The organism is Clostridium boliviensis, assembly GCF_033342255.1.
Lineage (GTDB): Bacteria > Bacillota > Clostridia > Lachnospirales > Lachnospiraceae > Lacrimispora > Lacrimispora boliviensis.
On the sequence record NZ_JAWONS010000240.1, the window covers coordinates 346029 to 403699 of the forward strand.

Below are 57671 nucleotides of genomic sequence, written 5' to 3' on the forward strand. Positions count from 1 at the left end.
CCAGAAGCAATGGCCAGAAGTACTGGATTCAAAGGCGTATTTATGTTGCCTTCAGTCTGAACTCCAGTTACAAATCCTTCCCCGCTGGTAGGGGATGCCTGCCCTTTAGTCAGACCATATATCTGGTTATCATGAACAAAATGGGCGATATTTACATTCCTTCTTATGTTGTGAATAAAATGGTTTCCGCCCTCGCCGTAAGAGTCTCCGTCTCCGGAATTTACTATAACAGTAAGCTCTTCGTTGGCTATTTTAGCAGCAACTGCAGCCGGAAGCGCTCTTCCATGAAGCCCGCAGAAGCTGTTTACATTTAAATACTGAGGTGTTTTTGCCGCCTGACCGATTCCTCCAACCAGCAGAACTTTATCTGGTTCTATTCCCAGTTCCTCCAATGCGATTTTTAAGCTGTTTAATATTGAAAAGTTTCCGCATCCCGGACACCAGGCTGTTTCATTAGTTGTGAATTTATCCATCTACCTGCAACCTCCTTCCAGCACTTTCTTTACAATTTCCTCCCCGGACATCTGTCTGCCGTCGTATTTTAAAATGCTTTTATTGCATGAGATCCCCGTCTGCTCCCTTATAAGGGACGCCAGTTGACCTGTGGCATTTTGTTCCACGTTGATTAACATCCTATTTTTTGCATAAAGGTTTAGTTTTTTCTGAGGGAGAGGGTAAATATCTCCAAACACCAGAGCTCCATATTTTTTATCCCCTTTTTTATTCAGCAGGGATACTGCTTCCCTGATAGGTCCCCACATAGAGCCCCAACCCAGAAGAAGGATTTCGCACTGCTCCTCCCCCATAAAATCCGGCTCTGCCAGTTCCTGTATGAGGCCATTTAATTTTCTCATCCGCTTGTCCATCATCTGATTCCTGACTTCTGCAGATTCAGTTATATAACCTCTCTCATCATGCTCATCACTGTCTGCAGCCACAAGGTGGCTGGTCCGCCCTGGGATCAACCTGGGAGAGATGCCATCTTCAGTAATCTTGTAACGAAGATATTCACCGTCCGCTTCACTCGCATTGCTGACTCGTTTAAGCCCCGATATATCAAAGGGCTTTACACAGGCCGTGGCATCTCCAAGATACTGATCGCTCAGGAGTATTACGGGAATCTGGTATTTTTCAGCCAGATTCAGTGCCCGGAACGTTTGATAAAACGCATCCCCATGATTTTTTAAAGCAATGACCAGCCTGGGGAATTCCCCTTGTGATGCAGAAATTACGAATTTCAGATCACTTTGCTCTGTCCGGGTAGGAAGCCCTGTTGCAGGGCCGGGCCGCTGAACATCCACAGCCACCAGCGGAATCTCTGCAATACCGGAAAACCCCAGTGCTTCTACCTTCAGGCTAAAGCCGCCTCCGCTGGTCCCTGTCATTGCCCTTGCACCAGCATAGGAAGCACCCAGAGCCATATTCACCGCTGCGATCTCATCTTCCGCCTGCTCCACCACAATTCCTGCCTTCTGTCCTACAGAAGCCAGATATTCCAAAACAGCGGTAGAAGGAGACATCGGATAGGCGGAATAAAACCGAAGACCTCCGGCCACCGCACCAAGTCCCAGGGCTTCACTGCCCGAAATCAGCATGTAATCCTTAAATCCGCCCTCCAGATGGCTAAATTTCGCTTCAACGGCATCATACCCTGCCTGGGCTGCCTTTCTATTGATTTCAATAATCTCTTTCTTCATGACTTCTGCAATGACATCCGCTGCATATGTAAACAGTTCTCCAAATAATTTCAATACGGCACCTGCTGCAACACTGCCGGACACCTTCCCGTTCCCCAATTCTTTTGCTATTTTATTCATGGGGATCTGAATAACCCTGGAATCCCCATCGGAATAAGCAAAGCTGCTGTCACACAGAATAAATCCTTTGTCCGTCAGCTTTTTCTTATGTAAATCGATGGTCTCCTGATTTAATGCGATGATTCCATCCAATTCTTCGCTATGTGAAGTTATTATCTCCGTTCCAAAACGCAGAAGGGAAAAATTATGTCCACCCCGCACCCGGGACATGAAATCTCTGGTTGTATAGATATAATAGCCGGAGTGCTTCAGCAGTTTTTCCAGAAATGCAACTGTGGTATCAATTCCTTGCCCGGCAGCGCCGCCAATCAAAATATTATACATAGGCTTTCCTCCTTTTTTGTATTTTGACTAATTATAACGTATTATTATATTTTCAATATTAATGTTTATATTTTATATTTATTGTCAATTTATAAGCTTTCAAAACAATTTAATGATAAATTATATCAATAGCATCTCCGTCAACGCGGTTTATGACGGGCTGCTCAAAAAAAGGAAGAGAGACAATAGTTGTCTCTCTTCCTTATCCTATACCAGATTTGTATAGCCCATCAGGCTGATGTCCACCTCTTTTGCAACTTCACGGCCTTCCCTGATTGCCCAAACCACAAGGGACTGGCCTCTATGCATATCTCCTGCCACAAAAACCTTATCCACATTGGTTTTATATCTGCCCGCTTCTGTTTCTACATTGCTTCTGCCGTTTAACTTTACGCCAAATGCATCTGCCACATAATTTTGTGCTCCCAAGAAACCAGCTGCAATAAGAACCAGATCAGCCGGAATTTCTTTTTCACTGCCGGCTACCGGCACCATGCTCATCCTTCCGGTCTTCTCATCCTTTTTCGGCTCCAGGCTCATGATCACAGCCTTCACCAGTTTCCCTGACTTATCCTTTATAAATTCTTTCACTGTAGTCTGATACATCCTTGGGTCTTTACCGAATACAGTAATTGCTTCCTCCTGGCCGTAATCCGTTTTCAAAACCTTCGGCCATTCCGGCCAGGTATTATCCTCCGCTCTTGTTTGCGGAAGCTTCGGCATCATCTCAAGCTGTGTAACAGAGGCACAGCCATGGCGGAGGGAGGTTCCTACACAATCGTTTCCTGTATCTCCTCCTCCAATAACAATCACATGTTTGCCCTTGGCTGATATATACTGATTATCTTTTAAATCTGAATTTAAAAGGCTCTTTGTCGTTGATTTTAAGAAATCCACCGCAAAGTATACTCCCTGTGCATCTCTTCCCGGAACATTTAAGTCTCTTGGATTGGAGGCTCCGCAGGAAAGAATAATGCGGTCATAATCCTTTAAAAGATCTTTTGCTTTGTAATTCTTTCCCACATCGGCGCCGGTGAGGAAAACAACGCCTTCTTCCTTCATGATATCGACCTTCCGGTCAATCACATGCTTCTCCAGCTTCATATTGGGAATTCCATACATAAGGAGTCCGCCCACACGGTCTTCCCGCTCCAGGACAGTTACACTGTGTCCTCTTTTATTTAACTGGTCAGCTGCTGCCAGACCGGCAGGACCTGACCCGATTACTGCAACCTTTTTTCCTGTACGGATTTTAGGAGGCCTGGGACCGGCAATTCCGGAGGTGTAGGCACGCTCAACGATAGCATACTCATTCTCCTTAATAGCAACCGGATCACCATTTAACCCGCAGGTACATGCCGCTTCACAGGGAGCCGGACATACCCTTGCTGTAAATTCCGGAAAGCTGTTGGTCTTTTTCAAACGGTTATATGCCTGCTGCCATGTACCGGTATAGACAAGATCATTCCATTCCGGTATCAGATTGTTTAAGGGACAGCCGGAAACCATTCCATTTAAAATAACTCCCGACTGGCAAAATGGCACACCGCAGTCCATGCACCTGGCCCCCTGGCATTTCTGTTCCTTTTCAGAAAGGGGCAGATGAAACTCGTTATAATCCTTTAAACGGGTTTTGGGATCTACCGCTTTTCCTGTTTCTCTGTTATATTCTAAAAATCCTGTTGGCTTACCCATATTGGCTCCTCCTTACTTCTTTGTGTTGGCATAAAATGCTTCAATCTGCGCCTGTTCACTGCTTAAACCCTTTTCTTCCATCTGAACAATGGTATTCATCATGCGCCTGTAATCATGAGGCATGATTTTCTTGAATTTAGGCAGATATTCTCCAAAGTTGTCGAGGATTTCCTTGCCCTTTGCGGAGTTGGTATAAGCCACATGCTCTTTAATCATATCCTTTAATTCCAAAACATCGTATTTATTGGTAATCTCTTCAAAAGAAACCATTTCTTTATTCAGGCGTTTGTATAAGTCTCTCTTTTCATCTAATACATAAGCAATTCCGCCGCTCATACCGGCTGCGAAGTTCTTGCCTGTGGATCCTAATACCACCACGCGTCCGCCAGTCATGTATTCGCATCCGTGGTCACCCACGCCTTCTACCACTGCAGTTGCACCGGAGTTTCGAACGCAGAAACGTTCTCCTGCCACACCGCAGATAAAGGCTTTTCCGCTGGTCGCACCGTACAGGGCCACATTACCAATAACAATATTCTCTTCCGCTTTGAATTTAACACCCTGAGGCGGATAAACCACCAGCTTTCCGCCGGAGAGACCCTTACCAAAGTAATCGTTGCTGTCACCCACCAGTTCCAGAGTCAGTCCCTTAGGGATAAAAGCGCCAAAGCTTTGACCGCCGCTTCCGGTACAGTTAATTGTAAAGGTATCTTCCGCAAGTCCTTCCGGATACAGTCTGGTTATCTCTGATCCGAATATGGTTCCAAGAGCACGGTCCGTATTAGAAACATCAATCTGAAGCCCCTTCTTCTGACCTGCGCTAAGTGCCTGCTTTAACTTCTTTAATATAACTTTCTCATCAATGGTTTTATCCAGCTGGAAATCATATACCACCTTCTTGTCGTATCCTGCTAATTTATCTTTGCCATATGGATTTCCAAGAATTGCGGAAAAATCTACTTTCTTCGCTCTTTCGTTGGCAATTTGATCCTTCTTCTTTAAGAGATCTGTTCTTCCAACCATCTCATCCACCGTTCGGATGCCCAGTTTCGCCATATATTCCCGAAGTTCTCTTGCAATAAAATACATGAAATTGACTACATACTCCGGTTTACCTTTAAAGCGTTTGCGAAGTTCCGGGTTCTGAGTGGCAACACCAACCGGACAAGTATCTAAGTTGCAGACTCTCATCATGACGCAGCCCAGTGTAACAAGAGGTGCAGTTGCAAAGCCGAATTCTTCCGCTCCCAGCATACATGCAATCGCCACATCCCGTCCAGTCATCAGCTTTCCATCTGTTTCAAGAATCACCTTATCACGAAGTCCGTTCATGATCAGTGTCTGATGGGCTTCTGCCACACCAAGCTCCCACGGAAGTCCTGCATTATAAATGGAGTTTCTGGGGGCAGCTCCGGTTCCACCGTCAAAGGAGGAAATTAAAATCACCTGAGCTCCTGCTTTTGCAACACCGGCAGCTACAGTACCGACTCCTGCTTCTGAAACCAGCTTTACAGAAATTCTGGCACTGGTATTGGAATTTTTCAAATCATAAATGAGCTGAGCCAGATCCTCGATAGAATAGATATCATGATGAGGCGGCGGAGAGATTAATCCCACTCCGGTTGTTGAGTGTCTTGTTTTCGCAACCCATGGATATACCTTCTTACCCGGAAGATGTCCGCCTTCACCAGGCTTTGCTCCCTGCGCCATTTTAATCTGAATTTCTTTTGCACTTACTAAGTATCTGGAAGTTACGCCAAAACGTCCGGAAGCCACCTGCTTGATGGCAGAACACCGGTTTAATCCATCCTGTCCTGCTGTGAGACGTTCCAGGCTTTCTCCGCCCTCTCCGCTGTTTGATTTACCGTGAATGCGGTTCATTGCAATTGCCAGGGCTTCGTGAGCCTCTTGTGAGATAGAACCATAAGACATTGCACCTGTCTTAAAGCGTTTTACAATAGACTCCACACTTTCCACTTCTTCTAATGGAATTTCCTTGTTCTTCTCATAATCAAAATCCAAAAGGCTTCTTAGATTCACCATCTGCCCTTCCTCATTAAGCGCATGGGTGTATTCTTTAAATGTCTCATAGCTTCCTGTTCTGGTTGCCTGCTGAAGCATATGAATGGTGCGGGGATTGTAAAGGTGCTCTTCCTGTCCGGCTCTTTCCTTATGGCTTCCCACACTGTCTAAAGTTAAATCCACATCCAGACCAAGAGGATCAAATGCAGCGGAATGGAGAGTGTCCACATCATTGGCAATATCTTCCAGCGTAACGCCCTCTACCCTGCTCACTGTATCTGTAAAATACGTATCAACTACTTTCTTTGAGATACCAATGGCTTCAAAAATCTGGGCCCCCTGATAGGACTGAACGGTAGAAATTCCCATTTTAGAGGCAATTTTAACAATACCATGTAAAACGGCCGAATTGTAATCTTCCACTGCCGCATAATAATCTTTATCAAGCATTCCATTATCAATTAAATTGTGAATGGATTCCTGAGCCAGATATGGATTGACCGCACATGCTCCATATCCTAATAGTGTGGCAAAATGATGAACTTCTCTTGGTTCTCCGCTCTCTAAGATGAGCGCAACAGAGGTTCTTTTCTTTGTTTTTACTAAATGCTGCTGAAGAGCAGAAACAGCTAACAGGGACGGAATCGGCACATGGTTTTCATCAATGTCCCTGTCTGATAAGATGATGATGTTGGCCCCATCCCGGTGTGCTCTGTCCGCCTCTAAAAACAGCCTGTCAATTGCCTTTTCAAGTGACGTATTCTTATAGTAAGTAATCGGAATCACTTCTACCTTAAAGCCAGGTCTCTTCATGTGTTTGATCCTCAGCAGATCGGTACAGGTCAGAATCGGATTGTTTACTTTTAAGATCTTGCAGTTTTCTGCCTCTTCTTTTAATATATTCCCTTCTTCTCCTACATAAACGGTAGTTGAAGTTACGATTTCCTCACGAATGGAATCAATGGGCGGATTGGTTACCTGGGCAAACAGCTGTTTAAAATAGTTAAAAAGAGGCTGGTGCTTCTTGCTTAATACCGCCAGCGGACTATCCGCCCCCATGGCTGAGACGGCTTCTGCTCCGCTTAATGCCATAGGTAAAATCATGGTCTTGTACTCTTCATAAGTATATCCATAGGTCTTCTGCATTCTTGCACGGTCCACCTTGCTTAAAGACGGTACCCCTTTATTAGGAATCGGAAGATCCTTTAATTCGATTAAATTGGAATCAAGCCATTCGCCGTAAGGCTCTCTCTGCGCATAAGATTCCTTTAATTCCTCATCACTGATCAGGCAGCCCCTTACCGTATCAATCAGAAGCATCTTACCCGGACGGAGACGCTCCTTCTTTACCACGTGGCTCTGTTCAATATCAATGGCTCCTACCTCAGATGCCAGAATCATATGATCGTCATCGGTAATATAGTATCTGGAAGGTCTGAGACCGTTACGGTCTAAGACTGCGCCTACCAGATCTCCGTCACTGAATACGATGGAAGCAGGACCGTCCCATGGCTCCATCATGGTAGCATAGTAACGGTAGAAGTCCCTGATTTCCTGAGGCATGGATTTATCATGCTCCCAGGGAGCAGGAATAGTTACCATAACTGCCAGGGGCAGATCCATACCGCTCATCATCATAAATTCCAGTGCATTGTCAAGCATGGCTGAGTCAGAGCCTTCCTGATTAATAATAGGAAGAACTTTATGCATGTCGCTGCTGAAAAATTCTGACTCCATATTTTCTTCCCTTGCCATCATCTTATCCACGTTCCCGCGAATGGTATTGATTTCGCCGTTATGTACAATCAGGCGGTTGGGATGGGCTCTCATCCAGCTTGGATTGGTGTTGGTGCTGAAACGGGAATGAACCACTGCAATGGCTGATTCATAATCTTTATCCTGAAGGTCTGTAAAAAACTGTCTTAACTCCTTCACCAGGAACATTCCCTTATATACAATGGTTCTGCTGCTTAAAGATACCACGTATGTGTTATCGTTGCTCTGCTCAAATATCCGTCTGGATACATAAAGCTTCCTGTCAAAATCCAGCCCTTTGTCCACATCTGCAGGCTTCTTCACAAATGCCTGTGCAATATAAGGCATACGCTCTACTGCCTTTGCACCAATCAGTTCCGGATGAATCGGTACATCTCTCCAGCCCAGAAATTCTATGCCCTCTTTTTGTACTATAATTTCAAACATCTTTTTTGCCTGATTTCTGGCAAGTTCGTCCTGAGGAAAGAAGAACATTCCGACTCCGTATTCTCTTTCATCTCCAAGCCCGATGTTTAACGGTCTGGTCACTTTCTTAAAAAACTTATGAGAGATCTGAAGCATGATACCAACACCATCACCAGTCTTCCCATCTGCATCTTTTCCTGCTCTGTGCTCTAAGTTTTCCACGATATGGAGAGCCTGCTCCACAGTCTTATGGGTCTTTATCCCTTTCATATTTGCCACTGCACCAATACCGCAGTTGTCATGCTCGAAACGGGCATCGTAAAGCCCAGGAGTTACTGTTTTATTAGGGGATTGTAAACTCTTATCCATAATCTCTTCCTTTCCTGACTGCGCCTCCGCTTTGAGGTGCTAAAGTGTAACAGTAATTTTAGTTGATAATACTACATTTTTCGCAGTTTGTAAATGTGTTTTATTTTTAAATTGTCAGATTATTAGACAATTAATCATTTATAATTATTTAGTCTGTCTTTAGTACGATTGTATTTATATTTTTTCATTAAAATTATACAATTACAGTTTACATTTCCTATAGTGGTATAAATTACTAATTTTTTAAAGGATTGACTTATTTTTATTAAGTCTGGCTCTTAAAATATTCTTAAAACAGTTTGTAAAATAAACTAAATTCCGCACAAAAAAAGCCCCGGAATCATCGATCCTGGGACTTTTTCAATTGAATTCTATACGATAAACAGAGACGGATTACATCTCGCCAAGACCGCTTTCAATTGCTTCAGTCATGGTCTTCATAGCTGTCTCTTCATCTTCGCCATCGCAGATTACTTTAATCTCAGCGCCGCACTTGATTCCTGCTGCCATAACGTTTAATACGCTCTTAGCAACGATCCTCTTCTCGCCGTATTCAATAATTATATCAGATTTAAATTTCATAGCTGTCTGAGACAGAACGCCTGCCGGTCTTAAATGAAGTCCGGATGGATTAACTACAGTCAGTGATTTTGATAACATAATGTTCACTCCTTTATCCTCAAATTTTTATACTCCACGCTGTTAATTCTATTACAATATCCAATTTGTGTCAAGACAAACCCGGCATGTCTTTCATATAATTTCCAAAGTAAGTCTGCAGTCAGCAGGACGATTCTTTTGTCTGCTTTTCCCTTTGTGAAAATACACAGCCACAATAATCCTGTCTGTAAAGATTATGTTCCTTTGACAGTTCCACAGAACGCTTATACCCGTTTTTCTTTTTAAAATCAGACGGCAGGTAAGAAATCCGGTATTCCTTTCCCAGCTTTTCACCAATCCCGTTCAGCTTATCTGCATTTTTAAGGGGACTTATGGACAATGTTGTTGTAAAATAATCAAATTTGCCTGCCTGGGCGACCTTCGCTGCCTCCTGGAGGCGGAGCTCATAGCAGCGGAAACACCTTGACCCGCCTTCCGGCTCCTTTTCATAACCTTCTACAATCCGGTAAAACTCCTCCGGTTCATATACTCCAGTCTGCAATGTAACCGGATGCTCAAATTTCATTTCATTAATGAGACGCTCCTGTTCCTCCACACGCCGGATATATTCTAAAGGAGGGTAAATGTTGGGATTGTAAAAATAAACAGTAATTTCAAAATATTGGGACAAATATTCCAATACATAGCTGCTGCACGGGGCACAACAGCTGTGTATTAACAGTTTGGGAACTTTTTTCTGTTCCTGTAATCCTTCGATGATCTGGTCCAATTCCTTCTGATAATTCCTTGGGTTCATGGTGTCTCCTCCCTGCCGTCTTCAGAAATGACAAAAAGGCGCAGACAGGAATCAGCCGCGCCTTTTATATGTCTTATAAGAAATCTCTGATTCGCTTGCTGCGAACTGGATTTCTCAGCTTTCTAAGTGCTTTCGCCTCAATCTGCCTGATACGTTCGCGGGTAACATTAAACTCTTTGCCCACTTCTTCCAATGTACGCGGATGTCCGTCTTCTAAGCCGAACCTCAGAACAATTACCTGACGCTCTCTTTCTTTTAGATCACCTAAAAGTGCGTCGATATGTTCTCTTAACATTACAGATTCTACGTTACCTTCCGGTGTCACCACATTATTATCAGCCACAAAATCGCCTAGGTTGGAATCATCTTCTTCACCAATAGGAGTCTCTAAAGATGCAGGCTCTCTGGCAATCTGCATAATCTCCATCACCTTGTCCTCAGTCATGTCAAGTGCTTCTGCAAGCTCTGCCACAGAAGGCTCATAGCCTAGTTCAAGGGTGAGTTTTCTCTGCATTTTGGACATCTTATTAATTGTCTCCACCATATGCACCGGAACCCGAATCGTTCTTGCCTGATCTGCTAAAGCACGGGTTACAGACTGACGAATCCACCAAGTAGCATATGTACTTAATTTATAGCCTTTGGTATAATCAAATTTTTCAACACCCTTAATAAGACCTAAATTTCCCTCCTGTACCAGATCCAGGAAACTCATTCCACGGCCTGTGTAACGTTTTGCAATGCTGACAACAAGACGCAGATTAGCCTCGATCAGACGCTCCTTGGCATCACCGTCACCATCCGCTTTTCTTTTGGCAAGACGCAGTTCTTCCTCTGCGTTTAAAAGCGGTACTGTGCCGATTTCTTTTAAATACATGCGGACAGGGTCTTCTGTGCCGATGCCTTCCAATAAATCAATGGCGTCTAAATCAATATCTTCTTCCTCTGTCTCCTTAAAACCGTCGTCCAGATCATCATCAAGAAGTAAGTCGTCTGAAATAAGCACATCATCAGTTATAGTGGAATCATCCATGACCGGGATCACGTCTACGCCGCGATTCTCCAGGTACGTATAAATCTGATCCATCTGCTCTGCAGTCAACTCTTCTCCCATAAAGAAGTTATTAATCTCTGTAACGTCCAAAGCACTATGCTTTGTCTTTGCAAGTTCGACAAGTTTCCCTAGCTTATCTAAAAAATTATCTTTTTCCACTTAATAACGTCCTTTCGCTAAGAAGTATACATAAAGCCCACACAACTTTTCATTATATACTACCGGAATCCATATTTCAACATATTTCTTCCTAAAGAAGCAGATTTGTTGTTATTTCGGCTGTTTTCTCATAATACGGATTTTTTTCTCCAGGTTTGTGATCGAAACTTCTCTTCTGGTACCACCGAATTCTCCGTCAAGCACCCAGTCTATTGGTTCATCAGAGATGAGTTTCAAGGACCGTGTCCGGAATTTATGGACGTATTCGTTGGGTTCTTCTTTCAAAAACATGTAATTAATGATATTTGTAAAATCAAGTGCAGTTTTTGGTGACCGTATTAAAAGGACTTCAAATTCGCCATCGTCAAGAGCCACATCCTGAGTGACAAGACCTTTAAATCCTCCCACACTGATGGTATTGGTTATCATCCCAAAGATGAATTCTCCTTCCAGCATGATCTCTTCACATTCAGCCCGCAGGGAATAAGATTTAATGGAGGCCAGGCTCTTCATGCCCTCAAGCATATAAGCCTGATGACCCAAAACGTTTTTCTTATCCTGAGAAGTCAGATAGGAAACCTCCGTAAATGCACCGAAAGCTGCAATATAGATAAAATATTTGTCCTCACAGAAACCTCCGATATCTATGGGGCAGGATACCCCGGAAACTGCTGCCTGTGCTGCTGTCAGCATATCCTTGGAGATTTTTAAGCTGGAGGCAAAATCGTTGGTGGAGCCAGCCGGAATATAACCAAGAACCGGCATTTGATTAAGCTTCAATAAACCACTGATGGTTTCATTTAAAGTTCCGTCACCACCGCTGCAAACCACCAGATCCTTATCCTGTCCATAGCGGTAAGCTGCCTCCATGGCATCTCCCTGTCTCTGTGTTACATGAACAGACAGCTCATAACCGGCTTTCGTAAAAATATCCAGAATATCCACCAGTTTATTTCTGATCTGGGCCTTTCCGGAACGGGGATTAAATATAAAAAGCATCTTTTTCATTATTATCACCTAATCAACTTTGTATACGCCTTAAATGCCCCAGGCAGGGAATAAGTTTTTTTTATTTCTTCCGGAGTGACCCATAGATAGTCTCCTTCCGGTAAATCGGTAAGTTCAACCCGATATCCAGTCATATGCCATTCCACATGACTGAATATATGTTTCGCCTCAGGTAGAGGTGTAATCACTGCCTCTTGAATGCCAAGAGCTCCCTTGATCAACTCCCGGGGTATACGACCGTCCAACCCCGGCAGCTCATAAAGTGAGGCAAGAAGTCCTGTGTTACTGCGTTTGCGGATTGCCACACGTCCATCCTTTGACAAGATTAAAATAGTTCTTTCTTCTGTTCTGCGCTCTTTTTTGGGAGCTTTCACCGGTATAATGCCGATAAGCCCGTTCTCTCTTGCAATGCACAGGGAGGCAAGAGGACAACTGCCGCACAATGGTGCGCCGTTTGGTAAACACACAATGGCTCCGGTCTCAATGAGTGCCTGATTGAATGAACCTGGATCTTTCTCTGGCATTACGCCTTTTATCAGTTCTTCCATGGCTTTCTTTACCGACTGTCTGGTTATATCCTCTCTGCTTCCAGTCAGTCTTGAGATCACCCTCAGCACATTGCCGTCTACTGCAGGAACCGGGATTCCAAAAGCAATGGAAGCAATGGCACCGGCTGTATAAGATCCGATACCAGGTAGTGTTTTAAGCTCCTCATAGGATGACGGAAGCGTTCCTTCATACTTCTCTATGAGAATCTGAGCCGCTTTTTTTAAATTCCTTGCCCTGCTGTAGTAGCCCAGCCCTTCCCAAAGCTTTAACAAACGATCCTCCGTCACTTCTGAAAGTGCCTGCACCCCGGGCAGCGCTTCCATAAAGCGGTCAAAATATGGTTTTACTGCTTCCACTCTCGTCTGCTGAAGCATGATTTCCGATATCCAGACGCTGTAAGGCTCCGGTTTTTCACGCCACGGAAGTATTCTTCTGTGTTCGTGATACCAGGACAGAAGGGGACGGGTGGCTGCCCTTAACCGTTCCTCCTTCTCCATACCCTGTCCGGCCGGTTCTAAAACCTGTAATTTATCATAAAGCGATTGTTTCATTACACATATCCATAAATTCCACGGACAGACACCTCTCCTGAAATTACATGTCTGACCTTTCCATCTGGCATCTCTACAAGAAGTTCACCCTGTTTATTAATTCCCAGAGCTTTCCCAATGTACTCACCTGAAGGATCAAGAATTCTTACTTCCTTTCCTGCATTGACCATATTTTTATTATAGACACTTATCAGCCGGGATAAATCACCCTGGCTGATAAATTCATCATAATAATGCTCAAATGCTTCTAATACAGCGGCAATCAACTGGCTCCTGACCACTTTTCCCCCTGTCTCAAGAAAAAGAGAAGTCGCTGCAGCACTCACTTCCTGTGGAAATTCTTCCAAATTGGCATTAATCCCAATACCAACAACCACATAATGAATTCCCTCCAGCTCTGCACTCATCTCTGTTAAAATTCCGCACAGCTTCTTACCGTTTGAGACAATATCGTTAGGCCACTTGATCACCGTAGACAGTCCTGTGACGTTCTCTATTCCGTCACGAACAGCCAATGCAGCTACCAGAGTCAGCATGGATGCCTTAGCCGGAAGAATATCCGGTCTTAATATAAGGCTCATAAATATATTCTTTCCCGGTGGAGAGACCCAGCTTCGGCCTCTCCTTCCTCTTCCTGCCTCCTGGGCATCTGCTGCCACAAGTGTCTCACTTCCGGCGCCTTCCTCTGCCAGACGCCTGGCTCTTAAATTCGTGGAATCAATGGAATCATGAAAATCCACGATTCTGCCGAAGCGTCCTCTTATGCAGCTTTCTATCTCTGTTTTCGTCATTATATCACAGGAATCGAGTAAATGGTATCCTTTATTTCGTACCGCTTCAATTTGATATCCTTCTTCCTGAAGCTGGCGGATCACCTTCCAGACTGCGGTCCTGGAAACATGAAAGCGCTGGCATAATTCCTGACCGGAAATATAGCCGCTGCTTTCCTTTAAGAGCTTTAAAATCTCGGTTTTCAACCCATTCACCCCCACCAGATACTTACTGCACTGATCACTGTCAGTACAAACAGCAGGCCTCCTGCGGTCACAGAAGCGACACCTGCCGCCTTCTTCCGCTTTTCCCTGCCACTGTGCCTGATTTTATATATGCCGTTGATCAGATTCAAAATTCCGGCCAGAAAAAATATAACCGGGAACATCAGCATATTGTCTTCCGGATTTAAAAAAGATAAAACCGCCAGTACCACAATTAAGATTCCTACCACAATATGGGCAAAATCCACCATCATAGAAGCATTTCTCAAATTCTTTCCTCGTTCCTGTAAATACATTTCTACTCTCCTAACGTCGCAACCATTACTGCCTTAATGGTATGCATCCTGTTTTCCGCTTCATCAAATACTACTGATACACCGGATTCAAAGACTTCTTCTGTAACCTCATTGCCTTTGACAGCCGGCAGGCAGTGCATAAAAATCGTAGTATCTTTCCCAGTCTTATTCATCAGTTCCTTGTTTACCTGATATGGTTTTAAGAGTGCAACGCGCTCCGCTGCCTTCTCTTCCTCACCCATGGAACACCATACATCGGTATAAATAATATCTGCATCATTAACTTTCTCACTATCCTCTGTCAATGTAATGGTGCTTCCGCTTAAATCTGCATAGCTCTGGCAGAGTTTTACCAGCTCTTTGCCCGGCCAGAGACTTTCCGGCGCTAAGATGGTAAAGTCAACACCCATCTTACTCATACCGATCATCAGACTGTTAGCCATATTATTGCGCCCGTCCCCTGCATAAACAAACTTTAAACCTTTTAAATATCCAAAATGTTCCTTTATTGTCAGAAGGTCCGCAAGTATCTGAGTGGGGTGATAATCCTCTGTCAGACCATTCCAGACCGGAACCCCTGCATATTCAGCCAGCAGCTCTGCAGTTTTATGTTTAAATCCCCTGAATTCAATACCGTCAAACATTCTGCCCAGAACCCTTGCTGTATCCTCCACGCTTTCCTTATGCCCCAGCTGTATGTCATCTTTCCCCAGATACTCCGGGTGGGCACCCTCATCCACTGCAGCCACCACAAATGCACATCTGGTACGGGTAGAAGGCTTTTCAAATATCAGCGCAATATTTTTCCCTTTTAAGGAGCTTCCGGTGATTCCCCGCTTCTTCTTTGCCTTTAAATCTGCAGACAGATCCAGAAGGTACTCAATCTCTTCCGGTGTATAATCCTTTAATGTAATAAAATTTCTTCCTTTCAAATTCATATGGGTTCCTCCGATTATTGTATTTTTATACATCATTATAGTTTATTGTGAATATTTATGCAAGTAATATTTTTTTAAATACAATGAAGTCAGAAGGAATCCTCTTTTCCCTGCAGATGTATCTTTCTGCGGATTTCACAAAGAAGCTCATCAACCGTATAAATCCGAAAGCGTTTTACCCTCAGCCGTTTTGCTAAATCCTCCAAAATTCCCAGATACAGATCTTTGTAATCCCAGCCTTCTTTCAATTTGAATTGTGCCGCAAGTTTTGGAAAAAGCGTCTCCGTATAGGTCCGATATCCGGCCGGAGCTTTTTCTTCCACAGAATCTGTCAGATCCTTCCAATGCCATTTTATAATCTCCATCTCCGACATCATTTTGTCAAAATAATAGGCTTCCGTCTTAGGTGCATCGATATAGTAGATTTGTCCGGCCAGGTCATATAAAAACCTTTTGGCATCGTAATACCCCAGAGTCAGGTTCTTCCTCGCCTGTTTTTTATCAAATTCCAGAATCCCTCCAAGGTCCTGCCTGGGAGCAATATGGTAAACCTTAATACCATCGGGTATCTTAACCACCCGCTCCTTATCAAAGCCCCAGCCGTAGATCCGAATCACAATGATATCCTCATAACCATGATCAATTAAGACATCCAGAGGTACATTGTTGACCCCTCCCCCATCCATATACCGTTTTCCGCCAAGTTTTTCATTTTTAAAAGCCAGAAAATAGGCACTTGCCAGAAGCATGTCCTTTACTGTGCCTGTTTCCCCCTTTCTTACATCTACCACCAGCTCTTTGCGGTCCGATACCGAATAGGTGATCGAGTAGAACTCTCTGTCTGAGTTTAAGATCTTCTTTTCGTCTCCCACAACATCCGCAATCAGATTCTTTAATGGCGTAATATCAAATCCGCCTTCTTTAACAAGCTGAAAGCCTCTGGTAATCAGCTCCTGTAAATTCAGCGCCTTAAAATCTTTTTTTTTCAGTGCTTCCATGGTTTCATTGCTGACTGACATCACCTGGGAATAATCAATGTTTTTCCAGATCTCCTCCGCCCGCTCCAGATCATCCATGCATACCAGAGCACCGTTTAATGAGCCTACAGAAGCGCCTGCGACCCCTTTAATCTTCACTCCAGCCTCCTTAAGGGCCTTCCATGCTCCAATCTGGTATGCACCTTTAGCACCGCCGCCTTCTAAAACAAGTCCGTATTCCCGTTCCAAATCCAGTTTAAGTTCCATCTAAACCTCCAAAAAACGTCTGTGTCTGCAAAAACCGCAGCAAGAAGTCTTATGACATCTGCTGCGGTTCACTCATTCTTTAGGAATTTCAGTTATAGAAGAAACCAGCCCTGCAAGTCCCTGAATCTCCGACGGAATAATGATTTTAGTTGCTTTTCCGTCAGCTGCAGCCTTAAATGCTTCCAGACTCTTTATCACAAGAACTGCCTTGTCTGCTCCGGCATCCTTTATCATGCGGATACCTTCTGCGTTGGCCTGCTGGATCTTTAAGGTTGCTTCTGCCTGACCTTCTGCCTCGCGGATTCTCTTTTCCTTCTCCGCCTCAGCATGAAGAATCGCAGCCTGTTTTTCAGCCTCAGCATCAAGTATAGCGGATTCTTTTTTGCCTTCTGCAACAAGAACTGTGGACGTCTTCTCTCCTTCTGCCCTTAAGATGGCTTCACGTCGTTCACGTTCTGCCTTCATCTGTTTTTCCATGGCATCCTGAATGGCTGCCGGAGGCATAATATTCTTTAACTCCACGCGGTTTACCTTGATTCCCCAAGGGTCTGTTGCAATATCAAGGGTTTCCCTCATCTTTGCATTAATGGTTTCTCTGGAGGTAAGAGTCTGGTCAAGCTCCAGATCACCGATAATATTACGAAGCGTAGTCGCTGTCAGGTTCTCAATCGCCATAAGAGGGTTATCCACGCCGTAAGCATAAAGCTTTGGATCTGTGATCTGAAAGAATATAACCGTATCAATTCTCATGGTAACGTTATCTTTGGTAATAACCGGCTGGGGTGGAAAATCTGCTACCTGTTCCTTTAAATTCACTCTTTTGGCCACCCGGTCAAAAATCGGCAGTTTGATGTGTACACCGACGGTCCAGGCATCAAGAAATGCCCCCAGACGTTCCACAACAAGTGCCTGTGCCTGTGGAACTATTCTGATACAGGATGCCAGTACTGCCAGAATAATAATTAAAATAATAATTACTGCTGAATATCCAATTGTTCCCATCTTAAATTTCCTCCTGTTTCCTGCTTACAATCAGCTTGACTCCTTTGATATCCTTTATTTCCACCATAGCTCCCGGAGGATAGATGCTGTCATCTTCCAGTGCTCTTGCAGTCCATTCCTGACCGTTAATCACTGCTGCACCTCTTCCTTCCTGGTTATTAATCTCTGCCGTAACCCTGGCATACTTCCCAATCAGGCTGTCTGAATTGGTCTTAATTGTATATCTGTTTACATATTTTAAAGCTAACGGTCTGGTGAAAAATAAAAGAATAAAAGATACAATAACAAACACTGCAAGCTGCACCTGCGTATTAACGCCAAACAATGCAAGTATAAATGCCACAAGTGCACCGCCTGCAAACCAGATGGTAGTAAGCGCCATCGTCGCTGCTTCAATACCAAGAAGCACCACAAAACCTATAAGCCAATAGATTGCTGCCATTCTCTCATTCCCCTTCCCTGCCATGATAGGCAAAGTACCACGGCGAATCTATCCGTTGACACTATCATACTATATGTTCCAATATTTCTCAACATTCCCATTGAAAAAAGACTTATTTTTTTCTGTCCTACGCTCTGCGCTGCCTTGCAGTTTCAAACATCAGAACAGAAGCAGCCACTGCTGCATTCAGTGATTCCACACTTCCCATCATTGGGATTTTAATATAAGCCTCTGCAAGCCTGGCTGTATCCTCAGTGAGGCCATTGGCTTCATTTCCGATTAAAAACCCTGTATCAACAGTATAATCTTCTTTCTCATAATTATTCCTCCCATCCAGATGCGCTGCGTATAATCGAATCCCCTGATCCTTTAACCGAAGTATGGAAGCAGTTAAATCACCGGTGTAGGCAAACGGAACCCGGAATACAGATCCCATTGTGGAGCGGATCACCTTGGGATTATAGATGTCTGCAGTGGTACTGTTCATAAGAACTCCGGTGATTCCCGCTCCTTCTCCTGCCCGGATAATAGTTCCCAGATTTCCGGGGTCCTGTATATTTTCCAGTATCATTAAGAAAGCAGGTCCGCCAGTGCGTGTAAGATCCTCCGGTGCATAAGTAAGCTGTTTTACAAGGGCCAGTATTCCCTGAGGCGTCCTGGTATCTGACATCACACGAAAGACCTCATCGGTAACAACCTCATACTGCATTCCATCTATCAGCTGCTTGTGCTCCTTCTCTTTCAGAAAACCTTCCGAGACAAATATGCTCTCTATTAACTCCGGTGGAATCTCCTTAAATATGCGAAGACCTTCTGTTACAAATAATCCGCTTTCATTTCTGGCCTTCGCCTTTTTCATCAGGTTCATCACCTGTTTTACTTTCCCATTGGCACTGCTGGTTATCATAGGATACCTCTCTTTATAAATTTTCCAGTTCTTCCAGCCACAGACGGCTGACTGCATCACTGGGCATACGCAGGTCACCTCGCGGAGACACTGCAACAGAACCAACCTTTGGTCCGTCAGGCATGCAGGAGCGTTTAAACTGCTGACTGAAAAATCTTTTGTAAAACACCTTCAGCCACTTTAAAATAACCTCTGGTGCGTATTGATTCTCAAATGCGATCACCCCCATACGGTATACCTTTGAAGGCCGGCAGCCAAATCTCAAAATCTGATAAAGGAAGAAATCATGAAGCTCGTACGGTCCGACAAGATCTTCTGTTTTCTGGGCGATCTCTCCGTCTTTTGGGGGCAGAAGTTCCGGACTGACAGGTGTATCCAGTATATCCATGAGTACACCCTTTAACGCTTCCTCCTCGCAGGTATCTGCGTAGTAACGGACCAGATGGCGGACCAGCGTCTTTGGCACCGATGTATTCACTCCATACATGGACATATGATCCCCGTTATAAGTAGCCCAGCCAAGGGCCAGTTCAGACATATCTCCGGTTCCTATAACAAGTCCGCCCAAACGATTGGCAAGATCCATCAGTATCTGGGTTCTCTCCCTTGCCTGGGAATTCTCATAGGTTACATCATGCTTATCGGGGTCATGTCCGATATCCCGGAAATGGATGGAGACAGCTTCCCTGATGTTTACCTCTGTCAGCTCTGCTTCCAGCTTCTTAGTCAGAAGACAGGCATTCTGATAGGTGCGGTCCGTTGTACCAAAGCAGGGCATTGTAACTGCGTGAATCTGATTTCTGGGTATGCCCAGCATGTCAAATGCCCGGGCAGTAACCAAAAGAGCCAGAGTTGAGTCAAGACCTCCGGAAATCCCCAGCACAGCAGCCCTGCAGCCAGTATGCGCCAGCCGTTTCTTTAATCCCATCGCCTGTATGGAAAGAATCTCTTCACATCTGCGGTTCCGTTCCGCTTCGCCATCCGGTACAAATGGTCTTGGATCAATTCTCCGTTTTAAATCCAGATCTACAGGTTTTATGGAAAACGGTACCACCAGATAGTTTTCTCTGTCAGGTGCCGGGAACGTAGTCATACGTCTCCTGTCATGTATGAGACGCTCCAGATCCATATCTGCATATATTGTTTCATTGCCAAAACGTTTGGATTCCGCCAGCAAAAGCCCGTTCTCAGCAATTAAGTTCTGTCCACCGAACACCAGATCCTGAGTGGATTCTCCTTCTCCGGCATTGGTATAGATATAACCGCATACCAGACTGGCTGAATGTCCTGTTATCAGGCTTCTTCTGTATAGATCCTTCCCTGTGGTCTCGTCACTTGCAGAGCAGTTCACAATGACGGTAGCTCCTGCAATGGTATGGCGGATAGACGGCGGATTGGGAATCCATGCATCCTCGCAGATCTCTGTCCCAATCACAAGGCCGGGGATCTCCCTGCAGGCAAAGAGCAGATCAGATCCCATGGGAATATCATAGCCTTCCCAGGTTACCATCACCGGCTTTCTGTTACCAGGTTCAAAATACCTGAGTTCATAAAATTCAGAATAATTGGGAAGATTAATTTTGGGAATAAGTCCAATCACTCTGCCGTTTTGCACTGCGGCTGCCGTATTATAAAGCTTTCCGTCCCGTTCCCAGGGCAAGCCGGCAAATACAAGTATATCACTGTCCTCCGTCTCTTTTACAATTGTTTTTAACTCTTCTTTTGCCTTTGCAAGAAGAGCATCCTGTCCGAATAAATCTCCGCAGGTATAAGCAGTGAGACAAAGTTCAGGAAATACCATAATTTTTGTGTCTCTTTTTTTACCTTCCCTGATGAGTCTTACGATACTTTCTCTGTTAAACTGCGGATCTGCAACTTTTACGTCCGGTGTCGCAGCCGCAACTCTGATATATCCATGTTTCATTGACTTTTTTCTCCTATCTGTTCGTCTTTCCCTTTCGGTATCCACTTTGCCTTCCACGCATAGATACAGTCCATTCCCATGGTTGTAAGCCATGTTATAGGATAACACCACATCACCGCTTCAAAACTGGAGAAAAATGGTACCAGTAAATTTATATAAATCATTCGTAGAATACACATATTCCCGACACCGATCAGCATGGTAACCATGGTCCTGCCGCTTCCCCGTATGCTTCCCATCAGAATCTGGTGTATGGCCATCGTCCAGTAAAACGGAAGCAGAATCAGCATGGAGGTGTAACCAAATCCGATAACCTGCTGATCCGGGGAAAATATTCTAAGTATCCGCTCCGCATTCAGATAAAGAAAGACTGATATCAGTATGGTATAAAACAGGCTGATAACAAGTCCCTGAAAGACTCCCTGTTTTATTCGTCTGGGCTTTCTTGCTCCGATATTCTGTCCGGTAAATGTAGTTGCTGCCATACAGAAACTTTGAAGAGGCAGCATGGCAAATCCATCGATCTTACTGTAAGATCCAAATCCTGCCATAGCTGCAGCGCCGAAGCTGTTGACATTGGCCTGAACAATTACATTGGAAAGGGATATAATAGACTGCTGTATGCCGCTTGGAATCCCAATCTTTAAGACCCTGGTCATCATACGGCGGTCAATTTTTATTTTTGCCAGCTCCAGCCGGTATATATCATCTGTATGTACCAGTGCTCTGACTGTAAGCAGGGATGATACTCCCTGTGCTGCCACTGTTGCATAGGCGACGCCTGCTGTCCCCATCTGAAAAACCACTACAAACACAAGATCCAGAATGATGTTAATAACAGAGGAAATGCACAGATAGATAAGCGGCCGTCTGGAATCTCCTACTGCCCTCAGTACCCCAGATCCCATATTATACACCAGATTGAACAGGGAGCCGCAGAAAAAAATCCGCAGATATGCAACAGAGGCCGGCATAACCGTCTGGGGTGTTCCCATTAAAACAAGGATTATCGGAGATAAAAGAACTCCCAGCAATATCAGAATAAGACCACCCACAATGCTTAATGCCATGGTTGTGTGTACCGCCCAATGCAGCTTTTGCTTTTCCTCTGCTCCGTAATACTGGGATATGATCACACCCGCTCCGGTGCCGATTCCCATAAACATACCTATAATCAGGTTAATCAGAGAGTTGCTGGATCCCACTGCAGCCAATGCATCGCTGCCAATAAAATTCCCCACTACTACAGAATCCACCGTATTGTAGAGCTGCTGAAATAAATTTCCGACCAGGAGCGGCATGGAAAAAGCCAAAAGCTGTTTCCAGATAATGCCTTCCGTCATAATCACCTGAGTTGTATGCGATTTTTTGCCCACAGTAAATCCTCCTACTTTTTTCCAATCTCCCAGTGAGTATTAGTATACATCCTTTTTCGACAATTTGGAAGCCGGATAATTTATGGTTTACTTTTTTATCCCAATCGTGTAAAATATTTTATATCCTACTAAACAGATAAGAATAATCAGGGGGGGGAGGAATTTACTGTGATGAAGTTTTCTACCAAAGGACGATATGCGCTTCGTATGATGATTGAATTTGCACTTCGGCCAGGTGAATGTACAAAGATTAACCATGTTGCAGAGCGGCAGGACATATCAGATAAATATTTAGAGCAGATTGTCACGATTTTAAGCCGGGCCGGATACGTAAAGAGCCGCAGAGGAGCACAGGGAGGCTATTATCTGACTAAAGATCCTTCCGAATATACGGTGGGCATGATTCTGCGTCTTGCTGAAGGCAGTCTGGTACCTGTATCCTGCATGGAAGAAGAGGTGAATTCATGCAGCAGGGCTGATATCTGTGCCAGCATGATCGTATGGAAGAAACTGGATCAGGCTATTTCTGATGTGGTAGACAGCATCACTTTAGCTGACCTTGTTACAGAGCAGAAACGCCTGGAAGGCATCGAAGGCTGAGAAGTAAATACTATATAAAAATCCGTTGGATCACAGCAGCAAAGCTGCGCTGTAATTCAACGGATTTTTGAATTTATCATTCAGATGCGGTCCGAAATTTCATCAAACAAACGTGCCTTGTCACGGAAATAGTCTCTGGAAAATCCATCTGCTTCCTGCAGAGCTTCTTCCAGTGTCTTTGATCGAAGCTCTACGGATATCGCTTCGATTCCGGCCTCAATTACCAATGTAAAAGTACCATCTCCATGTGTCTGTATCTGCAGGCTGATATAGTGATGTTCCGCTTCAATACTCTTTCTGGCTACTGCTCCCCCATCCCCAAACAGGACCCACGTATTCTCATATTCCATCTGCCATGCCCCTTTCTATCTGAAACATCAAAAGATTCTGTACTATTATAGCACAGAATCTTTTGGCTTACTACTATATGCAGGATATAAAATTAATATGGGATACTTTCAGCAAATTTACGGATATCAGAAGCATTTGTGATTTTCTGAATTAAGCCATCCTTTACCAATACAAGAGTCGGAGCCTGCATGATTCCCAGCTTATGAGCCAGTTCTGCATTATCTTCCGCATCCACTATTTCATAATCTACGTTTTTTAAGAATTGCTTTGCCAGCCTGCAGTTTGGACAAGTCTTAGTGGTAAATAAATAAGCGCCTGACGGCATCTCCGACTTTTTGTCTGTTCCTTTTTCAGTTTTCTGCTCCTGACTGCCATTCTTTAACAAAGAACTGGAAGCATTGTAAGTAGTACGGTTTTTGTATTCCTGAGTCTTACCTTCATTCCAGTTTTGCACAGGGCGGTAATAGCCTGTAATACGGCTGTAAACTTCCGCATTCTTTCCACATACCGGGCAGACATTATGCTCTCCTGCCAGATAACCATGCTCTGCGCAGATAGAATAAGTGGGAGACAAGGTATAGTATGGCAGTTTATAATGATCGGCAATGGTTTTTACCAGTTTTGCTGCAGCTGCCCAGTCAGGCAGCTTCTCGCCGAGGAATGCATGAAATACGGTCCCCGATGTATAAAGGGTCTGAAGCTCATCCTGTATATCCAGAGCATCAAAAACATCGGCGGTGTAATCCACTGGAAGATGGGAGCTGTTGGTATAATAAGGGGTGTCTCCCTCATGTCCTGCAGTCTTAATATCCGGATAATGCTTTCTGTCGTGTTTGGCAAGACGGTATGTGGTAGATTCTGCAGGTGTTGCTTCCAGATTATAAAGGTCTCCATACATCTCCTGATAGTCAGAAAGCCGTTCCCTCATGTGATTTAAAACTACCTTCGTAAATTGCTGTGTCTTTGTGTCGGTTAAATCTTTGCCCAGCCATTTTGCATTTAAACCGACTTCATTCATACCGATCAGACCAATGGTTGAAAAATGATTTTCAAAGCTTCCCAGATAACGTTTTGTATAAGGATACAGACCCTGGTCAAGAAGCTTTGTAATGACCTCTCTCTTTGTCTTTAACGATCTGGCTGACAAATCCATCATTCGGTTAAGACGTTTGTAAAAATCCGCTTCATCTTTAGACAGATAAGCAATTCTTGGCATATTAATGGTCACCACACCAACAGATCCTGTACTCTCTCCTGAACCAAAGAATCCTCCTGTCTTTCTTCTCAGCTCCCTTAAATCCAGTCTGAGGCGGCAGCACATGCTTCTTACATCACTGGGTTCCATATCGCTGTTAATATAATTGGAAAAATAAGGAGTTCCGTATTTGGAGGTCATCTCAAACAGCAGACGATTATTTTCCGTGTCACTCCAATCAAAATCCTTGGTGATAGAATAAGTAGGGATTGGATACTGAAAACCTCTTCCGTTGGCATCTCCCTCAATCATGGTTTCAATAAATGCTTTGTTTACCATGTCCATCTCTTTTTTGCAGTCCTTATATTTAAAAGCCATCTCTTTTCCGCCTACAATGGCATTCAGTTCTGCCATATCAGACGGTACAGTCCAATCCAGGGTAATATTGGAAAAGGGTGCCTGGGTTCCCCACCGGCTGGGTGTATTCACTCCATAAATAAAAGACTCAATGCACTTTTTGACTTCTGTATAGGACAACTGGTCACTCTTCACAAAAGGTGCCAGATAGGTATCAAAAGAAGAAAATGCCTGGGCGCCTGCCCATTCATTCTGCATAATCCCCAGAAAGTTAACCATCTGGTTGCAGAGTACAGATAAATGCTTTGCAGGGGAAGAAGTGATCTTACCCGGGATTCCTCCCAGCCCCTCTAAAAGCAGCTGCTTTAATGACCAGCCAGCGCAGTAACCGGTAAGCATAGACAAATCATGGATATGGATATCCGCATTTCTGTGCGCCTCTGCTATCTCGTGATCATAGATCTCTGACAGCCAGTAATTCGCCGTTACCGCACCGGAATTGCTTAAAATCAGCCCTCCTACGGAATAGGTGACTGTTGAGTTCTCCTTTACACGCCAGTCCTCAACTTTAACATAACTGTTCACCACATCTTTATAATCCAGAATGGTGTTTTTCATATTCCGTATCTTTTCCCGCTGTTTTCTATATAATATGTAGGCCTTCGCTACATCTGTATATCCCGCTTGTTCCAGAACATGCTCCACACTGTCCTGGATCTGTTCCACCGTAATCTTTCCATCATTCATCTTCTCCTGAAAATCTGCCGTCACCCGCAGAGACAAAAGCTCCAGAATTTCGTTATTATACTCCTTTCCGGTTGCACTAAATGCTTTCTTAATGGCTTCCGTGATCTTCCCCAAGCTAAATTCCGCTTCTTCCCCATCTCTTTTTACTACCTGAATCATCAGACCTTTACTCCTTTCACAAAAACCGCTTCACTTTTTAAATACAGATGTATTATAGCAGATCAAAAAAGAAAACACAATATGTGGATTTTGTTTTTGTCCCAAAATCAACATATTGTGCTTTTTCATTCGTCTAAAATATCCCGGCTGCCTGCCAGACCTGCAAATAATTCTGCTGGCACATAAGCGTTCACCAGTATACCATCTTCTAAGTATTCTTCTCTTAAAAGCTGACCGTATTTACGGATCTGCTGAATCATACCAGCGTCCTTATAAGAATAAACTTTTTCTAAATAAATCCTTCTGCTTCTTAAAATAGATTCCAGCACATTCTCCAGTTCATCAAGTCCTTCCCCTGTGTGCGCTGAGATCCTGACCTGAAAATCCGATGAAATATCTTTAAGCGTAACATCCGGCCCTGCCGCATCTATTTTATTAAATACAGTAACCATAACCTTATCTGTAACACCCAGTTCCCGTAACGTCTCATATACCACATGCATCTGGATATCCATCTGAGGATTAGAGCAGTCTACCACATGAAGGATAATATCGCTGTATTTGGCCTCTTCCAGGGTACTTTTAAACGCTTCAATTAAATGATGAGGCAGTTTTCTGATAAATCCGACGGTATCTGTTAAAAGTATCTGCTGTCCCCCAGGAAGGCTTAAGTTCCTTGTTGTGGGATCTAACGTTGCAAATAGCTTGTCCTCGGCCAGAATTCCGGCACCGGTGAGGCGGTTTAACAGGGTGGATTTGCCTGCATTGGTATATCCCACAATAGCTGCGACAGGCATGTGATTTTTATCTCTCTGCTGTCTGGCTACCTCTCTGTGGCGCTTTACAGCCTCTAAATCCGCCTTAAGAATACTGATCCGGTCGTGTATCAGTCTCCGGTCCATCTCCAGCTTTTTTTCTCCAGGCCCTCTGGTTCCAATACCACCGCCAAGACGGGATAATGAACTTCTTAATCCCACCAGCCTTGCCGAGCGGTAGCGCAGCTGTGCAAGCTCCACCTGAATCTTGCCTTCACTGGTGGTGGCTCTTGCTGCAAATATATCGAGAATTACCATCGTCCGGTCCATCACCTTAATCTGAAGAGCGTCCTCCAGGTTGCGCATCTGTGCAGGTGACAGCTCGTCATCGCAGACGACTCCGGTTGCTCCAAGCTCAAATATACGTTCACGAATTTCATCAATCTTACCTTTTCCAAGATAAGTTCCCGGATGAATTCTTTCCCGGTTCTGAATTATCTTATCCACAGCAGCGGCACCTGCCGTCTTAACCAGTTCTTCCAGTTCATCTAAGGATGCGCTTACATCCGTCCCGTCTCCAGTGCTGACTGCTATCAGAATAACTTTTTCTTCTATTTCTTTCAATTCTATCAGTTCTGCCATTCCTTCTCCAACCTATCTAGACTCCAAAAATGTAATTTCCCGTTGTGCTTCCTCATCCGGCCCATGCAAAGAAACGTACTGCTGCATGAAATCCAGTGCTTTCTTAAACTCTCCCTTACGTTCATAGGCAACTGCCGTGTTAAACAACAGCTCTGGTACGCTTGATGCTTCCGGTTTAGAAAGGCCGGTCTGAAATGCCAGAAGCGCCCCATCCCAGTCTTTATCTGCCATCTTACATAATCCCATACGGTTATAGAGCATAGGACCTGCTTCTCCTGCTGCTGCGGCACCTTCATAAAGAGTCATTGCATCTGATGGAGATCCCGCTTCTTCCATGGCTGCTCCTGCTGCTAAAAGGGCATTCATTCTTCCAGGAGCTTTGTTGTCCGGATCCAGTTCCATGCTTCGGTTATAATCGGCTATGGCACCGTCATTATCACCTGCACCGGCTCTGGAAGCGCTGCGCATGTTTAAATACTCAGGCTTTTCCCCATCAATTTTAATTAATATATCATAGCTGCCGGCCGCGGCCTTAAAATCACCAGAAAGATATTCCGCTTCTGCCCTGTATTTTAATACATCAATGTCAAGCTTGCCTACCAGTCCCTTCTTAGTGTCAATGGCCTGGTTTAAGGACTGTATAGCTTCCTTGTAATTACCTTCATTTAACGCCTTTATTCCGTCATCCCGGTACGTATACCGGCTCACTTTTTCTCCGCATCCGGATGACATTGTAAGAATCAGAGTAAGAACAATTAAAAGCGTTCCATATCCGGTTTTTCTTTTCATGTTAATATCTCCAACTTTCACAAATCTATCAATGTTATTGAATTCCAGTGCTTCCGTGTCCGCCCCGGTCCTCGTGCTCCATAGAGTTAACTTCCTCAAAGCAGATCGCGGGCTGATGCTTCGTTATACGGAACTGGCAGATCCGGTCATTGATATGAATTACTGTATCCCGAAGTGCATATGCAGGAAAAAACCACTGGTCATTCTCTCCGCAGTAAGTCTCATCAATGATACCCATGCTGTTGGTCTGAATAATTCCGTAATTTTTATACGTACTGCTTCTTGGAACCACATGGGCTTCATAGCCGGCAGGAAGTTCCATGGCAATGCCAAGAGGAATCAGTTTAAATTCACCGGCTTTTAACTCCATTTCTTTTGCAGCCCGTAAATCAATCCAGTCGGATTTGCCGTCTATGTATCTCAGTCTCTCTATTTCATCTGTAAAATATTTAATCTTTATGTTCGCTGTCAATGTATTCCTCCTGCTTTGCATCACTGTTTTCTTCCACTGAAAGCAATAATCCGCTTCCGGATAGTTCTTCTTCCACTTCCATACGAATCTCCGCTGCTACCAAAGGATCTGCAGCCGGTAAATTCTGAGTGGAGCCAATTCCAAATCTTCTCAAAAATTCTTCCGTCGTTGCAAAAAGTGCGGGACGCCCCGGCGCATCTAAGCGTCCAACCTCATAAACCAGATTATATTCCACCAGCTTGTTTACAGCATGGTCCGACTTGACACCTCGGATCTTCTCAATCTCAAGCTTCGTAACAGGCTGTTTGTAAGCAATGATGGAAAGTGTCTCCAAAACCACTTCTGATAATACCTGCTTTTTGGGTGTACAGGCAACCCTTATTAAATTCTCGTAGTATTCCGGGCGGGTACACATCTGATAGCTGTTCTCCAGCGCAATAATCTGCATTCCCTTCTTTCCCGTCTCATACCGCTTCATCAGCCGGAGCACAGTTTCTCTGGCTGTTTCTTCATCCTGCCCGATGGCTGCAGCCAGCCGGCCAAGCTCAACTGAATTCCCCATGGTAAAAAGAACCGCCTCAATGACCGCTTCCCATTTCTTTTCTTCTTTTGCGCTCTTTGCTGACCTGTCTGTTGTAAGAGTTTCTTTATCCATTGACTTTCTCTTCCTCTCCCAGATCCGTAAAATCCAGTTCCCCTTCCCCGCCCTCCGGCTCCAGGGTCTCAATCATCATATCATCAAATAAATGCTCCTGGGTCAAGGCGATCTTGCCGATCTTCATGAGCTCCAGAAGCGCTAAAAAAGTTACGACTACTTCAATCCGGTCAGATTGTCCTTTAAGCATCCTCCGGAAGGAGAACTTCCGGTGCTGTCTGGCAAAATCCATAACTGATGCTATTTTATCCTCCAGGCTGACTGCTTCCTTGCGGATATTCCCAAACCGGCTTCTGATGGGATCCACACGGTCCTGCGTCCGCTTCGTCACCGCCCGGAAAATCTCCTGCAGCTTTGCCAGAGTCAGACCATCAAGAAGCTTGTCCAAATCGATAGGAGGTTCATATTTAGATACCTCTGCCGGAACGGTAGGTGTTTTGAATAACAGCCGGTCTGCGCCTACCTCCCGGTCTCTAAGCTCTGACGCCATATATCTAAAATACTTGTATTCCAGAAGGCGGGCAACAAGCTCTGCCCTGGGATCCTCTTCCTCCCCTTCTTCATTAACCTCTTTGGGAAGAAGCATGCGCGCTTTAATATCGATCAGCGTCGCAGCCATGACGAGAAATTCACTGACAATATTTAAATCCTCTGTTTCCATATGTTTCATGTAATCCAGATACTGTTCTGTAATGGTTACAATGGGAATGTCATAGATATTCACCTTGTTTTTATCAATCAAGTGAAGAAGCAGATCAAGTGGTCCTTCGAAATTGTCCAGTTTATAAGAGATTCCCATATATTCCTCCAGAGCTGATTAAAAGCATGCTAAAAAGCAGTATACCAAATCCAGACCAATCTGTAAATATATGGAAGGTCAAATTGAGGATTTCGGTTTTAAATCCACCACAACTACCTGAGGCTTGTTATTTAAGCGGATATTTATGGAATGGGTGCCCAGGCCTCTGCTTACAATCATATATTTCCCATCTGTTTGAAACGTTCCTGCGCAGCAGGGATTAAAAAACTGATATTGGGGAGTCATAACTCCTCCCAGAAACGGAAGGCGTATAGTCCCTCCATGGAAATGACCGGACAGGGTTAAATCAGCTCCCCAGCTTTTATAAGTTTTAAAATAAAGCGGGGAATGGGACAGCAAAATCTGAAACCGTTCCTTTGATGCCTTCCCTGCTTTTTGTTCCAGTTCTTCCGGAAGAAGCCGCTCCGGCAGAAAATCCTTATAGCAGCCTTCCTTTAGATCAACACCTGTTATGGCAATATCCTTCCGGTATAATTCCGTCCGGTCCTTTAAAACTATTACACCCAGCTGTTTTAAGCTGTTTTCATACGTATCATACTGGTCACCATAGACCAAACGTTCCCGGTCCATGCGGTTTTCATGATTCCCATTGCCATAAAAAACCGGATAGCGGTTAGCCAGCTTCTCCATCAGTTGTAAACTAACCCTGGTATCCGCTGTTTTTTTTACAACCATCATATCACCGCCGGCCAGCACCAGATCCGGATTCTCTTGATCAATTGCCTGAAGAAGCCTTTTATTGTCTTCTCCAAAGCAATGACTGTGAAGGTCCGAAAGAAATACAAGCCTTACGTTTTTTCCGATCTTACTGCTTTCCAGAACAGTTCTCTCCACAGAAAGCTGTTCTCTTTCGTATTCCGAACGCAGCAGAGATACTGCGCCTGCAGCAGCACAAAAAACTCCGGCAGCAAACCACATCTGATTATTCCTCATCTTCTCTCATTCCTTTTTTTACTGTCCTTTCATAATACAATGAAAAGTCAGCCTCCGTCAAGTCCGGGACTTCCATAATTACACCTGCATCCAGTATGATAGAAACCAATTATGGATAATATGCAATACTGGATAATCAAGGTTTAATAAGAATGTGAGGTGACTAACTATGATTGTTTATGACAGACTGTGGGAAACCATGAAAAAGAAAAACGTCAGCCAGTATCATCTGATCAAATATTGCAAGGTCAGCGCCGGTCAAATCGGGCGGCTTAAAAAAAACAATTTCGTATCCACTCATACGATTGACATGCTGTGCAGAATTCTGGACTGCAGCGTGGAAGAAATTATGGAATACCGGACCGATATCTGCGATATTGCTGAAAGGTCCTGTGATACTGCCCAAGAGGAAAATAAAGAACGTTAGAAAAAGAGCCGTACGGCTCTTTTCTTATATCGTCCTCTTATGAAATCCAGACACCAGAAGCATTAAGACGGTATCCATCAGGTGTTACCGTATCCCTTAGCATAACACCGTCACTGCCCAGATAATACCACTTCTCATTGGTTTTCACCCAGTCATTGCATGCCATGGTTCCGTCAGTACGGTAATAATACCACCTTCCCTCTGACTGAACCCAGCCGGAGGAAGATTTCGCTGCTAATTGACTGCCGCCTGTCCCCTTTAAAGCAAATCCATAATCAAGAAGTGCCTTTGTATCGTTATAATGAGTGGATTTACTTTTCATAATCACCACAATTAAGCGTACTCCATCCTTCTGTGCATATGTAACCAGGGTATTGCCTGCCAGGGAGGTGTATCCGGTCTTTCCGCCCACCACACCGGGATAGTAACGGGAGTCTGCGGAATTAATCATTTTATGACCCATGGTTACGGTCCTTGCACCAGCCTTCTTCGTGGCCGGAATCTGATAGCGGACAGTCGAGCATACCTTTCTGACCATGTTATTTTGAAAAGCAGCTCTTGCAATCAGTGCCATATCATGGGGTGTCGTATAATGATTGGAATTATTAAGTCCGTTGGGGTTGACAAAATTCGTATTGGTGCAGCCAAGCTCTTTTGCTTTTGCGTTCATCAGCAGGGAAAAAGAGCTGATACTTCCGGATACATGCTCAGCAAGACCGTTGGCCACATCATTGGCAGACCGAAGCATCAGTCCATAAAGACTTTGCTCCACTGTCAGCTTGTCACCTTCCGTCATATTCAAAGTGACTGCTCCTGCCTCCAGATTTGTGGTGGCAGTTTTGGAAAAGGTAACCGTGTCGGACAGATTCGTTCGTTCTGCCACTAAAAGCGCTGTCATCAGTTTAGTGATACTGGCAGGGTAATACTTTGTCTCACTATTCTTAGAATAAAGAAGCGCTCCTGTATCAGCATCCATTAATACCGCTCCCTCAGAAGAAATCTGGGGTACACTTACTGTAGAAGTTTGTGCAGCCGCCGCTGTGGAAGTCTCTGCAGAAACCACTGCAGGAGTCTCCTGGGACTTTGTGCTGTCTGTAATCTGCTCTGCCTGCCCGCTTTTAACCGAGCTCGGTCCGTCTGCCATCTGTGTATTACTGGTTGAACCGGGAAACGGCTGAACCATGGGTATCTCTGTTCCATAACAGATGCTGGAGGTGAGCAGAGAAAAGCCAATTACCAGACTAATCAGTCTGCATGTTTTTTTTGTCATAACCTATTATCTCCTGTATCGTTAATATGTTAATCCTCTTTTTCCAACTCTTCCAGCCGGTCCATTGCAATATTTAGAATTTCGGCATGATCAAATGCCAGTTTCTCCTGATCCAGCATATCAATTGCAGGAAGAAGTTCAATGTCTGTATCCTTTTTCCACATCATACCATCCCGTTCAAAGGTTTCTGTTATCCGGTAGCTGATAAAAATATGTTCGTCTTCATTCTCAATGGTAAGCGCATATGTCGCGCCGTTTTCAAGGTCTGAAAGCTTCTTTTTTGTCACTTCAAACCAACAGGCTTTTCCGGCATCATCACCTGCCTGAACCTGTAACTGGTCCTTTGTAACAGCCGCTAAGTAAGAAACGGAAATCACTCTTGTTCTGGGGTCCCTTTTTACACTTCCCCAGGTATAAAGCTGTTCCATGTAGATTCCTTTTAGTCCGGTTTCCTCAAACAGCTCCCTGGCTGCGGCGTCTTCCAGGGATTCATCCATATTTACAAATCCCCCTGGAATTGCCCACTCACCGATATAGGGATGGTTTTTCCGTTTAATGAGAAGAATTTCTGTCTTCGACTCCTCCTGGTCCCATGCAAAAATCAGCATATCTACCGTTACGGACGGGCGTTCGTAATCTCCCGGACGGTATTGTAATAAAAACTCTTTTTCCGTCAGTCCTTCTTCATTCTTTCGTTCCATTCTGCCCTTCTTCCTACCAGTTTTTTAAAATATAACGGATTGAAGCGCTCCAAGAATTCCTGCACTGGCAAGTCCCATAATAAGCCCTGCCAAAAGAACGCCTCCCATCACAGCTAAAACACTGGATTTAAAATCAATATCAAGCAGGCTGGCTGCCAATGTGCCGGTCCAGGCACCAGTACCTGGAAGTGGAATGCCAACAAACAGCAAAAGAGCAATAAACAATCCTCTTCCGGCTTTCGCCTGCAGTTTTTCTCCGCCGTGCTTCCCTTTTTTAAGGCACCACGTAAAGAAGCCGCCGATTATCGGCTTATCTCCTCCCCACTCAAGAACCTTCCGTGCAAACAAAAAGATGATCGGCACCGGAAGCATATTTCCAATAATTGCTATCAGATAAGACTGTAACAAAGGAAGTCCCATCACTGCAGAGTAAGGAATCGCTCCTCTTAATTCTATGAGCGGCACCATGGAAATTAAAAATACCATTATATATTTTTGTAACATCATTTATTCCTTTCAAAACAAAAGTCTGCCTATATACTATACACAAAGATGGACAGTCTATCAACAGTTTTATAAAAAGATTATATTTAAATACATGATTTGAAAGCTTTACTGAATAAAATATTAACATTTCTGAAATACTATTGTACTGTGAAATCGAGTATGATATAATCCTCAAAAGTTAATCAATGTTATCCCACGCAATTGACAAGAAGGGTGTTTTTATGAATATAAAACAGTTATTAACCAAATACCGGCATGCCTGGCTATTCAGTTATGCTTTGGTCTATTTACCCTGGTTTTTATATCTGGAAAAAACTGTGACCAGCAACTACCATATCATGCATATAGCCATTGATGACTATATTCCGTTTAATGAATATTTCATTGTTCCTTACCTGCTGTGGTTTGGTTATGTGGCTATCTCCATCTGTTACTTTTTCTTTTATGATGTAAAAGAGTATTACAGACTATGCACTATGCTTTTCACTGGAATGACCATCAGTCTGGTGATCTGCACCGTTTTCCCCAATGGAACGGATTTCAGGCCTTACATTGATCCGGGTAAGAATATTTTTTCTTTCATCGTAAAGGGGCTCTACTCTGCAGATACCTGTACCAACGTATTTCCAAGTATACACGTTTACAATTCCATCTGTGTACACATTGCGGTCTGCCGCAGCCAGCGTTTGAAAAATAACACTTTGTTACGGGCAGGATCCTTCATCTTAATGATCTTAATCTGTCTTGCAACTGTATTCTTAAAGCAGCATTCTGCTTTTGACGGACTCGGTTCCATAGCCATGGCATACATTATGTATCAGTTTGTTTATAGCGATTCTCTTGTACCAAAGAGAAAAAAGGTTTCCGAAAAAGCGATCAGTTAAAAAAAGGACCTTCCCACCTGCTGGGAAGGCCTTTTTAGATCTTACTCTAATTAAATCCGAAAAATTTCTGGGTCATTTTGTAGATGGCAATAGGGAATTTCATTCCGCCTTTACCAGGCAGATTGACTCCTTGTCCCAGGAATCCGTAACGCAGTCTTAGATAAAGCTTTAAATTCTGCTTTCTCAGACTCTGCCACAAATCTTCCTTTTTCTCCATATTTTCCTCTGTTCCGGACTTAATGGCAAGAATGGAGGTAATAACCATCATAATCTCTAAATATCTCACCATGTAACGGCGAAGTTTGCGTTGTTTTATCTTCGTCACATCATAATAAGAAAGCATCAGCTTAGTCACGCGGATCTGCTGGTCAATCCGCCCGATCATAACCTGTTCATTGACAGACTGATCATCTCTGCCTATAAAATAACGGTAAAAATTCACATTCAGATAATACATTGTTTTTACATGGGGAAGCGGTTGATAAACAAATATATTATCTACATAGAATGTATGTTTGGGTAATTCCAGCCCACACTGCTTAAGCAGCTCAGTCCGGTAGATTACAGAGTGCATCAGAATGTATTGTCCCAGCACAAAAACCTTTACATCATCCCAGTCAATTAACTCATTCTCAGGAAGTGCAGTCCGGTAATTCATGACTTTTTTCCGCTTTGATCCCTGTTTTTCATAAACAAAATTGCTCACCAGCATATCAAGCGTCTTCTCTCCAAAGACAAAGCGCCGGAGCGTGTTTAAAATTTCCATATAAGCAGATTCATCCACCCAGTCGTCGCTGTCAACTACCTTAAAGTAAATTCCGGTTGCATTCCTTAATCCTGCATTTACCGCTTCTCCATGTCCGCCATTCTCCTGATGGATCGCCTTGCAGATACCTGGATAGTTCCGTTCATATTCATCTGCAATTTCAGCTGTACTGTCTTTCGCAGAACCGTCATCTACGATAAGAATCTCTACTTCTTCCCCACCTGGCAGCAGGGAATCGATGCAGTGCCTCATATAGGATTCTGAATTATAACATGGAATTGCTACAGATAAGAGTTTCACACAATATCCTCCTTTAGGTTATTTTTCCTATAAATCCGGACAAAACAAATTGCAGTCACAAAGACTGCCGCAGCTATAACAGCTGCAGTAACTACAGCATGTTCTCTTTGAAACAGAAAATCGGACAGCTTTAAGTTCGTTATGAAAAGTGAAAATAGATTCGCTGAGATGTGAAGCATGCATGGTGCCAGCAAAGCTTTTGTTCTTTCATAAAGCCATGCTGCCGTAAGACCGATTAAAAATGCGTAAACTCCCTGGGGAAGATTTCCGTGGTAAAGTCCGAATAAGCCGGCTGATACCACAGCTGAAAGTCCAAAAGAGAACTTATCCCGCAGGGAAGCAAAGATCATACCCCTGAAAATCAGCTCCTCTGCTGCCGGAATGATTAAACCGGAAGCCGCAAGCTGAATCACAATCGGAGGAGTATACAGGGCATTCGCCGCTTCCTGATATGCCTTCGATATTCTGGTCAGTCCCATGAGTTCCACAATCGAATTTCCCAGAATGCAAAGAGAAACTCCAAGCAGCCAGATAAATATAAGACCACTTCCGGGCTTTAGGCTCTCTGCCGGGGAATATCCTCTTCTTTTCTGATCATAGAAGTAAATCCACAGCAAAACCGGAATGTTAAGTGCTGCAGATAATCCCGTAGCTAAAAGAGGTTCAATCGGAACCGACAGATACAGGAAAGTAGTAGTCAGCGTGTAGGTAAACAAGGGAAGAATCAGATGCAAAATGATTCCTGTCATACGTACCATTCCTTTCATTTTCTGTATCTTCTTAAACATTATACCATCAGTTTTCAGGATATCCACTTATTTTTTTTTAAATTATTTCTAAATTCTATTGAAATCTTTTCTCAAACCCCCAGTTGTCCGAAAGCGGTTGCTTTTTTCCTCTCCTGATACTATAATATTTCTATAATTTCTGACTAAAATACATGAAACTGAGAGGAAATGATATGGCTAAAAAACGTATTGTGATAGCTTTGGGACACCATGCTTTGGGAACCAACCTTCCGGAACAGAAAACTGCAGTAGCAAAAACTTCCAAAGTAATTGCAGATTTTATTCAGTCTGGCTGGCAGGTAGCCGTTACTCACAGCAATGCCCCACAGGTAGGAATGATCCATACTGCAATGAATGAATTCGGAAAACAGCATGATGGTTACACCTCTGCTCCCATGTCAGTCTGTTCTGCCATGAGCCAGGGCTATATCGGCTATGATTTGCAAAATGGTATCCGTGCAGAACTTATGACCAGGGGCATCTATAAATCCGTAGCTACCATTTTAACCCAAATGATGGTAAACCCCTATGACGAGGCTTTCTACACACCCATGAAACCCATCGGCCGTTTCATGTCTGCTAAGGACGCGAAGGAAGAAGAGGAAAAGGGAAACTTTGTGGAGGAGGTTCCTGGCAAAGGGTTCCGCAGAGTTATTGCTTCTCCAAAGCCGGTTTCTATCGTTGAGATTGATATTATAAAGGCAGTTATGGATGCAGACCAGATTGTAATCGCCTGCGGCGGCGGCGGAATCCCTGTTATGGAGCAGGGCTGCCACTTAAAGGGCGCCAGTGCTGTAATTGAGAAGGACAGAGCTGCAGGACTTCTGGCGAAAGAAATCGATGCTGATGTTCTGATGATATTAACAAACGTGGACAACGTAACCCTAAACTTCGGCAAGCCGGATGAAAAGCCCATCGGTCAGATGAACAGAGCGGAAGCTGCATCATATATAGAAGACAATCAGTTTGAATCCTCCTCTATGCTTCCAAAAATTGAGGCATCCTTAGATTTCATTCAGCACGGCAGGAATCGGAAAGCGGTCATTACTTCCCTTGAAAAAGCAGAGGAAAGTCTGATCGGAAAAGCCGGTACAGTCATAACGGAAGAATAAATACAGAAAGGATTTTTACCTGGTCGGGGAAACCGCCGGATAAAAATCCTTTTTTTGTTATAATTCCAATTCTGTTGAGAAGACAATCACTGCTCTGCCTGTAATTTTTACTTTTACCGGCTTTCCCTGTGCGATTAATACCTTAACTCCAATCTTTCCCATACGCCCGATGGCTTCCCCCTGTACCGCTTCAAACGCAAATTCCTCTTTCTCTTTACCAAACAGTCCGTACGTGATGAAGTAAGCCCCTAAAGGTCCGTTGGCATTTCCCGTCACAGGGTCTTCTGCAATTCCAATGGCCGGCGCGAACATTCTTCCATGAACAAGAATGGGGTCATCTGGGTGAAGTGTAAATACATAGTATCCATTGCAGCCGGTTCGAAAGCTGATTTCTGTGAGCTTTGCAAGATCTGGTTTTAATTGATGAAGCAGGTTTGGCTCTGTGATGCCAATCATTACTTTGGAATGACCGGTTGATGCTATGGCAATTGGGCAATCCTTTCTCTGTTTTTCTGCCGGAATTCCCAGAGCTGCCAGTATCTCCATCTGAACGGGTAAAGGCAGCGGATCTCCGACTTTCACCTCTCCCTGTGTCATGGTGATGGTGTCCAACCATACCGCCAGCAGTCTATTACACCCTGACAGAGAAAGGCATGGATTTACAAAACGTGGTCAATCAGATGAAAATCTGGGGAGAGAAATGGTCTGAACATTAATCCTTCTGCATATATTTCCGAAACTCTGTCATATATTGAAACAAACGTACATAACGGAGTTTTACTATGAAATGGTTCAACCGATTAAGACTGGCGGATAAAATCAGAACAGTTTCCGTTTCCCCTGAAAAGGGAAAGAACGCCCTGAAGATATTTCTGTTGTTGTTGTGCGCCTTTTATGCCGGGCGTATGGGAGCTATGCTGATTGGGCATCATCGTGCTGTAGAAGCTGCTGCAGAGGGAAACTGGGGATTAAGCTTCCAGCAGGAAGGGCAGCCGCCGGTAGCCAATGCCACCATGGATTATTTAAAACAGTTCAATGCTTATTATGCAGATAAAACCAAAGATAAGGTCCTGTATTTAACCTTCGATGCAGGATATGAAAACGGGAATACTGCCGGGATTCTGGATGCATTAAAAAAACACCATGCACCTGCCACCTTTTTTGTTGTGGGCAACTACATAGAAACTGCGCCAGATCTGGTGAAACGGATGATAGCAGAAGGGCACACAGTAGGTAACCATACTTACCATCACCCGGATATGTCCAAAATGAGTTCGAAGGAAGCCTTTGAAAAAGAGCTGGGTGACTTAGAAACATTATTTGAGCAAACCACCGGGCAGCAGATGAAAAAGTATTATCGTCCGCCTCAGGGCAAATACAATGAATCCAACTTACAGATGGCAAATGAGATGGGATATAAAACTTTTTTCTGGAGTCTTGCCTATGTGGACTGGTATCAGGATAAACAGCCTGCCAAGGAAGAGGCCTTTAAAAAGCTTTTAGGGCGGATTCACCCCGGAGCCATTGTGCTATTGCACAGTACTTCCAGTACGAATGCGCAAATACTTGATGAGCTCCTGACCAAATGGGAAGAAATGGGGTATCAGTTTAAATCTCTGGATCAATTAGTTGGTCAATAAAGAGATGGATGTTTAAAATAAAAAGAGTGGCGAACTCTTATAAAATAAGGCGCGCCACTCTTTTTTTAATAACTATACCTAAAATGTCAAAATTATCTTCATGGTTGATTCCGGCTCATTTTTCAATTTCTCAAAAGCCTTTTCTATCTCTGTAAAATGGAACCGGTCTGTAATAATCCTGCCCGGATCCAGCTTTCCGCTTTCAAACCATTCAATTACCTGAGGGAATTTATTATTATTGAGTCTGGAACCTCTGATATCCAGTTCTCTTGATGTGATCTGAAATTCCGTAATCGGTGTTAAGGTGTCATGGAATCCCATCGTAACAACCACCCCTCCGGAACGAACCGCTAACGCTGCCTCTTCCAGGGTTTTACCTACACACGCTGCATCTATGGCAACATCAGCACCGATTCCATCAGTAATTTCCTTTACTCTTGCTACTACATCTTCTTTTCCTGAATGAATGGTCTTAAACGCGCCAAATTCCTCTGCCCGTTTTAAACGGTCCTCTACCAGATCCGTCATAATGCATCTGGCACCAAGGATATTGCAGACCTGTAAAATGGTCAATGCGATCTGTCCGCTTCCGCAGATCAAAACCGTATCTCCCGCTTCCACTCCTCCCCGGGAAGTTACCTGCGCAGCTACCGTATATGGTTCCACGATTGCTGCTTTTTCCCATGGGATATCCTTACTGACGGCAAATACGTTCTTTGCGGGTACTTTTACATATTCCCCGTAGCCGCCATCTCTATGCACTCCCATCACCGATAAATTCGCGCATACATTTTCCCTTTTCTTCTGGCAGATCCGGCATGTTCCACAGCTGCATACCGGATTCACCACAACATGATCCCCGACCTTAAAATCCTTTATCCGATTAACATCTTTACCCATCTGCGTTATTTCGCCAGTAAATTCATGCCCAATTATACGGGGATATGTAGCAACCGGTGATGTACCTTTATAAATGCTGATATCGGAACCGCATATTCCAGCTGATTGAACCTTAATTATAACTTCATCTGCCTTTTCAATCACCGGTTTCGTATCATTTTGAACTTCTATAACTCCAGGATTCGTCACTCGTAAGACTTTCATTGTATATCCTTTCAAAACAGAGCAGGACTTTATAAAACCCTGCTCTGCCACTTTTATTGTTTTGTTTCAGACAACCGCTTTGCATTATCCTTAAAATATTCCGGATAAAGCTCTCTCATCTGAGATTCATCATCTACCGAATAACCGCTAAGATGCTTTTCCATACATTTCTTAGCCGCTTCTTTGTCCTTATTCCGGATTGCTTCCAGAATAGTTTTATGATCATTTACAATTTTTAAATCTTTTACAGCATTCAGACTCATATTCCGGACGCGGTCAAAATGGATGGACATCATATCTTTAATCATAAAGATATCCTCCTTTTTGCACATCTTGTATAACTTAAAATGAAATTCATTATCCAGCTGAAGCAGTTTACTATGCATGTGGCTCTCAGCACATACCTCCTGCATCTTCACATTCATTTCCAGTTCAACAATATCCTCAGGTCTGACAATATCGCATGCCAATTTTACTATAGCCACTTCCAGAACTGCCCTTAAGAATCTTGCCTCCTCTACCATATCCGTATCAATGTAAGCAATAATGCTTCCCCTCTGGGGATATACTTCTATAATTCTTGCCCTGTTCAGTTCCAGCAGAGCCTCTCTGACAGGGGTCCTGCTGATTCCAAGTTCTTCTGATAACTCATAAACACTGACCGGACTTCCTGGCTTTAATTCCATGGAAATAATATTTTCTCTTAACATTCTAAGCGCATACTCTCTGGCAGTTTCTTTCGCATATCGTGCAGTAATTTGCATGCAGTACCATCCTTATTTTAAATATTTATTTCTTATTTTAAAAAGACCATTACCGGACTTCTATCACATATTTTACCATATTTTGCATATGAAATCCAGATATATAACCTCGGACAGTCCTGTCCCCCCTGTGTATTTTTATAAGATTTACTTATCGCCGTCTATCTTTACTTTACAGATTATTTTTTTAACGAACTCAGATTTCTCTCCTGGATTACACAAAGGTTTATGAGGTTCATACGGCCACACCGCATAGAAATCCCCTCTACCAATGGTAATAGAATCCGTTGATTTACCAGGAAAAAATGTAATATCTGCTTCTTCATCATAACTGCAGGATTCTATATCCTGGGGAAGATCTGCAAGACAGCACATTTCCTTTCCCTTAAGTACATAATGGATATCCATGAATTTCTTATGAATCTCCATCTCAGCAGACGACTGATTTACCGTATCCTTAGATACCACGAATGCGGTCACCTGATCTTTTATGATTTCATATTTTCCATCCGGCATCTCAGCCTCATCTTTATGGGAATAAATGAACTTTAGGGCTGCCTTTATTCCGTCATCCGCAGAGATATAGCGATTCAAATGAATGATCTGATCCAATATCATAAGTTACCTCTTCCTGCCTTTATAAGGATTTTATCTCTTCCCATACACTGTCATCAACGAAAATACCGTTTGCATCATGGTCCTTCCGGAACTGGATATAATCTTCTCCTGGTGCGATAATGCCGGAAGACTTCTCTGACGGTTCAGAACTCTTGATATGTGCAATCGCCTTTTTCACTGTTTCAGACATCTCGTCCATAGTTGTAGTCTTATTAGGATCAATCACAATAATTACCTGAGAAGCGCCTCCGCAGCTTCCCATATTTTTCTGATCCAGATCTGCCGCACCAATTCCTCCTGTTAACGCTGAACCAAGGATATCAAGCATAAAGGAGAAACTGGATCCTTTCCAATAGCCGATGGGCATAATTCTCATAGACTCTTCAATTGCACCTGGATCATCAGTAACGTTACCATCTTTATCAAAGCCACCTGGGAACGGAAGTTTTTTGCCAGCAAGTCTTGTAACCTGGAGTTTTCCGTATGCATACTGTGAAATGGCCATATCCATCTGGATTGGATCTCCTCCGTCCGGACCTGGCATAGCCATTACAAAGGGATTGTTTCCAAGCTTACACTCTTTTCCACCCCACGGCGGCATGCAGGACTCTGTATTGGTCCACATGATTGCAATATAACCTTTCTTTGCTGCATGAAGTCCATAAGTACCGCCCCTCATCCAATGGGTTGTATTCTTAAGTCCCACCATGCCTATACCAAACTGGTCTGCAAGTTCCATCGCACGGTCTGTTCCCTTTAGAGCATTTAAAATACCAGGTCCCATATTACCATTCATGACCTCAATCGCTCCAAATGATTTTTCAACGGTTGGCTCCGCATTCACATCTACCCAGCCTTTTTTAATGTAGTCAACAAATCTTGACACACGGTTGGTTCCATGTGAATAAATTCCGTCATTAGTAGATTCGGTGTGAATTCTGGCGCAGATCTCCGCCTTCTCTTCACTTAATCCGTATTTCATAAATACTCTCTTTATTTCACCTTGTATTTCCTCAAATGACAATCTCATGTTCTCTTATCCTTTCTTGCTGTTAGCCATAAACCAGATTTGGTATAAATAGTACAATTTGCGGGAACAACGCCAGTATAACTAAAAGCGCTACAACCGCGATGATAAACGGCAACGATTCTTTGGTGTAGACTTCAACCGGACAATCCAGAATTCCACATGCCGTATACATCGTTACACCGATAGGTGGGGTCATGCCTCCCATTGTTACTAATATCATGAAAAGAATTCCAAAATGAACCGGATCAATTCCCAGCGTTGTCATAATAGGCAGGAAAATAGGTGTCAGAATCAATACGTTAGCAGTTGCTTCCATGAACATTCCAACGACAAAAACGAATACCATTACAATTGCCAGAACCACATATTTATTTGAAGAGATTCCCGAAATCAGTGCTGCCAGCGTCTGAGGAACCTGACCGGTTACAAGTGCGTAGCCAAATGCATTGGAGCAGATGATAATAAACATAATAACTGCCAGATCTACTCCTGTCTGCTTTAATACGTGAAACAGTTTCTTAAGAGTCAGTTCTTTATAGACAAAGATTCCAACCAGAAACGCATATACTACAGCAAACGCACCAGCCTCTGATGGTGTAAATAACCCAAAACGAATTCCAACAATTAATATAATCGGAAACATGATAGCCCAGATATTATCTGCAATCCCAGTAAATACATCCTTTAATGACGGTGCCTTTTCAAACTCTTTTGCATAATTTCTCTTTTTGGATGTAACATGAACTGCAATCATCAGGAAAATGGTCATAAGCAGACTGGGGATTACACCGGCCATAAACAGACGTCCGATGGAGACTTCTCCTGTTACACCATAAAGAATCAGTCCAACGCTGGGAGGAAAAGTTGCTGTGATCAGACCACCCATTGCCAGGATGGCTGCTGTAAAGCCTTTATTGAAACCACGTTTTTCCATATCGGGTCCAAGAATCCGGCATTCCATAGCTGCATCTGCAGTTGCAGAACCGGAGATTCCACCCATCAGCAGACTCAGAACTACGGATACCTGAGCCAGACCGCCAAGCATGTGACCGGTAAGTACAGTGGAAAATTTAATTAACCGTTTTGTGATACCGGTCTCATTCATCAGATTACCTGCAAGAACAAAAAACGGAACTGCCAGCAGTGAAAAGGACTGGGTACTGCTTACCATTCTCTGTATTACGATCTGTACCGGCACCTGCTCTACCACAAAATATACCAGACTTGATATTCCAACGGAAAATGCAACCGGCATACCAATTGCTAATAAGAATACAAACGTTAATCCGAGCCAAATCACAGGATATCCCCTCCTTCCGCTTCTGCTTTTACAAGATTTGTATAGTCCTTCTTTATAAAGTTGCCTATATACTTTCTAATGTTTGCAACCACAGTAAAAATCATAAGAAGACCTCCTACGGGACCGCTTGCCGTTGCAAAAGAATAGCTGATGGGCAGTGTATTAAACTTTCTCTGAAAGTTGGTAACACACAAATTGGTTCCGTAATATACTACAAAAGCCAGAAAGCAAAGCATCAAAATGCTGTTGAAAAGGTAAATCCCATTTCTTACTTTAAGTGGGAAACGGTTGACCAGCATATCAACACCCATATGCCTGTTTTTCCGAATTGCCAGATCTGCTCCTATAAAGCAGACCCAGGCAAAGGTAAGTTGTGCCAGATCTGTGGACCATGACATATCAACTCCAAAAAATCGTAATACTGCCGCCGAAAATACCAATATAATCAGCAGCGATAATCCGATGCTTTCAAAAATCTCTTCCACGTGTTCTAACATTTTAAAAACTCCGTTCTGTTATTTTCCAAGTTCAGCTACTAATTTGTCCTTTAATTCACGATAGCCCAGTTCATCGTAAGCCTTATCTGCGGCTTTCTTAAATGCTTCCTTGTCACAGTCCACAACTTCTACACCGCCATCAATGCATTTCTGAAGAAATTCATCGTCTTTTTCAATGACAATTGAGGAAGCATTCTTACCGGCATTATAAGATTCTTCTTCCAGAATTTTCTGATAATCTTCCGGTAATTTGTCAAACCAGTCATTTGAGATTACCAGTCCGGTGAGCAACTGGAAATGACCTGTTAATGTAACATAATCTGTAACCTCATAGATACTTGATCCAACCGCTGCGGAGTTATGTACTTCCACACCTTCAATTACCTTCTGCTGCAGAGCCTGATATGCTTCGGACCAGGCAAGAACTGTTGTATTGGCTCCCATTGCTTCCAGTGATTTTGTAACTACATCAGAGCCTGAACTTCTGATTCTTAAACCATTCAAGTCTTCCGGTTTGGAAACGGGAGTCTTTGTAAAGAGGTTTCTGCTGCCCTGGTAATAGTTAAAAGATAAAATTTTAAAACCATCATTCTTAAACTCATCTGCAAGATCCTTATATACAGAAGTATTCATAAGTGCCAGTGCACCCTCGTAATCATCAGCAAGATATGGACCGCTTAAGATACCAAAATCCTTAATATAATTAGCCATACGTCCGGGATCTGTAATAATTCCTACACCTGCACCAACCTTAGCCTGCTCTAAAACATCTTCGTCTGCACCGAGCTGGGATCCGGAATAAAGTTCTACCTTTACATTCCCACCTGTCTTTTCCTCCACATTCTTCTTAAACTGTTCCAGTCCTAAATAGATCGGATCTGCTTCCGTTAAAACAGTACCTACTTTTAACGTATATGTCTTTGTTTTTCCACCGGAACCTGCTGATTCACTTCCACCGTTTGATGCAGCGCCGCATCCTGTGGCTGTAACTGCCATAGCAGCGATTAATAATGTTGCCATAATTTGTTTTCTCATATGAAATCCTCCTCATTAATATGTTACTAACATACTAACATATTAGTATGTTAGTGTCAATATGTCTCTATTGCACATTTTTTTAATGTTTTTTTATGCATATTTCACAATCAATGGAATTGTACAAAAAAATAAGGGACGGAACACACACTATTATGTGTGTTTGTTCCATCCCTTATTCATTTAAACTATATTACAGGTCGGCCGCAAAAGAAAGCGCTTCATCGATACAGCCCGCCAGGTTCTCTCTTCCTACTGTATCCAGAAAACCAGCACGGTCCATCATGGACATGGGCTGCTCATTTACATGGGATAAAATCAGAGTTACATGCTTTTTCTTTAAATCCTGATGCAGCTTTTCCAGACTTTTTAACGCCGTCGCATCCATAGCAGGAACACCTCTCATACGAAGAATCAGCACGGTCTTTCTCTCATCGATAATCAATTGGGAAAACTTTTGGGCCACGCCGAAAAACATGGGACCACTTACTTCAAATACCGCCACATGCTTTGGCACAGGCTTTAGATCTATAGAATCTTTGCTGTTTTCTCCTTCATCTTCTATGTACTTCCAGCTGCTCACTTCAGTTACATCTGCCATTCGTTTCATAAACAGCAGGGAAGCAAATAAAACTCCAACTGCAATGGCTGTAACAAGATCAAACGCAACGGTAAATACAAAAGTTACAAGAAGCACGGACCAGTCACTTTTGGGAGCCGTTTTGATAATGGAAAGAAAGGATCTCCACTCACTCATGTTATAAGCTACCATAAAGAGAATTGCTGCTATGGCCGGCATGGGAATAAGCGCAGCATAAGGCATTAAAAATACAAGAACCAGCAGAAGCATCAAAGCATGAACCATGCCTGCAACAGGAGTTCTTCCGCCGTTTTTTATATTTGCCGCAGTTCTTGCTATGGCTCCTGTAGCCGGAATCCCCCCAAAAAGTGCGGAACAGATATTTCCGGCCCCCTGGGCAACCAGCTCCATATTGGAATTATGCCTGCTCCCAACCATTCCGTCTGCAACAACACAGGACAGTAAGGATTCCACCGCTGCAAGCACTGCTATGGTAATTGCATCAGGCATCACCTTTTGCACCATACTTATAGTGAACACAGGAAAATGAAATACAGGAAGATCCGATGATATGGTATATAAATCCCCTATGGTATTTACAGGAAGATGTAAAGCTTTCACAATCCCCGCTGTAAAGATGACGGCAACCAGTGACGGTGGTATGGTCTTAAAAAATCTTGGCCATACAATGAGAATAATGATCGCTGCCAATCCTACCGCGAGTGCCATTGGATTAAGCGTTCCCATGCTGTTTGCAACCTCACTTACTTTTTCAAGTGTTTCAATGGGCGCATGTTTAAAGGTAAGTCCCAGAAAATCCTTGATCTGCCCAATAAAAATAGTAACTGCAATACCTGTCGTAAAGCCTGTAGTTATTGTATAAGGAATAAAACGGATCAGGCTTCCCATCTGCAATAATCCCATGATAACCAGAAAGATTCCTGCCAGTACAGTTGCAAGTACCAGTCCTTCAAAACCATTTTTTGCGGCAATTCCTGCCACGATCGATGCAAATGCTGCGGTAGGGCCTGCGATCTGAACCTTGCTTCCTCCCAGAAAAGAGATCACAAAACCGGCTGTAATGGCTGTATAAAGCCCTTGTTCGGGAGTAACACCGCTGGCTAATGCCAGGGCAATGGACAGCGGAAGTGCAATGATGGCAACAATGATTCCGGAGACCAGGTCTTTAAAAAGCTGTTCCTTCGTATAATGCTTCATTGATAAAAAAAATTGAGGTACCATATCTTTCATTTCTTCATCCTTTGTGTATTATAAAATTTTTATAAACTTTTTAATAATACTTGAAATCTATCTCAAACTATGGGCAGCCAGCACTTCCAGCCCATTTTCATCCAGCAGTTCCACTGTTCCCCGTGTAATCTTAACCAGGTTCTCTCCCTGAAACAGGCGAAGCAGGCGGGTTACTACTTCTCTTGCAGTACCTAGATGACGGGCAATCTGCTCATGAGTGATGGAAAGTTCCTTTGTTTCATTGAGTCTGCACTCTTCCAGCAAAAATGCAGCAAGCCTTCCATCCATTTTTTTATTCATCACCTGATCCATCAGCCACATAACATCAGAAAATCTGGAGGCCATCAGTTCATTGGTGAAGTTTGAGATCACAGCCGATTCTTCCATTAAATCACGGTAGACATCGGCAGGAATCTGAAACACTGCCGTATCCTGTTCTGCCTCCACTGTCACATCAAACTGAATATTTTTCACCATACAGGAACCGGAAAACAGACAGATATCCCGTTCAAACAACCGGTACAAAGTAAGTTCCCGACCTTCATCTGAAATGGTAAACACTCTTAACTGACCTTCTGTTACAAGAAGAAAACCGCTGCATTCATCGGATTCCCCATGTACCAGCATCCCTTTTTGAAATCTGATTTTATTTGACTTTGATGACAGTCTCTCTCTCTGTTTCTCTGTCAGCTTATTCCAAAAGGGAAGATAATCTCCCAGTGTCATATTATCATACCTCCCTGTCATTATTGATTCAAAAACAAAATTTCATCGTTGGTATCAAACAATCGGAAGAATTCCTCGTATCCCATTGTTCCTGCTTTTAACTTTTCTGCAATAAGAAGCAGATTAGCAGAATTCACTGCTGCCCCCTTTATGCCGGAACGCATGGAAATATGATTTAATCTGTCCCGGAAACCTCCCGTAAACTCTCCTGACAGAAAGGCGAAATGAAATGCTTTTACCTCTTCGCCAAAAATGTTCCACCAACAATTAGGGTTTATCAGCTCACTGCGCTCCTTATTTTCTTCTATATAGCGGTACATCTCATCAGCCTGTTTTATAGGAAGGGAATATCCCTTTCCATACGCTTTATTGTCAATGATAAGTCCGTTGTCTTCGTAGTAAATGCAGACATCCGGCTTTCTGGTATCCCCAAGCCTTCCCCCATGAAACGAAAGCTCTGCCGTAAGCAGCTGGGCTGTCTGAATCTCGTAATCCCGGTCTGAAGTGCCGTCATAGCCTAAATCTACAAGAATTAAGTATTTATGGTCTATATGGGTTAAATGAGAACGTAAATAATCCTTTAGTATGGAAACTTCTGATTTCACGGGAATAGAAGCCTTAAGTGTATCTGGAAGTGAAAGCCCCGTAATTTCATCGGTAATCCGGTATGTATCTCTGGTCTTTTGGACCTGCAATCCAATGTTTTCCAAACTCTTTAAATCATCAAGAAGAGTTTCCGTCTCTTCCTCCAACCCTTTCTGCCTTAGATATTCCTGAATCTGCAAAGGAGTAAGTGCGGATTTTTCCAGACACTGAATCATATGGGCTCTCCGGTTCCGTAAATATTCCCGGTCTGCCGCCTTTGTCGCCAGCATATCCCACATCACCCGCTTTGGTATCTTCCTGCATCTGGATCCCCCGGTTATATGGTTGCATATAGTCCTTCCCTTTAAAGTCAGCTGATAGGACTGGGGTATCACCTCTGAATCTTTTCTCCCATACAATCCGCTAATCTCTTTGGGTATTTTCTTCACCCAGCCAACACAAATCAGCCAGCTGCATATGGTTCTGACGTATTTATCGCTGGTTCCTTCCGTATCCTGAAGAAGCTTTGTCTTTTCTTCCTTCTCTTTGGCTGCAGCAAGTCCCTCCATAATCATGGACTGGGGTATGGAAGTAAATCCCGCTTCTCCGATAAATCCCAGCCTTGCACCTATCTCAAATTTTGTCATATGTCCTTCTTTTAAGAGAAGGGACAACACTCTGCACACCGGAGGATAGGAAAGAAGAGCCGTTTTTAAAACTTCTGCCTCCTCTATGCTTCCTTCCTCTGCATTGGCATACTGCCTTCCTAAAATGGATAAGGAGCATACATCCGCTGACCGGTCATAATCCAGAAATCCAATGCTGACCGCCCACCTTAAAAAGGAATCTGCCGGCCAGTCCGACTGATACTCTTTTCTCTGTCCGGGAAGTACCGCCTGTATGATGCCGGAACAAGGTGCATTGCTTCTGGTATAGCCTTTTGGTGTACCTTTTCCTTTTAAATGGGTATATGGAATACGGATTTCTTCCTGATTCAGTTCTTTTATGAATTCCTCCCGTTTGTCCTCATCCTGAATGAGCCTTGGAATTTTATCCGTTTTCAGCAGCCGGTTCATTCTGGAATCCGGTACAAATACGGACACCACATTTTTTAAATTCTCCAGGGTATAGGCTTCCTGTACCCAGCCAAATGTTCTCTCAGCCACATTACATTCCTCACTGTAGTTTTCTTACAGTATAGCATAGGGACAGCAGATAGGCAAAATATTTTGATCTGCATATCCCCCTCCTGTGCCTTTTTATATCCAACAACTTTATGTAAAACTATGGTAAAATTTAATCGTTTGTTATATAATATATGGAAATAACATCGTTATTTGTTAAAATATAACGACATTTTTCGACTACTTTAGACATCGGCGTGTGGAATAATTAACTTAAAGAGGAAGCAGTCGTTCCAGTCAACAAGAAGGAGAAACGAATGAAATCAGTTAATTTCAAAGATTGCCGCACTGCTCTTGATGCTGTTAACCATAGCAATTCTGCTTTTGTATTATTTTGTGCACCTGCAGCTGTGCATGAATTATCACAGCAGATCAAGCAATCCACTGTCTTATGTTCAGCAGCAGGGGAATATTGTTCCCAGGGTTATCAAAATGGTATTATTTCAGGATTTGAATATGATCCCCAGATGGCTGAAATTGTACCGATTGATCCGGTTCCTGCCCTGAGCATGAAAGACATGAAACATGCGTACCAGAAAGTAAAGGATAACCCAAATGCAATTTTACTGCTGCTTTGTGATGGGTTATCTAAAGTCGAGGAGAAGATAATCACATCACTCTATTTTATGGATAAGGATTTTAAGGTGATTGGCGGTTCCGCCGGAGATGATTTATCTTTTACCGAAACCCCTGTTTATATTGGAAGAGAAAAGGTACATAGTGTGGGTTTGTTCTTTGATTGTAAAAAGAAAACGTATATAGCGAAAGAGAACATTTACAGACCATCCGGAAAAGAAATGCTGGTAACCGATGCTGACCCCATGAACAGAATTGTCAGATCCTTTAACGGAAGCCCTGCAAGTACGGAATATGCGAAAAATCTTGGAGTATCTGAAAGGGATTTAAATAATCATTTCATGAATCATCCATTAGGTATTGAATACGATTCAGAAATCTATATTGCGTCTCCGCAAAAGATAAACAGTAATCAATCACTGGCTTTTTATAGTCAGATCATGCCGAATTCTTTTGTGAAGATTCTTGAACCATTATCTCCCGAAGAAGCCATAAAGGAAACGTTGAAGGAAATTCCTTTTAAGCCCCAGTTTCTATTAGTAATTAACTGCATACTGAGATCTCTCAAATTCCAGCAGGAAAATCTGTGGCCGGTAATTGATCAGAATCTGACCGGTACGTGCCAGAATACAACCGGATTCATCAGTTATGGCGAACAATTTTATCAGCGCCACGTGAATCAGACCATGATATTGCTGGCGATAGAATAGGAGGCTGTTATGTTTAAATATGGGTACGAAAAGAAAATGACGAAAGCAATTCAAAATGGCTCTGAGGATATTCAGGAATTAATTGGAGATTTGGCAATTGATGCTGATCACAACATGAATGGTCTCTTAAAAGAAGAGGGGAACTTGACTCACGGATTAAATGAGCTTTTGGCAGGGACTGAATTTACACTGAATGAAATTCACAAGGTTGAAATGCAGCTGAAACGTCTTGATGACAGTATTAACACAACAAACGATTCGGTAGAGGCTGTATCCGGCAGCTTAAAGTTATCCGCAGAAGCGATTGAGGATACGCGGAATGCTTACTTTCGTATGTCAGGCAAGATGGATGAGGTTTCAAACGTATTTAAGGATTTCTACAGCCTGTTCGAACTGCTGAAACTTCAATATAAGGAGATCTCCGGATTTACCAATATGATAACCAGTGTTGCACAGCAGACCAGGCTTTTGTCGTTTAACGCATCCATAGAAGCTGCCAGAGCCGGCTCTGCAGGTGTGGGATTTGCCGTTGTGTCAAATGAAATCAAAAAACTCTCCGATGAATCCCAGAAAAATGCTGACGATATTATTGAATCATTAAAAAACATGACGGAAACCTTCGAAAAACTAATTGAGAAATCCAGTGACGGAGGAAAGGTTGTTGAAGAAGCAAAATCTATGGTTGAAGAATCCGAAAAGCTGATTGATGGAATCGTAGATGCTGAGGATCATGTAGGAATTAAGGTAACTCATGTAAAAGAGTCTCAAAGTACAAATTCAGAGGCAGTGAAAAACATTACAGAAAACATGGCAAATGTCGTTCATAAATCGGCTGATGAACGAATGAAGTTAAATGAACTGGTGACAGGCGTCAACCGAAAAACGAAGTTTTATTCCTATATTTTAAATCATCTGGATCAAATAAAAAACATAATCAAAGGCTGTACAGCAAGATAATTGGTCACAGCCTTTTTCTCTCTTCGACCAGACAGATGTATATTTCTTTCAGAAATTATTCTACTGTCTGGTCCAAATCCTGTCAAACAATTAAGGCTATTCATCCGCCTCTTCTTCATGGGAGCGTTCCGCAGCGATCGGTCTTACTGTTATCCCGTTAATCTCCACATGCTCGCTGATCCCGATTACAATACAGGGGCGCCCCTCGATCATACGGTTCTCAACAAGGTAGGTTTTATCCGGAGCGACTTTTATGCTCACATCCGTGGTCTTGATTTCAAAACTTCTTGCGTTTACAATATTAGTAGCAAGGAATCCCGGATTCTTTTCCTGTTCATCCTGGGTAAAACGCTGTTCCAGTTCCTCTAGCTTCTCCTGTGAAGCACCGTTGTTCTCCAAAAGCCTCTTCATCTGGTATTTATCAATCGTAAAGGGAGCCGGTTCATCCTTTGTTTCTTCCAGCATCTCATTGATGGTATCATGAATGTTCTTTACCGTCTCAAAATCACAGCTATCTCCCAGAGTTTCTTCTATAATCGTCTGAAATGTCTCCTTCTGGCTCTTTGCAGTCATTGGAATCACGCAGCCTAAAAATTCATCAATCAGACGCTCCGGCAGCAGTTCCGGATTCTTGGAATAATAAACAAGTCCGTGAATATCTGTATTGCGGTCTGTAAATGCCGGAAATAAAAAGCCTGTATCCGGAGCCTCCACGATCCAGTCTCTGTTCCTGTTCTCGATAACATTGGCCTGGGAATTATAACAGAGACCTGCCTTTGACAACTTCACCGGGCAGATGGTACACTGGATAAATTCATAAACAAAATCGGAGGCATCGTACATCTCAAGGCCATCGGAAGATCTTGCAGGTATATCATAGGCACAATGTATCAGGATTATGTAATAGTTCTCGCCGTAATCATAGCTTGCTATGACCTTGTCGTAAAATTCCTCAATCAGGCTGTCATCCTTTAACTGGCTGTCCCTCAGTTTTAACAAGAAATTCTGAGTTCCTCCCTCTTCCTCTGTATGGAGCGGAAATTCCATATTTACCAGATTTTTTCCAAGCGTACCTGAGAGTGCGCCTTTAAAGATGGTGAAATATTTAAATGCCTCCTCTTCCGGAAGGGAGAGAAAGGCCTCTTTTAACTCTGTCCGTTTATTCTTTTCCGCATCTACATAGCAGCCGCAGATCCGGCTGATGGCGCAATTCGCCGGGGTAAAAAGCTTTTTTAATTCGCTTGCTTCTTTCTTATTCATGGAAGATATTCTCCTGTCTTATACTGTTTCCCTGGATATCACCAAAAAGCCCACACACCAGAGGTCTGTGAGCTTTTTATTTTATTTATTTCTCTGCTTTCCACAATCCATGAAGATTGCAGTACTCATAGGCTGCCAGGACCTCATCGCCTTCGACCATCATAAATTTCGCAACCGGTTTGTCACCCGGATTTAAGATCTTTCTCTGGTTGCCCGTCTTTGTCTCTAATACAATCCAGCCAATGAAATGTTCAGGAAGCATGGGGTGTTCTACTGAGCCAACCGTAACAGTAACGCTCTGGCCATCAATCTCAATAACCGGAACATGTTTTTCAGTCGCCGCATCTGTGGTATTGGCTTTCATCTCCTGCATGTTGTCTCCACAACAGGTAATGGTGCCGCCTTTTTCTTCTACAACCGCTACAATATTTCCGCAATGATTACACTTTAAAAACTTCATGTGAATACCCTCCTTTTTCTTATGACTGCTGTAAAACTGCATGGTAATTATACCATAAATCCCACAATCTTACAACACAATCCTCCACTATCGGATTGACCAGTTCTGGCTCTGATTTTGTAAGTCAGTCATATGACGGTAGATTCCTCCCTTTTGATAAAGAGCCTGCGGGCTCCCCTCTTCCGCCACTTTTCCGTCTTTTAAAACTACGATTTTGTCCGCCTGAGCTACGGTTCTCATCCGGTGTGCGATAATGAGAACAGTCTTGCTTCGGATCAGGTTTGATATTGCGCTCTGAACCAGCGATTCGTTTTCCACATCAAGAGAAGCGGTGGCTTCATCAAGAATAATGACCGGGGCATCCTTTAATAAAGCTCTTGCAATGGAAAGCCTCTGCCTCTCTCCTCCGGAAAGTTTTGACCCGTTCTCACCGATCCTGGTCTGAAAGCCTTCTGGCAGACGGCCGATAAATTCCATACACTGGGCGGCTTCTGCCGCTTCCATCACTTCTTTGTCTGAGGCATCCTTTCTTCCAATGCGGATATTTTCCATGACCGTGTTATTAAAAAGCATGACATCCTGAAATACCACAGAGATGTGCTTTAAAAGATGTTCCGGATCAATCTCATTTACATCTGCTCCTCCAATTGTGACTCTTCCCTTTTCCACATCCCAGAAACGGGCTGCCAGTCTGGCTGCTGTACTTTTTCCTCCGCCTGAGGGACCTACCAGTGCGGTAACCTGGCCCTGTCTGGCACAAAAGGATACATCCTCTAAAACAGTCTCGTTCTGATGGTAGGAAAATCCCACATGATCATATACGATATCGTATTCATTCAGCTCTTTTATCTCCGCTCCGTCCTGTACCGGTTCCTCCTCAATCGCCCTCATCCGCTCAACCTGCAGCAGTGTGGAATAAACTGCTGATAAATTATTTAAGCTGCCTGTGAGCGGACCATAGATACGGGTAGCTGCAACCATGAAAATGAGAAATACCATGAGATCCAGCTTCCTCTCCGTCATGAGAAACGCACCGGAAAGAACCGTTGTTGCCATTCCAAGACGTAATACCATCTGAGATGCCGTCACTAAGCTGCCGTTTAAGGTCTCCATTTTAACAGTGCCTTTCTCTACTGCAATAAGCTTTGAATCTAATTCCTTTAAATAAGACTCTCTCTGATTGTTTGCCTTGATATCCTGAATATTCTCAATACACTCCTGGATACCATCGGAGGCAGCCAGCTTCTTACATTTTTCCCTCCGCTCCAGCCGGTCAATGACTGGTCTGGTACCTGCTGAAATCATAAATGCCGCGGGAATCACCCACAAAAGCGCCAGTGCCATCTTCCAGTCCAGGAAAAACATTCCCAGTCCCACAAATGCGGTTGAAAGAAGCGCACCGATGAGTTCCGGAATAAAATGGGAGAATGCAGTCTCCATCCATGCACAATCTGCCATAATGGTGGTGGTTAAATCTGCTAAATCTCGTTTACCAAAAAAAGAAAGGGGGATTTTTCTTAATTTCTCAGCCAGCCGGATACGTAAATTGGCACTTTCCTGATAGGAGGCCAGAAACGTTTTATTATACTGGATATACTGAAGAACAAAAATAAGGAGGAGAAAGAGCACGCTCATTCCAATAAACCCAGGAAGCCCCATATCCGTTCCTTTTTCTCCTGTGACAGGCATCAGCAGCTTTTCAAGAAAAAGAATGATTAGTCCCATGGGAAAAATAAGTCCCACATTCGCCGCTGCACAGGCAAAAACTGCTTTTGCAAGATCGTTTCCTCCCTGCTCACTGAGTGCAAACCGTCTTTGTAAATACTTACTCATGCTTTTCACCTACTTTCCATGAAACAGAGGTCTGATAATCCCTCCACATAGCTGCATACAGCCCCTGTTTTTGAATCAGTTCCTCATGACTTCCTTCCTCTTCTATCCTCCCCTGATTCATGACTAGAATCCGGTCTGCCCCCCGGACAGTGGAAAGGCGGTGGGCAATCATAAGTACTGTCTTTCCTTTTACCAGGGTTTCAAAGGCTTTCTGAATCTGATATTCATTGTCAGGATCAGCAAATGCCGTTGCTTCATCAAGAAGAACGATGGGGGCATTCTTAAGCACAGCTCTTGCTATGGCAATTCGCTGGCATTCTCCGCCTGATAAGTAAACGCCCCTGGTGCCCACCACAGTCTCATACCCATCGGGGAATTTGTCAATAATGTCCTGACAGCGTGCCGCTTTTACCGCCTGCTCTACTTCCTCTCTCGATGCTTGTGGTCTTGCCGCCCGGATATTATTAAGAATCGTATCTTTAAAAAGATGGCTGTCCTGAAATACAAAGCTGATATTCTCCATCAGTTTTTCCGTATTCATTTCCCTGATATCCACTCCTCCCACACAGATGCTGCCCTCATCTACGTCATAAAAGCGGGGGATGAGACTGGCTGCTGTCGTCTTCCCACCTCCCGATGGACCTACAATTGCCACAGTGGCTCCCTGGGAAATTTGAAATGATACATTCCGTAAGGCAGGATCCTTTCCTTTTTCATAGGAAAAGGTTACATTTTTAAATTCCACAGAAGAATCTTTTGGAACTTTCGGTTGATCCGGCTCTTTTAACGGCGGCTCTTTTACTATGGCCATTACCCGGTTTAAGGCATCCTTCGCTTTTAGTGTATTCTCACTGGTCCACATAATTTTATCCATCATGGTAACGCAGACAGGAGTGAAGAGAACATAAAAGATAATATCCAGAACAACCCTAAGATAAGAGGCTCCATATCCGAAATCCGCAGTCAGAATAAGCCCTGCCGGAATGAGAAAAGCAAATATTCCATTGATGCTTACGGTATAGGCACACATGGGAATCCGCAAAGAAACAGTATAAGCAACTGCCCAGTTTTTATAACGGAGAATAGCCTCATGAAAATTTTTAAAGGAAAAAATACTTTGTTGAAATGTCTTTACAACCGGGATTCCCCTAACATATTCCACAGCCTCATTGTTCATATCCTCTAAGGCGTTCTGGTACTGTGCCATGGCATTTTCCATGTTTCCCATCATTACCCGGGTTAAAACAAAGAGCCCGGCTGCCATAGGCAGAAGGCTGATTAAGCCAAACCTCCAGTCAAAAAACAAAAGGAGCAGCAGCACCGCAGGCGGGGTTACCATGGCCCCCGTTAAATCCGGAAGCTGGTGGGCCAGATAGGTTTCCGTCTGTCCTGCCCCGTCATCGATAATCCGGCGCAGTTTTCCGCTTCCCGCCCGTTTTACGTATCCTACAGGCAGCTTTGTTAAATGATGAAGTGCAACTGTCTTCATATTCCTGGCTGTACGGAATGCGGATAAATGCGTGCACATAAGAGCACCAAAATATATGAGCATACTGCCAAGAGCAGCTGCCACAGCATACCAGCCATAAGTGATCATCTCACCCGCTGCCCTGATATCCGGCCAGGCTGTTACCGCTGCTTTCACCGCTTTCCACATAAATACATACGGAAACAGTCCAACCACTGCACTGATTCCGGACAGCAGACATCCCAGCCACGTTAAATATTTATAATTCCCTGCAAATGTCAGGAGCGTGACCTTCCCGGTATCCTCAAGCTCTGTCATCAGCTTCTTTTTTTCTTCCACCTTTTTTCCTCCTTAGGCATATGTGGAACAGCCATTAGTTAGTTATGGCTAATCCGTAATCAAAATAATATGGAGCATTAAAGCCCCATAATTTTTTTCCAGCCCGCATGCTGGAATGTTCCAAGTACCAGCCCGTAAGACAGGGCCTTCTCTCTGGGAACGTCATGTGCTACAAACTCCCATAGCTGCTGAAAAAACGATCGGGACAAAATATGAATGATAGTGCTGTCAATGTCCATGACCTCATGCCCTAA

55 protein-coding genes (2 of these 55 cut by a window edge) are annotated in these 57671 nt (G+C 43.5%); 8 read left to right on the forward strand and 47 right to left on the reverse strand.

The features are described from left to right. The 18 genes from RZO55_RS16385 to RZO55_RS16470 form a co-directional block, all read right to left on the reverse strand. On the reverse strand, positions 1–473 hold the 5' portion of the coding sequence (locus RZO55_RS16385) for a 2-oxoacid:ferredoxin oxidoreductase subunit beta (RefSeq protein ID WP_318065319.1). It extends 373 nt beyond the left edge of the window; the window shows 473 of its 846 coding nt (coding positions 1–473); its start codon is at positions 471–473; its stop codon lies beyond the left edge, outside the window. Then, the gene (locus RZO55_RS16390; protein WP_318065320.1) at positions 474–2141 is read right to left on the reverse strand and encodes a 2-oxoacid:acceptor oxidoreductase subunit alpha; all 1668 of its coding nucleotides are present in this window, start codon (positions 2139–2141) and stop codon (positions 474–476) included. It abuts the gene before it with no gap. Positions 2142–2348: 207 nt separating this feature from the next. After that, positions 2349–3836, reverse strand: coding sequence for a glutamate synthase subunit beta (locus RZO55_RS16395; RefSeq protein WP_318065321.1), 1488 nt, complete (start codon positions 3834–3836; stop codon positions 2349–2351). A gap of 12 nt (positions 3837–3848) precedes the next feature. Further along, positions 3849–8408 (reverse strand): glutamate synthase large subunit, encoded by a 4560-nt coding sequence (gene gltB, locus RZO55_RS16400; RefSeq protein ID WP_318065322.1) that lies wholly within the window; start codon positions 8406–8408, stop codon positions 3849–3851. Positions 8409–8801: 393 nt separating this feature from the next. Next, on the reverse strand, positions 8802–9068 hold the full coding sequence (locus RZO55_RS16405; RefSeq protein WP_097006169.1) for an HPr family phosphocarrier protein: 267 nt from the start codon (positions 9066–9068) through the stop codon (positions 8802–8804). A gap of 121 nt (positions 9069–9189) precedes the next feature. After that, positions 9190–9825, reverse strand: a complete 636-nt coding sequence (locus RZO55_RS16410; RefSeq protein ID WP_318065323.1) for an epoxyqueuosine reductase QueH — start codon at positions 9823–9825, stop codon at positions 9190–9192. Between the two features lie 73 nt (positions 9826–9898). Then, positions 9899–11038: an RNA polymerase sigma factor RpoD gene (rpoD, locus tag RZO55_RS16415; RefSeq protein WP_318065324.1), complete on the reverse strand. Its 1140-nt coding sequence runs from the start codon at positions 11036–11038 to the stop codon at positions 9899–9901. Positions 11039–11149: 111 nt separating this feature from the next. Further along, positions 11150–12046 (reverse strand): diacylglycerol/lipid kinase family protein, encoded by an 897-nt coding sequence (locus RZO55_RS16420; protein WP_318065325.1) that lies wholly within the window; start codon positions 12044–12046, stop codon positions 11150–11152. Between the two features lie 5 nt (positions 12047–12051). Further along, positions 12052–13146 (reverse strand): A/G-specific adenine glycosylase, encoded by a 1095-nt coding sequence (gene mutY, locus RZO55_RS16425; protein ID WP_318065326.1) that lies wholly within the window; start codon positions 13144–13146, stop codon positions 12052–12054. After that, the gene (locus RZO55_RS16430) at positions 13146–14123 is read right to left on the reverse strand and encodes a biotin--[acetyl-CoA-carboxylase] ligase (RefSeq protein WP_318065327.1); all 978 of its coding nucleotides are present in this window, start codon (positions 14121–14123) and stop codon (positions 13146–13148) included. Before RZO55_RS16430 ends, mutY begins: the two co-directional genes overlap by 1 nt. Positions 14124–14128: 5 nt before the next feature. Beyond that, a complete protein-coding gene (locus RZO55_RS16435) occupies positions 14129–14437 on the reverse strand; it encodes a DUF6637 family protein (RefSeq protein ID WP_318065328.1) in 309 nt (102 codons plus the stop codon). A 2-nt stretch (positions 14438–14439) separates the two neighbouring features. Further along, positions 14440–15375: an ornithine carbamoyltransferase gene (gene argF / locus RZO55_RS16440; RefSeq protein ID WP_318065329.1), complete on the reverse strand. Its 936-nt coding sequence runs from the start codon at positions 15373–15375 to the stop codon at positions 14440–14442. 89 nt (positions 15376–15464) lie between these two features. Next, the gene (locus tag RZO55_RS16445; RefSeq protein WP_318065330.1) at positions 15465–16619 is read right to left on the reverse strand and encodes a patatin-like phospholipase family protein; all 1155 of its coding nucleotides are present in this window, start codon (positions 16617–16619) and stop codon (positions 15465–15467) included. Positions 16620–16691: 72 nt separating this feature from the next. Beyond that, positions 16692–17621: an SPFH domain-containing protein gene (locus RZO55_RS16450; protein ID WP_318065331.1), complete on the reverse strand. Its 930-nt coding sequence runs from the start codon at positions 17619–17621 to the stop codon at positions 16692–16694. Between the two features lies 1 nt (position 17622). After that, positions 17623–18063 carry an NfeD family protein gene (locus RZO55_RS16455; RefSeq protein ID WP_318065332.1) on the reverse strand — a complete coding sequence of 147 codons (441 nt, stop codon included), beginning with the start codon at positions 18061–18063 and terminating at the stop codon, positions 17623–17625. A 127-nt stretch (positions 18064–18190) separates the two neighbouring features. Next, a complete protein-coding gene (locus RZO55_RS16460) occupies positions 18191–18970 on the reverse strand; it encodes a TrmH family RNA methyltransferase (protein ID WP_318065333.1) in 780 nt (259 codons plus the stop codon). 13 nt (positions 18971–18983) lie between these two features. Next, on the reverse strand, positions 18984–20894 hold the full coding sequence (locus RZO55_RS16465) for an NAD(+) synthase (protein WP_318065334.1): 1911 nt from the start codon (positions 20892–20894) through the stop codon (positions 18984–18986). Beyond that, positions 20891–22270, reverse strand: a complete 1380-nt coding sequence (locus RZO55_RS16470; protein WP_318065335.1) for an MATE family efflux transporter — start codon at positions 22268–22270, stop codon at positions 20891–20893. Before RZO55_RS16470 ends, RZO55_RS16465 begins: the two co-directional genes overlap by 4 nt. 171 nt (positions 22271–22441) lie before the next feature. Between RZO55_RS16470 and RZO55_RS16475 the strand changes: the two genes are divergently transcribed. Beyond that, complete coding sequence (locus RZO55_RS16475; RefSeq protein WP_318065385.1) at positions 22442–22870, forward strand: RrF2 family transcriptional regulator; 429 nt, start codon at positions 22442–22444, stop codon at positions 22868–22870. 80 nt (positions 22871–22950) lie between these two features. On the opposite strand, the gene RZO55_RS16480 is transcribed toward RZO55_RS16475, so the two are convergent. The 8 genes from RZO55_RS16480 to RZO55_RS16515 all read right to left on the reverse strand — a co-directional run bounded on the left by RZO55_RS16480 (position 22951) and on the right by RZO55_RS16515 (position 30745). Next, entirely contained in the window at positions 22951–23220 is a 270-nt protein-coding gene (locus RZO55_RS16480; RefSeq protein ID WP_318065336.1) for a hypothetical protein, read from the reverse strand. 92 nt (positions 23221–23312) lie between these two features. Beyond that, positions 23313–25679, reverse strand: a complete 2367-nt coding sequence (locus tag RZO55_RS16485; protein WP_318065337.1) for a ribonucleoside triphosphate reductase — start codon at positions 25677–25679, stop codon at positions 23313–23315. A 125-nt stretch (positions 25680–25804) separates the two neighbouring features. Then, a complete protein-coding gene (hflX, locus tag RZO55_RS16490) occupies positions 25805–27076 on the reverse strand; it encodes a GTPase HflX (protein WP_318065338.1) in 1272 nt (423 codons plus the stop codon). A 12-nt stretch (positions 27077–27088) separates the two neighbouring features. Continuing rightward, on the reverse strand, positions 27089–27865 hold the full coding sequence (locus tag RZO55_RS16495; protein WP_318065339.1) for a tetratricopeptide repeat protein: 777 nt from the start codon (positions 27863–27865) through the stop codon (positions 27089–27091). A gap of 34 nt (positions 27866–27899) precedes the next feature. After that, positions 27900–28337, reverse strand: a complete 438-nt coding sequence (locus RZO55_RS16500) for a dUTP diphosphatase (protein WP_318065340.1) — start codon at positions 28335–28337, stop codon at positions 27900–27902. Then, complete coding sequence (scpB, locus tag RZO55_RS16505; RefSeq protein WP_318065341.1) at positions 28315–28992, reverse strand: SMC-Scp complex subunit ScpB; 678 nt, start codon at positions 28990–28992, stop codon at positions 28315–28317. The genes RZO55_RS16500 and scpB overlap by 23 nt, the downstream gene beginning before the upstream one ends. Next, positions 28985–29791, reverse strand: coding sequence for a segregation and condensation protein A (locus RZO55_RS16510; protein WP_318065342.1), 807 nt, complete (start codon positions 29789–29791; stop codon positions 28985–28987). Before RZO55_RS16510 ends, scpB begins: the two co-directional genes overlap by 8 nt. 78 nt (positions 29792–29869) lie before the next feature. Beyond that, complete coding sequence (locus tag RZO55_RS16515; RefSeq protein ID WP_318065343.1) at positions 29870–30745, reverse strand: metallophosphoesterase; 876 nt, start codon at positions 30743–30745, stop codon at positions 29870–29872. A 169-nt stretch (positions 30746–30914) separates the two neighbouring features. On the opposite strand from RZO55_RS16515, the gene RZO55_RS16520 reads away from it, so the two are divergent. Beyond that, complete coding sequence (locus tag RZO55_RS16520; RefSeq protein WP_318065344.1) at positions 30915–31172, forward strand: helix-turn-helix domain-containing protein; 258 nt, start codon at positions 30915–30917, stop codon at positions 31170–31172. A gap of 37 nt (positions 31173–31209) precedes the next feature. On the opposite strand, the gene RZO55_RS16525 is transcribed toward RZO55_RS16520, so the two are convergent. Genes RZO55_RS16525 through RZO55_RS16535 form a run of 3 tightly spaced genes read right to left on the reverse strand, consistent with a single transcriptional unit; the run spans position 31210 to position 33647 of the window. Then, complete coding sequence (locus RZO55_RS16525; protein ID WP_318065345.1) at positions 31210–32442, reverse strand: serine hydrolase; 1233 nt, start codon at positions 32440–32442, stop codon at positions 31210–31212. Positions 32443–32471: 29 nt separating this feature from the next. Further along, positions 32472–33143: an NUDIX domain-containing protein gene (locus RZO55_RS16530; RefSeq protein WP_318065346.1), complete on the reverse strand. Its 672-nt coding sequence runs from the start codon at positions 33141–33143 to the stop codon at positions 32472–32474. A 24-nt stretch (positions 33144–33167) separates the two neighbouring features. Next, entirely contained in the window at positions 33168–33647 is a 480-nt protein-coding gene (locus RZO55_RS16535) for a COG2426 family protein (RefSeq protein WP_318065386.1), read from the reverse strand. Positions 33648–33871: 224 nt separating this feature from the next. Between RZO55_RS16535 and RZO55_RS16540 the strand changes: the two genes are divergently transcribed. Beyond that, positions 33872–34534, forward strand: coding sequence for a phosphatase PAP2 family protein (locus RZO55_RS16540; protein WP_318065347.1), 663 nt, complete (start codon positions 33872–33874; stop codon positions 34532–34534). A 46-nt stretch (positions 34535–34580) separates the two neighbouring features. Here the strand turns inward: RZO55_RS16540 and RZO55_RS16545 are convergent, their stop codons facing one another. Beyond that, positions 34581–35600, reverse strand: a complete 1020-nt coding sequence (locus RZO55_RS16545; protein ID WP_318065348.1) for a glycosyltransferase family 2 protein — start codon at positions 35598–35600, stop codon at positions 34581–34583. Further along, positions 35597–36388 carry a CPBP family intramembrane glutamic endopeptidase gene (locus RZO55_RS16550; RefSeq protein WP_318065349.1) on the reverse strand — a complete coding sequence of 264 codons (792 nt, stop codon included), beginning with the start codon at positions 36386–36388 and terminating at the stop codon, positions 35597–35599. Before RZO55_RS16550 ends, RZO55_RS16545 begins: the two co-directional genes overlap by 4 nt. 173 nt (positions 36389–36561) lie before the next feature. On the opposite strand from RZO55_RS16550, the gene arcC reads away from it, so the two are divergent. Continuing rightward, positions 36562–37500, forward strand: coding sequence for a carbamate kinase (gene arcC, locus RZO55_RS16555; RefSeq protein WP_318065350.1), 939 nt, complete (start codon positions 36562–36564; stop codon positions 37498–37500). 57 nt (positions 37501–37557) lie between these two features. On the opposite strand, the gene RZO55_RS16560 is transcribed toward arcC, so the two are convergent. Continuing rightward, entirely contained in the window at positions 37558–38112 is a 555-nt protein-coding gene (locus tag RZO55_RS16560) for a PhzF family phenazine biosynthesis isomerase (protein WP_318065351.1), read from the reverse strand. A gap of 41 nt (positions 38113–38153) precedes the next feature. On the opposite strand from RZO55_RS16560, the gene RZO55_RS25920 reads away from it, so the two are divergent. Together RZO55_RS25920 and pdaA are read left to right on the forward strand one after the other, a co-directional pair. Then, entirely contained in the window at positions 38154–38216 is a 63-nt protein-coding gene (locus tag RZO55_RS25920) for a hypothetical protein (protein WP_369293221.1), read from the forward strand. A 66-nt stretch (positions 38217–38282) separates the two neighbouring features. Beyond that, entirely contained in the window at positions 38283–39140 is an 858-nt protein-coding gene (gene pdaA / locus RZO55_RS16565; protein ID WP_336624315.1) for a delta-lactam-biosynthetic de-N-acetylase, read from the forward strand. A gap of 78 nt (positions 39141–39218) precedes the next feature. Here pdaA and RZO55_RS16570 read toward each other — a convergent pair whose 3' ends face one another. The 10 genes from RZO55_RS16570 to RZO55_RS16615 all read right to left on the reverse strand — a co-directional run bounded on the left by RZO55_RS16570 (position 39219) and on the right by RZO55_RS16615 (position 49796). Beyond that, positions 39219–40244 carry a zinc-binding alcohol dehydrogenase family protein gene (locus RZO55_RS16570; RefSeq protein WP_318065352.1) on the reverse strand — a complete coding sequence of 342 codons (1026 nt, stop codon included), beginning with the start codon at positions 40242–40244 and terminating at the stop codon, positions 39219–39221. 53 nt (positions 40245–40297) lie between these two features. After that, positions 40298–41008 (reverse strand): GntR family transcriptional regulator, encoded by a 711-nt coding sequence (locus RZO55_RS16575; RefSeq protein ID WP_318065353.1) that lies wholly within the window; start codon positions 41006–41008, stop codon positions 40298–40300. A 147-nt stretch (positions 41009–41155) separates the two neighbouring features. Beyond that, the gene (locus RZO55_RS16580) at positions 41156–41626 is read right to left on the reverse strand and encodes a NanQ anomerase/TabA/YiaL family protein (protein ID WP_318065354.1); all 471 of its coding nucleotides are present in this window, start codon (positions 41624–41626) and stop codon (positions 41156–41158) included. A 19-nt stretch (positions 41627–41645) separates the two neighbouring features. Beyond that, positions 41646–42656, reverse strand: coding sequence for a 3-dehydro-L-gulonate 2-dehydrogenase (gene yiaK, locus RZO55_RS16585; RefSeq protein ID WP_318065355.1), 1011 nt, complete (start codon positions 42654–42656; stop codon positions 41646–41648). A 22-nt stretch (positions 42657–42678) separates the two neighbouring features. Next, entirely contained in the window at positions 42679–43956 is a 1278-nt protein-coding gene (locus RZO55_RS16590; RefSeq protein WP_318065356.1) for a TRAP transporter large permease, read from the reverse strand. Further along, the gene (locus RZO55_RS16595; RefSeq protein WP_318065357.1) at positions 43953–44453 is read right to left on the reverse strand and encodes a TRAP transporter small permease; all 501 of its coding nucleotides are present in this window, start codon (positions 44451–44453) and stop codon (positions 43953–43955) included. The genes RZO55_RS16590 and RZO55_RS16595 overlap by 4 nt, the downstream gene beginning before the upstream one ends. 18 nt (positions 44454–44471) lie before the next feature. Further along, entirely contained in the window at positions 44472–45488 is a 1017-nt protein-coding gene (locus RZO55_RS16600) for a C4-dicarboxylate TRAP transporter substrate-binding protein (protein WP_318065358.1), read from the reverse strand. A gap of 193 nt (positions 45489–45681) precedes the next feature. After that, the gene (locus tag RZO55_RS16605) at positions 45682–47286 is read right to left on the reverse strand and encodes a SulP family inorganic anion transporter (RefSeq protein WP_336624316.1); all 1605 of its coding nucleotides are present in this window, start codon (positions 47284–47286) and stop codon (positions 45682–45684) included. Positions 47287–47376: 90 nt separating this feature from the next. Next, entirely contained in the window at positions 47377–48045 is a 669-nt protein-coding gene (locus RZO55_RS16610; protein ID WP_318065360.1) for a Crp/Fnr family transcriptional regulator, read from the reverse strand. A 20-nt stretch (positions 48046–48065) separates the two neighbouring features. Next, entirely contained in the window at positions 48066–49796 is a 1731-nt protein-coding gene (locus RZO55_RS16615) for a restriction endonuclease FokI C-terminal domain-containing protein (RefSeq protein ID WP_318065361.1), read from the reverse strand. Positions 49797–50071: 275 nt separating this feature from the next. Here RZO55_RS16615 and RZO55_RS16620 point away from each other — a divergent pair, with 275 nt between their 5' ends. Together RZO55_RS16620 and RZO55_RS16625 are read left to right on the forward strand one after the other, a co-directional pair. Next, positions 50072–51100, forward strand: a complete 1029-nt coding sequence (locus RZO55_RS16620; RefSeq protein ID WP_318065362.1) for an FIST signal transduction protein — start codon at positions 50072–50074, stop codon at positions 51098–51100. 9 nt (positions 51101–51109) lie between these two features. Next, positions 51110–52057 carry a methyl-accepting chemotaxis protein gene (locus RZO55_RS16625; RefSeq protein WP_318065363.1) on the forward strand — a complete coding sequence of 316 codons (948 nt, stop codon included), beginning with the start codon at positions 51110–51112 and terminating at the stop codon, positions 52055–52057. A gap of 96 nt (positions 52058–52153) precedes the next feature. Here RZO55_RS16625 and RZO55_RS16630 read toward each other — a convergent pair whose 3' ends face one another. From RZO55_RS16630 to RZO55_RS16650, 5 genes are all read right to left on the reverse strand, one after another. Beyond that, positions 52154–53317 (reverse strand): DUF4317 domain-containing protein, encoded by a 1164-nt coding sequence (locus RZO55_RS16630; RefSeq protein WP_318065364.1) that lies wholly within the window; start codon positions 53315–53317, stop codon positions 52154–52156. An 85-nt stretch (positions 53318–53402) separates the two neighbouring features. Continuing rightward, complete coding sequence (locus RZO55_RS16635; protein ID WP_318065365.1) at positions 53403–53777, reverse strand: desulfoferrodoxin family protein; 375 nt, start codon at positions 53775–53777, stop codon at positions 53403–53405. An 87-nt stretch (positions 53778–53864) separates the two neighbouring features. Next, positions 53865–55610 carry an ABC transporter ATP-binding protein gene (locus RZO55_RS16640; protein ID WP_318065366.1) on the reverse strand — a complete coding sequence of 582 codons (1746 nt, stop codon included), beginning with the start codon at positions 55608–55610 and terminating at the stop codon, positions 53865–53867. Beyond that, on the reverse strand, positions 55603–57417 hold the full coding sequence (locus tag RZO55_RS16645) for an ABC transporter ATP-binding protein (RefSeq protein WP_369293219.1): 1815 nt from the start codon (positions 57415–57417) through the stop codon (positions 55603–55605). The genes RZO55_RS16640 and RZO55_RS16645 overlap by 8 nt, the downstream gene beginning before the upstream one ends. A gap of 77 nt (positions 57418–57494) precedes the next feature. Further along, positions 57495–57671, reverse strand: partial view of a TetR/AcrR family transcriptional regulator gene (locus RZO55_RS16650; RefSeq protein WP_318065367.1) — the end only. 441 nt of this gene lie beyond the right edge of the window; the window shows 177 of its 618 coding nt (coding positions 442–618); the start codon falls outside the window, past its right edge — the gene reads right to left on this strand; the stop codon is at positions 57495–57497.

Bases quoted from the DNA above. Each gene is read 5' to 3' on its own strand.
- RZO55_RS16610 (WP_318065360.1), bottom strand. From the start codon at position 48,045: ATGACACTGGGAGATTATCTTCCCTTTTGGAATAAGCTGACAGAGAAA.
- mutY (WP_318065326.1), bottom strand. From the start codon at position 13,146: ATGAAACAATCGCTTTATGATAAATTACAGGTTTTAGAACCGGCCGGA.
- argF (WP_318065329.1), bottom strand. From the start codon at position 15,375: ATGAATTTGAAAGGAAGAAATTTTATTACATTAAAGGATTATACACCG.
- RZO55_RS16465 (WP_318065334.1), bottom strand. From the start codon at position 20,894: ATGAAACATGGATATATCAGAGTTGCGGCTGCGACACCGGACGTAAAA.
- RZO55_RS16475 (WP_318065385.1), top strand. From the start codon at position 22,442: ATGAAGTTTTCTACCAAAGGACGATATGCGCTTCGTATGATGATTGAA.
- arcC (WP_318065350.1), top strand. From the start codon at position 36,562: ATGGCTAAAAAACGTATTGTGATAGCTTTGGGACACCATGCTTTGGGA.
- RZO55_RS16605 (WP_336624316.1), bottom strand. From the start codon at position 47,286: ATGAAGCATTATACGAAGGAACAGCTTTTTAAAGACCTGGTCTCCGGA.
- RZO55_RS16535 (WP_318065386.1), bottom strand. From the start codon at position 33,647: ATGTTACAAAAATATATAATGGTATTTTTAATTTCCATGGTGCCGCTC.
- RZO55_RS16480 (WP_318065336.1), bottom strand. From the start codon at position 23,220: ATGGAATATGAGAATACGTGGGTCCTGTTTGGGGATGGGGGAGCAGTA.
- hflX (WP_318065338.1), bottom strand. From the start codon at position 27,076: ATGGCAGAACTGATAGAATTGAAAGAAATAGAAGAAAAAGTTATTCTG.
- RZO55_RS16600 (WP_318065358.1), bottom strand. From the start codon at position 45,488: ATGAGAAAACAAATTATGGCAACATTATTAATCGCTGCTATGGCAGTT.
- RZO55_RS16450 (WP_318065331.1), bottom strand. From the start codon at position 17,621: ATGGGAACAATTGGATATTCAGCAGTAATTATTATTTTAATTATTATT.
- RZO55_RS16620 (WP_318065362.1), top strand. From the start codon at position 50,072: ATGAAATCAGTTAATTTCAAAGATTGCCGCACTGCTCTTGATGCTGTT.
- RZO55_RS16525 (WP_318065345.1), bottom strand. From the start codon at position 32,442: ATGACAAAAAAAACATGCAGACTGATTAGTCTGGTAATTGGCTTTTCT.
- RZO55_RS16595 (WP_318065357.1), bottom strand. From the start codon at position 44,453: ATGTTAGAACACGTGGAAGAGATTTTTGAAAGCATCGGATTATCGCTG.
- RZO55_RS16445 (WP_318065330.1), bottom strand. From the start codon at position 16,619: ATGGAACTTAAACTGGATTTGGAACGGGAATACGGACTTGTTTTAGAA.
- RZO55_RS16390 (WP_318065320.1), bottom strand. From the start codon at position 2,141: ATGTATAATATTTTGATTGGCGGCGCTGCCGGGCAAGGAATTGATACC.
- RZO55_RS16630 (WP_318065364.1), bottom strand. From the start codon at position 53,317: ATGAATAAGAAAGAAGCAAGCGAATTAAAAAAGCTTTTTACCCCGGCG.
- RZO55_RS16520 (WP_318065344.1), top strand. From the start codon at position 30,915: ATGATTGTTTATGACAGACTGTGGGAAACCATGAAAAAGAAAAACGTC.
- RZO55_RS16495 (WP_318065339.1), bottom strand. From the start codon at position 27,865: ATGAAAAGAAAAACCGGATATGGAACGCTTTTAATTGTTCTTACTCTG.
- RZO55_RS16460 (WP_318065333.1), bottom strand. From the start codon at position 18,970: ATGATAACCAGCAGTGCCAATGGGAAAGTAAAACAGGTGATGAACCTG.
- RZO55_RS16550 (WP_318065349.1), bottom strand. From the start codon at position 36,388: ATGTTTAAGAAGATACAGAAAATGAAAGGAATGGTACGTATGACAGGA.
- RZO55_RS16540 (WP_318065347.1), top strand. From the start codon at position 33,872: ATGAATATAAAACAGTTATTAACCAAATACCGGCATGCCTGGCTATTC.
- RZO55_RS16635 (WP_318065365.1), bottom strand. From the start codon at position 53,777: ATGAAGTTTTTAAAGTGTAATCATTGCGGAAATATTGTAGCGGTTGTA.
- RZO55_RS16395 (WP_318065321.1), bottom strand. From the start codon at position 3,836: ATGGGTAAGCCAACAGGATTTTTAGAATATAACAGAGAAACAGGAAAA.
- yiaK (WP_318065355.1), bottom strand. From the start codon at position 42,656: ATGAGATTGTCATTTGAGGAAATACAAGGTGAAATAAAGAGAGTATTT.
- RZO55_RS16510 (WP_318065342.1), bottom strand. From the start codon at position 29,791: ATGGGAATCTCTTATAAACTGGACAATTTCGAAGGACCACTTGATCTG.
- RZO55_RS16435 (WP_318065328.1), bottom strand. From the start codon at position 14,437: ATGTATTTACAGGAACGAGGAAAGAATTTGAGAAATGCTTCTATGATG.
- RZO55_RS16420 (WP_318065325.1), bottom strand. From the start codon at position 12,046: ATGAAAAAGATGCTTTTTATATTTAATCCCCGTTCCGGAAAGGCCCAG.
- pdaA (WP_336624315.1), top strand. From the start codon at position 38,283: ATGAAATGGTTCAACCGATTAAGACTGGCGGATAAAATCAGAACAGTT.
- RZO55_RS16410 (WP_318065323.1), bottom strand. From the start codon at position 9,825: ATGAACCCAAGGAATTATCAGAAGGAATTGGACCAGATCATCGAAGGA.
- RZO55_RS16575 (WP_318065353.1), bottom strand. From the start codon at position 41,008: ATGCAAATTACTGCACGATATGCGAAAGAAACTGCCAGAGAGTATGCG.
- RZO55_RS16570 (WP_318065352.1), bottom strand. From the start codon at position 40,244: ATGAAAGTCTTACGAGTGACGAATCCTGGAGTTATAGAAGTTCAAAAT.
- RZO55_RS16625 (WP_318065363.1), top strand. From the start codon at position 51,110: ATGTTTAAATATGGGTACGAAAAGAAAATGACGAAAGCAATTCAAAAT.
- RZO55_RS16455 (WP_318065332.1), bottom strand. From the start codon at position 18,063: ATGGCAGCAATCTATTGGCTTATAGGTTTTGTGGTGCTTCTTGGTATT.
- RZO55_RS16640 (WP_318065366.1), bottom strand. From the start codon at position 55,610: ATGAGTAAGTATTTACAAAGACGGTTTGCACTCAGTGAGCAGGGAGGA.
- RZO55_RS16485 (WP_318065337.1), bottom strand. From the start codon at position 25,679: ATGATTCAGGTAGTAAAAAGAGATGGGGAAGAAGCGGAATTTAGCTTG.
- RZO55_RS16530 (WP_318065346.1), bottom strand. From the start codon at position 33,143: ATGGAACGAAAGAATGAAGAAGGACTGACGGAAAAAGAGTTTTTATTA.
- gltB (WP_318065322.1), bottom strand. From the start codon at position 8,408: ATGGATAAGAGTTTACAATCCCCTAATAAAACAGTAACTCCTGGGCTT.
- RZO55_RS16580 (WP_318065354.1), bottom strand. From the start codon at position 41,626: ATGATATTGGATCAGATCATTCATTTGAATCGCTATATCTCTGCGGAT.
- RZO55_RS16405 (WP_097006169.1), bottom strand. From the start codon at position 9,068: ATGTTATCAAAATCACTGACTGTAGTTAATCCATCCGGACTTCATTTA.
- scpB (WP_318065341.1), bottom strand. From the start codon at position 28,992: ATGGATAAAGAAACTCTTACAACAGACAGGTCAGCAAAGAGCGCAAAA.
- RZO55_RS16515 (WP_318065343.1), bottom strand. From the start codon at position 30,745: ATGAGGAATAATCAGATGTGGTTTGCTGCCGGAGTTTTTTGTGCTGCT.